Genomic DNA, 53,585 nt, shown 5'->3' on the forward strand with positions numbered 1-53,585 from the left:
CCTGCGCGATGAAGAAAATAGGCACTGCAACAACCGTTTATCCCGGCACCGATTATAATGGCGTCATACATATTCTCTGTTTTCTCTCACTCTTGGGTTATTGAAAATTGTAGCTCATTTGATCTAAAAGCAACGGAGCGATAAAGCATCATCACCCTCATATTTTTTTAGAACAATAAATGAGGTACAATCAAATAGATACAATCAATACTGTAGTTTCGGGGCGTAATGCAACTATTTAAATCAAACACATTTATCGATGATTTTTGGGGTGGAACTGCTGCTATGCTGGTGGCATTGCCTGCCGCTATCGCATTTGGGGTGACGATCTATGCGACGATTGGGGGGCATTATGCTGCCTATGGTGCAATAGCAGGGATATTGGGTGTTGCGGCCATAGGGTTGGTTGCCTCTCTTTTAGGGGGGACGAATCGTTTGATATCTGCCCCTAGCGCTCCGGCAGCGGCAGTTTTATCGGCTTTTGCTTTGGAATACATTGCGCAGGACGTTGCACCGGATTTGGTCTTTTATATGTTGATGGTAATCGCTTTTTTAGCCGGTTTATTTCAAATTATTTTTGGAGCGGTTGGGTTAGGACGATTAATTAAATACATGCCTTTTCCGGTTGTAAGCGGATATTTAAGCGGTGTCGGGCTCTATATTATCGCTGTACAAACCCCGATTTTCCTGGGCTTGCCACAAGGTGTCCATTTTTATGAAGCACTGCAGATTCCCACCATCTGGCAATGGCAAAGTATCGTCGTAGGAATAGGAACAATCGCTACGATGATGATTGCCGAGAGGTATTTAAAACTGATTCCGGCAGTCATTGCGGCATTGGTTGGCGGAAGTTCAATCTATTTCATCTCCGCTATGTTTGATCCGCAGCTCCTTGTCGCCAATAACCCCTTTGTCATCGGTGAACTCGGAGGAAACGACGGAATCAATTTTTTACAGACGTTGAGCGGACGATTTGATATGTTGCAGAATTTTAGATGGTCGGAACTCTCCATTCTCTTTTTTCCGGCGTTGACACTTGCGGCACTGCTTTCGATTGACACGCTGAAAACCTGTGTGATTCTCGATTCGATGACACACTCTTTTCATGATTCTAATCGAGAATTAATCGCCCAAGGTTCGGGAAACATCGTTTCAGCACTGATCGGAGGAATGCCGGGATCTGGAACCATGGGTGCCACGATGGTCAACATATCCAGCGGTGCGCAAACACGTCTGTCCGGCTTTATTGAAGGATCGATGGCCGTTATCGCATTTTTGCTGTTTGCGACGTTTATTGCTTGGATTCCGGTAGCTTCTTTGGCTGCGATACTGATGATTATCGGTTTTCGTATGATCGATAAACACAGCATCAAACTTCTTCGCACTCGTAAAACATCATTGGATTTTATCATCATCATTGCCGTTGCCGTTACGGCTCTCTTTGTGAGTTTAATCGCTGCAGCCGGTGTTGGATTGCTGCTGGCGATCGTTTTGTACATTGGACAGCAAATCGGGGCTTCGGTCATTTATCGCCATCAAGACGGAACAGAAGTTCGGAGCAGAATTATTCGTAGTAAAGAAGAAAATAATATTTTAAATGAAAATGGGAAGGCATTTTCACTGTATGAACTACATGGAAGCCTATTTTTCGGAACAGCAAATCAGCTTTATTCGATGCTTCAGGAAGATTTACGGCATAAAAAATACATTATAATGGACATGAAACGGGTTCAGACCGTTGATTTAACCGCCGCTCATATTCTCTTGCAGATAAAAGATATTTTGCATGACAAACAAGGTTATCTCCTCTTATGCCGATTACCCCATAAGCTTCCCAGCGGAGATGATTTAGAGAGCTATTTCAACCAAGTAGGTCTATTAAAACACTTGAGTCCGATCAAAGTCTTCGACGATTTGGATGATGCCGTTGAATGGGCTGAAAACAAGATAATTAAAAACTCTTTGATCGAAGAAAAAAAGGAAAGGCTCCTCTCGTTGAGTGAATTTGACCTTTTTAGGGGACGTAAAGAAGAGACACTCGCAGAGATCGAGAGTTTGGTAGAGAGCCGATCCTATAAAAAAGGGGATACCATCTATTCTGAAGGGGATGGAACCGGAGAAATTTTTCTGATTCGACGGGGAGTGGTGCGGATCATGTTGCCCTTTTCGGATCGAAAAAGTGTGCATCTCAGTACGTTGGGGCAAAATAATTTTTTCGGCGAATTTTCCTTTTTAGAAGGGGCTCCGCACTATACCGATGTCATTGCGGCGTCCGATACCGAATTGTATGTCATCTCACGCGAAGCATTTGAGCTATTCTCTATCCATCATAAAAAAGGGGCCTATTTATTTATGCAAAGTCTTGCAACCGTATTAGCGGAGCGGCTGAAGCTGACCCGATCCGAATTGGGGGCAGAATATGATGTTTAACTTTAATGTGACACCGTTTTATATTTCTATCACCATATAAACGTTATAATTTTTCCGTTTAGTTTATTACTAAAGGATTCGCTATTCATACTCACGAAATCAAAATAATCCTCTATAGTTTTATAGGACTTATCCTTTTCGGTGCGGTTCTCCTCTCTCTTCCGTTTGCACATCATGGAGAGTTACGCTTTATCGATGCTCTCTTTACTTCCACTTCGGCGGTATGTGTTACCGGTTTGATCGTAAAGGACACCCCCGTAGATTTTACCTCGTTCGGTCATATTGTCATCCTTACCCTGATCCAAATCGGAGGGCTTGGGTATATGACTGCGGTGACCTTTATGGCGGTGATGCGTAAACAAAAGATCAATCACAGAGATCGCCTGATCCTCAAAGAATCCCTTAATCACCCCGGTATGGACGGGTTGGTCCGTTTCATAAAAATTGTATTTGCTTCAATCATTATCATTGAAGCGATCGGAATGGTGATCTTAACTCTCCGTTTCTGGGTCGATATGCCGTTAGGAAAAGCGGCTTGGTTTGGAACGTTTCATGCGATTTCTGCGTTTAACAATGCCGGTTTTTCTCTCTTTAGCGATAATATGATGGGGTACCGTGGTGATTTCGTGGTTAATATTACCGTCCCTTTGCTGATTATTCTCGGTGGTTTGGGATATATGGTACTGCTTGAAATTTACAATTATCGACGCGGACAGCTATTGCGTATCTCAACCCATACAAAAATTGTTCTCTATATGAGTGGGGTCTTGATTCTTATCGGAATGGCACTGCTCCTCTCGCTGGAGTGGAATAATCCAAAATCATTCGGATCGTTAAGTACCTATGAGAAGATTTTAGCGGCATGGTTCGCATCCGTCAACTATCGAACTGCCGGCTTTAACAGCATCGACTTTTCCACTCTCACCGATGCGAACCTCTTTTTCTCTACCTTTTTGATGATGACGGGAGGAAGTCCGGGAGGAACAGCCGGAGGGATTAAAACGACGGTTGTGGCACTTGCCCTGATCGGTGTATGGTATACGCTCAGAGGTGATACGCACGCTCATATTTTTCGCCGTTCTATCTCACCCTATCAGATCAATAAAGCGTATGCCGTTATTTTTATTGCCTCCATCTATGTTGTCATTTCAACGATTATTTTAAGCGAAGTGGACCGTTTGCCCTTTTTGCGGATCTTGTTTGAAACAACCTCTGCGTTTGGCACGGTAGGGTTATCGACCGGAAACGGCGGTGTTTTAAGCTATAGCGCACTTTTTAGTGATGCGGGAAAACTTAACATTATCGTCTTAATGCTCATGGGAAGAGTTGGTGTATTTGCATTTACCATCATTATCGTCGGAAAAGCTCTGGAGAGCCGAATCAAATATGCAGAAGGAAAGGTTATTATATAAATGGATACATTTGCGGTTTTAGGTTTAGGGAAATTTGGATTTCACGTTGCCAAAGGGTTGGCACAACAGGGGCTGAGTGTTATTGCCGTTGATTTGGATGAAGAACATGTTCGGGACATCAACGAATACGTACAAGATGCCGTTATTCTCGATTCAACGGATATACGGGCACTGCGCGAAGCGGGAATCGGTAATGTCGATGTAGCGGTCGTGAGTATCGGAGAAAACATTGAAGCGAGTATCCTCACAGTTATGGCGCTCAAAGAGTTAGGGGTAGAAACCGTCATTGCCAAAGCGATTACGACCGTACACGGACAAATTCTCTCCAAACTCGGTGCGGCAAAGGTGATCTATCCCGAGATGGAATCGGCAAAAAAGATTGTTAAAAAAATGGTGCAGAATATGCATTACGAAACGATTGACCTCTCGATCACCATGAAAATTGCCAAGCTTACCGTCCCCTCTTTTTGGGTTGGTACTTCAATCCTCTCTCCAATATTCGAGGGGGAATACGAGGTTAAACCGATTGCCTATAAACATCAAGGCGTCTGGTACACTTCGTTCGAAAAAGACGATATTCTTGAAAAAGGGGATATTCTCGTCGTACTGGGTAACAGCGGACATATCGAAGCGCTCAGCAAAAAGGTGTGAGTTAGTCTATTTCTGCTAAAATTGCAAAAAAGTTTTAGGAAATATTTATGCTTCGTTTTGCCCCAAGCCCGACGGGAGATATGCACATCGGCAATCTCCGCGTCGCATTGTTTAATTATATTTCTGCTGTTCAACGTGAAGAGCCCCTCTTAATCCGTATCGAAGATACCGATAAAGAGCGTAACATTCCCGGTAAAGAGAAAGAGATTTTCGAGATTTTAGCTCTATTTGGGATAGAGTACCAAGAGCAACAACTCCAAAGTAACAACCTACGCTTTCATCGTGCAATGGCGCTTCAACTCCTTCAAGACAAAAAAGCATTCAACTGTTTTTGTACCCCTGAAACCTTAGAAGAAAAACGTGAAGCATCTAAAGAGGGAAAAGTCGCTTATCGTTATGACGGCGCGTGCGAAAACCTTCATCCCGAAGAGGTTATCGACAATCCCCTCCCCTTCACCATTCGTCTTAAAAAACCGGAGCATTCAATCACGGTAACCGACATTATCAAAGGTGAGAGCACTTTTGCCGCCGATGATATCGACAGCTTTATTTTAATGCGTGCCGATAAGTATCCGACGTATAATTTTGCCTGTGCGGTGGATGATATGCTCGCCGATGTCTCTCTCATCATCCGTGGAGAAGATCATCTCTCCAATACCCCTAAGCAAATGGCAATTCACGAAGCGTTGGGATATACTAAAAAGATCGAGTATGCCCACTTGCCGATTATCCTCGGAAACGAGGGGAAAAAGATGTCCAAGAGGGATGATGCCTCAAGTGTTAAATGGCTCCTCGAAGAGGGATTTTTACCGGAAGCAATCACCAATTACCTGATTTTAATGGGGAACAAACCTCCGTGTGAAATTTTTAACCTCAAAGAAGCAATCAAATGGTTTGATTTAAAAACTCTCTCAAAAGCTCCTGCCCGTTTTGATATTGATAAACTCAAATTTATTAACCGGGAACATTTACGAGGACTCGATCCAAAAGAGCTTTCGCGCTATGTCGGTTTTGCCGATGAAGAGATCGGGAATCTCGCAAAGCTATTTTTGGAAGAGGCAAGTACCCTTAAAGAGCTTCGTGCTAAAATCGGTGCAATTTTTGCCCCTAAAAATGTCCCGGATGAGTATCAGGAAGGATTTGATATCTTGCGTAATCTGACCCTCAAAGCTCCCCATTTTGATGATTATGAATCGTACAAAGCCTATTTGATAGAACACAGCGGTTTGAAGGGAAAAAGCCTTTTTAAACCGCTTCGTATTCTCATCGGCGGTGCAGAACACGGTCCTGAAATGAACGATTTATACACACATATCAAAAATTATCTCAAAGAGGTGGTCAAATGATGAGCGGCATTATCTCTGGATTGGGCGGAATCGTCCATTCTCTTCTTACCGTATACATATGGATTGTTATTATCGGAGCACTTTTGACTTGGGTACGCCCTGATCCTTATAATCCGATTGTTCAGATTATTTACCGTCTCACTCAGCCTGCTTACGCATTAATTCGTCGATTCATACCAACCGTGTTTAATGGTTTGGATTTAGCTCCGATTATTTTGATTGTCGCCCTAAATATCATTGATGTTATCTTGGTTAATGTCATTAATGCGATGGTTATGGCGTGAAGTATTCAATATCCCTAGCGGTACTGCTCCTTAGCAATGTATGGGGCGTTACCTTAGAAGATATTAGCAATAAGCCCGCTTCACGTGAAAAAAACTTTTTAATTTGGCAATATTTACAACAAGATATCAATGCATCCCAAGCGCAAGAGGCCTTTTATCAAGTAGACAATGTCAATCAACGCTTCTTATTCGATTACGCGAAAAAAACGGATGAAATCGAGATACGCTATACCTCAGAGTGCCTCCAAAAACCGGCTTCGGCGTTAATGAGCATCGAACAAGAAGACTGTCTTTATCTCGCCCTCACCCCGATGAAGGCAGAGTCATTACAAAGTTTTGAACGTGAACTGATCGCGATGCGGCTTGGTGAGCGTTTTGGTGATACCGCTTGGCTTAGAACCATGAACCATAACAACCATTTCACCCTTTTCAGTGATTTGGCACCTTCGTTAAAACTCTTTCTTATCTCAAGCCCATTGTATCGCCAAGAGCATTTCAATCACAATGTCGAGAATGAAACACTTGCTGAACTAAGCGCCATGCGTGGATTTAATCAGCTGGTTTATCTAAGCGCAACCGATCCGAAAATGGAAAAACTCCAAGCTTCTCTTGCCAATGTAAGCGGCGGAGCGTATGATGGACAAACCCATTTTTATCTGGGTATCAATGCCCTTAAATACAAACGCAGTGACAACGCTCTCTACCACCTCAAAGAAGCTAAACGTCAGGCCCTTTCTCCGATAGAACGGGACAAAAACAACTTTTGGATTTACCGTATCAATGGTGATGAAACGGCATTAAACGAACTTGCAAATGGCCTCGATATCAATATGTACACTTTATGGGCTAAAGAGCGTGTCGGGAAAGTGGCTGAAAACTATTTTACTACCCTTCCGACACCTGACAAAGGGGGCTTCAAAGGAGACAATCCGTTTGAATGGAATGCGCTTCACAAAGAGTTGGTTGCCACTCCCCCTGAAAAACTTTATGAGATCATTGAGCGCTATGACGGAGAAGACTCTTTAGCCGTTCAAGCCTATATGATTGAACGGATATATCAACCCTATATCCATAACTATACCATGCCATACGATCAGTATATGAATACGATCAAAACCGATCAAAAAGCTATGCTCTATGCCCTGATGCGACAAGAAACTCGTCTGATTCCGGGTTTAATTTCACGTTCATTTGCCCTTGGGCTTATGCAGATTATGCCTTTTAACGTCGATAGTATCTCTAAAATCCATCCGATGAAAATAAAATCGTATGATGATATGTTTAATCCGCAGTACAGTATCGCTTATTCAATCGAGCATATGAAACACATCGAAGCGACCCTTTACAATCCGGTACTGATGGCGTATGCGTATAACGGAGGGATCGGATTTACCAAACGGCTATTGCTCAGCGGAGCGTATTTCAATCCGGGCGAACATGAACCGTTTATGAGTATGGAATTGGTGGGAAATGCAGAGAGCCGCGAATATGGCAAGCGGGTACTTGCCAATTATGTAATCTACAAAAATATTTTAGGTGAGAAGGTATCGATAGCTGCTATTTTTGATACTTTAACACAACCTTCCCTGTCCGATTATTTTCGAGCTGAAGGGCTAAAGAAGAGTCAGCAACTGAGTCAAAGCGAATAAAAAAGTATTTATTCCAGTTGTTCTGAACCGGAATCAAAGTGCGTCTTGGATCGCTTTGATCCAGCTCTTCCAAGATCGTTGCTTTTTTACCGTTCAAAGTCAACGTATACCCATAAGTATTTAAATCCCATTTTCGAATATCACGATTGTCCCGCTCAAAATAGACTGCCGCGATAAAATATTCCCCATCTTTGTATTGGTCCGGGTAAATAGGGTTGAGATAGAGTGTTGACAGGATTGCTTTTGTCTCTAATGACAAGACAATGGCTCCGGTTCGAAGCTGTTCCACTGCACGTTCATGTGACGCATCCATTTTAAAAAGATCAAAAGCCCCTTTTTGAGAACATCCGCTGAAAGCCAATAAAGCGGCCATTGCTATCCAAGAAAATCGCATTTCTATCCTTTAGTCATCGAATAATCGCTATTATACGTCAAGAAGCCTTAGAAGTTTTTTCCCCAAACAGATCATTCTTCTATTAAAGAAAACGGATCCCTCCAAAGAGGAAGGGTCAACGTAAATAATGTTCCATCTTCAACGTTAGAGACCTCAATCATTCCTCCCATTTTGGTTCGTATGATCGCATACGACATATACAGCCCTATCCCGCTCCCTTTCCCCTCTTCTTTGGTAGTAAAATAGGGTTCAAAAATACGTCCTATCACCTCGGGTGCGATTCCTCCGCCGTTATCTTGAATACTAACCGCTCCGTAGGTATCATCTCCAAAAATACGAATCATGATGGCGGGATCGGGGGGATTTTTTTCGATCAAAGCATCCCGCGCATTATTCAAAAGATTGATTATTACCTGTTTGAATTCTCCCGTGGAGCCATAGACTTCCAATGCTCTCTCAGAATATTCAACATTGATACTAATGCGATGAGACTCAAGCATGCCGTATAACAGTTGAACCGATTGTTCAACCGCTTCATTCAAATCAAAGGGGCTGTTCTTCTGGTCAGGTTTAACGAAGTTTCGAAAATCTTCAATTGTCTGAGACATAAACTCAATCTGTTCCATCGATTCCGTAGTCATGGAGTGAAGGTAGTGTTGATCCAATCTTCCGCTTCTATGCGCATATTGGGTATCTTGTACAATGACACCGAGCGTGTTGAGCGGTTGACGCCACTGATGAGCGATATTATCAATCATTTCACCCATAGCAGCCAGTTTGGATTGTTGAAACAACATCGCTTTTTGGTACTCTATCTCACTTTCAGTGCGGTCGAGTTCTGATTTTAAGAGACGCTTTTGCTCTGATGAGCGCTTTATCTCTTCCATAAATTGCTTGGTATTACGGTAATCGATAAAGAACATTAACATTGAAAGAATAAATAGATAAGAGATCAATGGAATCTGGAAATATCCGATAGAAATATAGATATTGTACTGCCATGCAATATAGGTCACACCAAAGCTTATCCCAAACAATGCCATAAAAGAGAGGAGTATGCTCAAATAGCGTTTACGAACCATTAAAACCAATAAAATCACTGCGATTACAAACGATAAGAGAAGATTGAACCAAGGAAAAAGTGAAGGCTGAACCTTTAAATCATTGTTTAAAAGATTTTCGACCATAGTTGCGTGAAGATATACTCCCGGTAAAATCGTACCGTTAGCAGTTGTATGCCACGTATCCAATCCCAAGGCCGTTGTTCCGATAAAAACAAATTTATTTTTTAATATTTTGGGATCAATTTTACCGCTGAGCAAATCATAGGCTGAGACTCTATGATACGCTTCAAAAGAATAAAACGTCAACAGTGCGTTTGCATACTTATCTACTGAAAATCGGCTATTTCCGATGTTAAATTCAAAATCACCTTTCAATGATGAGATCGGATGGGTAGAAATAGAAATATTTTTCGATGCTACTGCCGCAATCCCCAGCGTTGGAATCAACTCATCATGATGACGCATAAACATGGATAACCGTCGAAATGTTCCGTCATTATCGGCTACGGCATGAATATGTCCTATCCCTTTTGAGCGTTGTTGATAAATCGGCAAACTGCATACCATTGCATCGATGTTTTCCAATTGTGCTGTTTCAATACGCTGATCTTGGATACGCGAAGGGGGAAGCAGGCATTCTTTGGGATGCATGCTGATATCACTGAAAACGGGAAGAATAGTATTCGACTGCATCAGTGCGTCGGATAAAATTTGATCGTTATCCAACAAAGGTTCTGGAAGTCCATCGACACGGATATCCAAATCAAAAAAATCTCGGTAAAACCTTTGGAGCGTATCCGGTGATGATCGATCTTTTTCTGAAAAAACAATATCCAAAACAACAGCCGTTGGTTTGGCATCACTAATCCGATTGATAAGTTCTGCGGTGATGACTCTGGGCCACGGCCATTGACCGAAAGCCTTCAGACTTTTATCGTCGATCTCGACAACAACGGTAGAATCAGGAGTATGGGATGGAGGAAAATCGCTGCTCAATTGATCATATATCTTGTAATCAAGCTGGCGAAGCAGAGGTGCATTCCACCAAAATAGGTAAAATAAACCCGTCAGTAGTAATGAACCCGCTGCAAAAATGAGAGATTTCACGATTAGCGAACGATCACTTCTACACGACGATTTTTAGGTTCCGGCACACCATCTTCGGTTGGAACAATGGGATCATTTTCTCCATACGATACCACACTGGTACGTTCCATATTGACGTTTCGCTCATGCAAAAACTTCTCAACGGCATGCGCACGTTCGAGCGCGAGTTCATAGTTTTTATCCGCATCTCCGTCACGATCGGAATGACCGATTATATCGATAGAGGCAGGATCATATAAAGCGATAGTTTTAATCAGTTCTTCTACCTGATCTTTCGATGATTGTGCTATTTCTGCCGTTCCCGGTTCAAAATAGAAGAGCGTTGATACCGCCTTACTCGGAAGATTCCCCAGTACGTCAGCGTATTTTTTATTGACACTATCGGGATCGAGCTTTTCAACATCGCTTGGTTTTTTGTCCGGTGCACTCAGGCTTGTCGCATAATAAGGCTGGTCTATTGTTACTTTACCTAATTGGGTTGAAACATCAATCGCATTATGGGAGGTATTGTTTTCAAGCAATATCACTGTAGTAGAAGGCTCAGAGGTGATAAACGGCAGGGACAAAATAAATGCACTCCAAATCAATAACGCTTCCATTATTCAACCTCTACTACAAATTTAGTTCCGCGAATTCCGACAACTCCTTGCGGTACTTTGAAACTTACTTTTTCAGGAGCCAATTTACCGATTCTGCCTGATTCAAATACTGCACTTCCTTTGTGAAGCGACAAATCAAAACGGAAGGCTTTTTGAGAAGGGGCAAAGAGATAATCATCAATCTCCAAAATACTTTTTGATCCAATGGATATACGGGTTCCATCATTAAATGATAGTCCGGTTCCCCCTTTTTCTTCCGTCTGTATTACATCATGTGAAAAGAGTTTTTCCCCTTTTTTGGCAGGGTGAATTGTATTTTCTCGTTTGATGCTGACATCACCTTTGAGACTTTTAATAAATGCAACCGATTCTTGTGCCTGAGCAGACAATGCAAGCGTCAAAACGAGGGCAAAAACTTTCCATATCATTCAATCTCCTTGATAGCGTAGAGGGGGGTGTTTTTCTTCGAACAACTTTATCGTATATCGACTTACAATCCATTTTAATCAATTGTTTCACTTCTTTAGAAAGTTTAAAATGAACCTAGACTATAATATCCCTAATTTTACGTGAGGGTTATTGATTTGAAAAAACGTTTAGCAGTTGCATTCACAGGTCCCTCAAATAGCGGCAAAACTACCTTGATCCTCAAAGTAGCGCGAAAATTGATCCATGAACACAATTTAGAAGTCGCTATCATCAAAAATGATCCGAAAGACAAAGCTCAGTTTGATGTTCCGGGAAAAGACAGCTACAAATTCAGTGATACGGGAGCCGAGGTTATCGTCACCTCCCCTACCCGTACCACCTATTTTTCGCAACGTCACAAAGAGTTAGACGAATTAGTTTCGCTTTTCGGTGAGTTTGACGTATTGCTCGTTGAGGGGTTGAAAAATCTTCCGCTTCCGCGTATCAGTATCTTTCGAGGGCACATCGATACCGACTACTTTCCGTATATGAACGCTTTAGCGATCGATGAGAGTATAGATACGGCGCATTATGATATTCCTCATGGAATAGACATCCTCGATCTCAACAACCCCGATCAGGTGATCGAGTGGATTTTAGCTCACGCAAAGGTTATAGAATGAATGTTATTTTAGAAGCGATCCAAAAAAGCGCTATTCGGATTAAAAACGCCATTGATGTTAAAGATATCGGCTACTCTCAAGAACAAAACAGCTCCGGTGAAACTCAGCTTCAACTCGATATCCAAAGTGATTTGATTATCGAAGAGGAACTGAGCCGTGTCGAAGGTGTTCATACGATTGCCAGCGAAGAGAAAGAACACCCGATGGTGCTCAACGAAAACGGTCACTATTTTATTGCCTTTGATCCGCTGGATGGTTCATCTCTTGTCGATGTTAATCTCAGTGTCGGATCAATCTTCGGTATTTATGAGGGTGAATTTACTCCGAGTAAAATGGTCGCGAGCTGTTATGTCGTCTATGGACCGCGTGTTGAGTTGGTATTTGCGGATGAGCATAATGTTTCTCTCTATCTGCTTCAAAACGGTGAGTTTGAGTTTGTTAAACATATTCAACTGAATGAAAAAGGGAAAATCAATGCACCGGGCGGAACGCAACAATGTTGGGCTCCTTTTCATAAAATCATGATTGACAGTTTCTTTGCACGCGGCTATCGCCTCCGCTACTCCGGCGGTATGGTTCCCGATCTTCATCAAATCCTCCTCAAAGGGGGCGGTTTGTTCAGTTATCCGGGCGCAAGTGATAAGCCGGAAGGGAAACTTCGAATGTTGTTTGAAGTATTCCCTTTCGCCTTTATTTTTGAAAAAGCCGGTGGAAAAGCGATCGACGGTACAGTACGTGTTCTAGATAAAGAACCTAAACACGTTCACGATACCAGCCCCTGCTTTTTCGGTTCAAAAGATGAAATTAATGAGGTTATGAGTGTCTATGCCGGACAGCAATAATGAATATGAAGAACTATTGGATGAAGCCATAAAAATTCTCCAAGAGTGCCAACAAGAGCATGATTTAAGCAGTTGCTATGTGTGTGAAAAATGTATCGGTTGCGAAATCCGCACCAAATACATTCGAAGTGTGTATGAGAGTATGTCCAAAGGTGAAACCGGCGGGTTTGATTTTTAATACAACGATTGAATTTCTTAAGGATAAAAAACAACAATGAAGAATTACATTACGACTCCTATCTACTACGTCAACGGCGAAGCCCATATAGGTCATGCTTACACTACGTTCATTGCAGACACACTTGCACGTAATTCACGTCTAATCGGAAATGAAACCTATTTTCTCACCGGAACGGATGAACACGGTCAAAAAATCGAAGAAGCGGCTAAAAAACTGGAAAAACCGACGCAACAATTTGCGGATGAGATCAGCGCAACGTTCCGTACTCTTTGGGACGAATTTGAAATTAGTTATGATCAGTTTATCCGCACAACCGATGCATCGCATAAAGTAGGCGTTCAAGCCGCATTTCTTAAGATGTTTGAAAACGGCGATATTTACAAAGATTTTTACGAAGGAAACTATTGCGTCAGCTGTGAGACCTTCTTCCCTGAATCTCAGCTCATGGAAGGCGGATGTTGTCCTGATTGTGGAAGAGCAACTACAATTCTCAAAGAAGAGAGCTACTTTTTCAAACTCTCCAAGTACGAAAAACCGTTGTTAGAATATTATGAAGCCCATCCAGAATTTATTCTCCCGAAATCACGCCGTAATGAAGTGATCAGTTTTGTCAAAGGGGGTCTTAACGATCTCTCCGTCACCCGAACCAGCTTTAGCTGGGGAGTACATCTGCCTGAATCACTTAATGAGCCGCGCCACGTTATGTATGTATGGCTCGATGCACTCATGAATTATGTTACCGCACTTGGATACGGTTCGGATGAAGCAAAAATGGAATTTTGGCCTGCAACAACTCAGCTTGTCGGTAAAGATATTCTCCGTTTTCATGCGATTTACTGGCCGGCATTTTTGATGAGTCTCGGATTGCCTTTGCCGCGCCATATCGGTGCACACGGATGGTGGACACGTGATGGTGAGAAGATGTCAAAATCCAAAGGAAATGTCGTTGACCCACGCGAAGTTGCCAAACACTACGGCGTCGAAAACTTCCGCTATTTCATGATGCGTGAAGTACCGTTCGGTCAAGACGGAGATTTCTCACAACGTGCCCTGATTGACCGTATGAACTCCGATCTCTCTAACGATTTAGGGAATCTTCTTAATCGTATCATCGGGATGTCTGAAAAATACTCCGATTTTGTGATCAACAGTATCGATGTAGAGAAATATCATGCTAAAGAGCTAAATGACGCGCATGCCATCTTAGACTCTTTGGAAACCTATTTAGGTGAATTGCAGCTTCACCGTTACCTTGAAGAACTGTGGAAAGTGTTTACCATCGGCAATAAAGCGATTGAAGAGCATGCACCTTGGGTTAAGATCAAAGAGGGACGCAATGATGAAGCACTCGCTACGGTTGCCTTGGTCGCTAACCTGTTGGCTAAAGCATCAGTAATGCTCAACTCTATCATGCCGAATACCACAGCGACAATTGCCGATGCACTCGGATTTGAGATTACAACTGAGAGTTATAACCGTCTCATCCTCAATAAAGGACTTCTGGAAACCTTTACAATCAAAAAAATCCCTCCACTTTTCCCGCGTGTGGATGAACCGTTGATGCAAGAGGCTCCAAAAGCGATGATTGATGAAGCACCTAAAGCAGAGCCGAAACCTAAAATGGAAGATAAAAAAGAATCTACCGTTTCCGAAGACGGTCTTATCACTATCGACCAGTTTTTCCAAACCTCGATCAAAATCGGAACTGTTTTGGATGCCGAAGAGGTCCCTAAAAGCTCAAAGCTCCTAAAGCTCAAAGTTGATTTGGGTGAAGAGTCAGCGCGACAAATTGTTGCGGGGATTCGAGAATACTACAGTGCCGAATCGCTCGTTGGAACTCAAGTATGTGTTGTTGCCAACCTCAAGCCGGCAAAATTGATGGGTCTTCTCTCTGAGGGGATGATTCTAGCGGCAAAAGACGCGGATGGGCTTTGTTTGGTTCGACCTGAAAAACCACGCTCATGTGGAAGTTCGGTTGGATGAGACTTGAGAATATCCTCGCACTGAGCAAAGGGACTCTTTTAGGAGATCCTTCGATCAGCCTTTTTGAAAGTGTCGTCTTTGATCCTTCCAAAGTAAAGCGTGGATCTTTTTTTATCGCTTATTCGCCGGAAGATATCCCTGAAGCGCTCCAAAACGGTGCGTATGGCGTTATGTTCGATAAACCGACCCAAATCAGCGACAGTGAAATCGCTTGGATTAAAGTTGACAATATTGATTTGGCACTGAAAAAACTCCTCCGTTTTTATCTCCTCGAAAAAGAGCTTCAGGTATATGCCTGTGATCCGATCACACTCCATCTCTCCTCTATGATTTCCACTCCGTCCAATTTTTGCAATGTTGAGGGATCGATGCGCGAGATTTGGGAAAAACTCTGGCCTCTGGAAAAAAAATCAATCGTCTTGTTTTCCCCTGCCCTCACCGATGCGGATATCTTTATTGAACACTCTCAACTTATCCGTGCTCAAGAAAAAACGATTACGATTATCGAGCAAACCCTCTTTGAAACCTCGTTTATCCACAATGATACCTTTTATGAACGGCAGATGCTCTCACCGTTCTTTATTCCGTATCTCGAACATATTCTCTTTTTTTATACCTTTTTGCGGATTCCGTTTCAGATACGGGGATTTAGTAAAATGGGACATTTTATCCCTGTCTTTACCAATTCGCGTTTAGAGAGCAAAGAGTTCGGCAGCAGTGATCGTGTCGTTATTTTTGAACCGCTTTTAGAGCTGATCGATGAGCAGATCGATTTTCTCGATGCTCAGGCCGCTTGGGCAAAAATTATCTATTTGATACCTGAATCGATGCGATCTTCCCTAACCATCGGGATAGAAAATATCTTTTTTTACCGCTATCCTGAAGAAGTTTTGTCCATCTTGCAATCCAAAAGCTTCCATTTTGCCCTTGTCGCAGGGGTAGATAAAGGGATTTTAAATCCGTCACGTTCGGCTATGAAACAGCTCGAACTGCTATTTTAGACTCTATCAGATAAAAATCTATTTTGTTTCCATAAAATAAAAACGTTTTTCTTCAAAAATACTAATACACACATCAACTACTTCGGCATCCAATCTGATTCCCCGCTCTTTTAGAATCGCTTCTAATGCCGCGTCAATCCCTAATGCCGGCCGGTAAGGACGATGAGAAGCCATTGCTTCGACAATATCAGCGATGGTAAGAATACGTGCTTCTAAAAGTATATTATCGCCTTTTAGACCAAAAGGGTAACCTGAACCGTCCATTTTTTCATGGTGTTGCTGAATAATTGTAGCAACCGGCCATGGAAATTCGATCCCTTTGAGTATCGCATACCCTGTTTCCGGATGGGTTTTTATCATTAAAAACTCAATATTGCTTAGTTTGGTAGGTTTACTCAATATCTCGGCAGGTATTTGAATTTTTCCAACATCGTGAATCTGTGCCGCCAGACGCAACCCTTCGATTCTCTCATGTCCCATTCCCATCTCTTGAGCAATAGCACATGCGAGTGATGCGACCCGTTTTTGGTGACCTGCCGTATAAGGATCACGCATCTCAATCGTTGTGGCGATAGCGGCAACGGTATCGATGAGTAAATCCGCAATGGTTTGTTTATTTCGAAGCAGTGTTTCTTCGGCATTCACGCGCCATTTTTCTTCTTCAAAATTTTTCAAAGCAAATGAGATATCACCCACCATCTCTCGGAGCAACGTACGTATCTCTTCATCAAAAAAATCTTTTTGATCGGAGCAAAAAGTCAAGATACCACATGCCGATCTCTCATTGCATAAGCGAAAATTGGCGAACGATCTGATGCTGTATTTTTTTCCAAGATCATGACAGATTGTTAGATCGGCAGCAGGGTCATCAATATCATTAATAATAAGATCAGAATTGTCTTGAAGCCCCTCACGGTAAAAATTCCCTTTTTGGTTTAAAAGTGTTTTCAGATCAGCAATAAATTCCTCGTTTCCTCCACCCACGGATTGAAGCTCAAACTCTTCCGTTCGAGGATTGAAAGTAGTGATCCAACAATAATTAAACTTTCCATTCTCAATCGCAACCCGACAAATTTCATCAAATAACTCTTGCGGTGTTTCTGAATAGACAATTGCCTGATTGGTAAAACTAAGAGCGCTATAAAGCTCTTTTTGCCGAATCAAACGCTCTTCATTGGCTTTTTCTGCGGAAATATCCGTTGCTGTACTGATATAGCCTGTAATTACGTCATTCTCAATGATCGGTGCGACTTCTCCTAATATCCATACAAAACTTCCATCTGTTTTTTGAAGATGAACCTCTCCTGAAATCGGGGCGTCAAGCAAACATGGATCGTCTATACCTGTAATCTCCTGCCATTTTTTATTGGCATAAATGCATTGTCCCTGAGTATCGGTTCGTATGATTCCGATGGGTGCAACAGAGGCAAGGGTTCTAAAAAGTGATTCACTTTTGGAGAGTGATTCGAGTGTTTTCCGTTTTTCGGTGAGTATGTTGACACGCTCAATACCACGGCGGATCGCCGGCAATAAACGGGTAAAATTTTGTTTTAGGATAAAATCCTGAGCCCCTTCTTGCAATGCCATAACAGCCATCTCTTCACTGATCTTACCCGAGATCAAAATAAACGGGATATCAAGATCAAAACTGTTAAAAAGTTTTAACGCTTCCATCCCGCCAAATCCGGGGATGATAAAATCAGAGAGGACGATATCCCATGAATCATTTCGCAACGACTCTTGCATCTTTTCGGCGGTATCGACACGAAAAAGGGTAACTTCCCATTCCCCGCGCCTCAACTCTCTCTCAAGCAATAGTGTGTCATCTTCAGAATCATCAATAACCAAAACGCGCAGTAACTCTTTTTCCATGAATTTTATACCTCTGCTGATTCGTTGGTCAGTAGCCAATACATCCCGATTTGGGTAACGGTCTCGATAAAGGTATCAAAATTGACGGGCTTGCGGATGTAGCTGTTAGCACCCAGATCATAACCACGCACAACATCCTCTTCCTGACGTGATGAAGTGAGAATAACGACAGGAACTCGCTTGAGAATAGGATCATGTTTAATCGCTTCGAGCACTTCGAATCCTCCAATTTTCGGAAGTTTTAAATCAAGCAAAATAAGTCTTGGATGATCTGCGGTATTACGTCCTTCAAATTCCCCTTTCCCAAATAAAAAGTCCAATGCTTTAGCGCCGTCTTCTGCAACTATCACATTATTAATAACATGCCCCTTTTTTAGAGCCCGCAGGGTAAGCATTACATCATCAGGGTTATCTTCCACCAGTAAAATGTATTGATTGATCATGATTTGTCCTCCGTGTGTTTATAGGTTGATTCACTAAGTCCCAAAACAAAAAAGAAAGTAGACCCTTTTTCGATCTCACTCTCTGCCCAAACGCGGCCAAGATGCCGTTTGATAATCCGGTACACCATAGCCAAACCGATCCCGTTACCGGCAAATTCCTCTACCGTATGAAGACGTTGAAACGGTTTGAATAATTTATCCACATACGACATATCAAATCCTGCACCGTTATCTCGGATGAAAAAAACTTTTTCACCGTTTTGTGTCATCGATCCAAATTCGATTGTAGCGGTAGGATGCTGCGAGGTATATTTCCAAGCATTCCCCAGAAGATTATCCAAAGCAATGTGCATGAGATTTGCATCGACATAACCGTTCAAGTCATTCCCGATAATAACTTCAACATGCCGTTCGGGGTTCTGTCGTACTAGTTCCGAGATAATTTGACGTGCTATAACGCCTAAATCGATCGTAGAAGGGACCATCGAAGTACGGGTTTGACGGGAGAGCTGAAGCAGATCATCGATCAGCCCTCCCATCTTTTGACTGGCCGAGCGGATACGGGAGAGATAATCTTGCGCCGTTGCGTCAAGCTTACTACCATAGTCTTCGAGAAGTGCCTGAGAAAATCCATCCGTCGCACGCAATGGGGATCGCAGATCGTGTGAAACCGAATAGGTAAAGGCCTCCATCTCATCGTAAGCACTTTGAAGTGCGGCTGTACGCTCCACTACTTTGCGCTCCAATTCGGCATTGAGAGTATGTATTTGATCTTCCGCACGTTTTTTTTCTGTAATATCTCGAACAATTTTCGAGATACCAATAATCTCTCCATTTGAATCTTTAATGGGTGAGAGGGTTACGGAAACATCGATGTTAGAGCCATTATTGGCGATAAATACCGTTTCAAACTGTTTAAATGAAGCTCCATCTACAATTTGATGCGTGATTAGATCTTCTTGTTGCACCCAACCGCCCTGATAAAGAATCATAATAGGGTTACCAATAATCTCTTCGGCTGTATAACCGAAGAGTTTTTCGGCTGCGGCATTCCATGACAAAATCATCCCATCAAGCGATTTTGTCATAATGGCATCCGTAGAAAACTCAACAATACTAGATTGTATTTCTCGACTAATAAAATTTTTGTTCTTTTCTGCAATAAAACGGATAAAATAGAGAAGGACAAATAACAATCCTCCCAAACGGATGAAGTGCCAATACCACCAATAAGATTTCCAAATTGCCGAATTTTGAAAAAGAAATGCAGCACTCCCCAGCATGATGGTGAGGCCAATAAAATAGAGGTCTTTCGGTTCTTGCTCCATACGGTAGTAACGGATAAAAGAGTATGCCGCTGCAAAAAATAAAAAGCCGGATAGATCATTTAAGACAATTTCACTTGTCGAGAAATTGCCATTAACAATTGCAGATGGAAGTATTTCACTATTAAAGAGTAAAAAGATTGCAATACTTAGTGTGGCTATAGCTGTTACGATAGGTATGCCATAATAGAGGGAACGGGAAACTTTTTTTTCAGGAAGAAATACACTAAGGAAAAGGATACTCCCCAATAATAGCCCAATCGTATGCAACCAAACGAAAAGTGAACCGGGAAGGCTGATAGCATGAAATAATTCGAAGATACCCATCGCAATAAGGGCAATGGAAGCAAAATGATAACGGCTTAAATATTGGGAGTCATTGTCAAATTTAAAAAGAAAAAAAGCGAGAAAAAGGGCAATAATAGAACCGGAAGCTTCCACTGTAGCATGAATAGGAACACTTTGTTTTGAATTAGAAAAATCGAGTAACCATACCCCTATACTGCTTAAGATCAATATACCGATCCATACACCGATAAGGTAAAAGATAATATTTTCTTTTTTCATCCTCAAATCCTATTTGAGTAGCTTTTATGATATTACATTATTCAATGTTAATATAAACTTGGAAAGAAAAATTTAATGCATCATCTGTGTACGCTTCAATTCTTTACGCAGTTCTCGCTCATTTTCCAAAATACTCCGTACCAAAGCATGAAAATCACGTGAATGGTTCATATGGCGTAAATGGGCTAATTCGTGAACAATAATATAGTCGATATGCTCATACGAGAGCTGCATCATCATCGTATTGAGGGTTACAATCCCCTCGCTGCTACAGCTCCCCCATCGCCGCCGCATCTTTTTAAACCGTATCTCTTTGGGGTGTAAATTCATCTTTCGAGCATAATGCGATACACGTGAAGGGAGTGTTAAAAGTGCCTCATTTTTGTAGAAATGATGGTAATATTTTTCAATATCAATGGTGTTTTTAGCTTTTTTTAGTCTTTCGGACAAATTTAAAAACTGAGTGATTGGTAGACATTCTCCTCTGAACCGGATGGTTTCACCAAGGGTATGATAGGTCATTGTAGCGGATGCTATTACAGATATTTTAGAGCGAATCCAACTTTCTCTCTCACGCAAAATCATCCGTATCCGTTTTTCATCTTTGATCGGAGTCCGAATACATACCTCACCGTTATGGGTGATCGTGATATACGTATTACGGTTCCGGGGACGGTAGTGGATCGTTATGGGTGACGTGTAAGAATCAAACATACTCTATTGGATCAACCGCTCCGGCACGTTCAAAGCCGCGTAAGCGCAATCGACAGCTGTCGCAAACTCCACATGCCCTCTCCTCGCTTTGATAACAGCTCCATGTCAAATGCAATGGTGCACCGAGAGCTAATGCTTCTTGTACAATCTGTGATTTTTGTAAACGGACAAGAGGCATTTCAATCGTCACCTTCGTGGAATCTTTGGTCCCCAGATTTGCCGCTTTGGTAAATGCTTCGATAAAAGACTCACGACAGTCAGGATAGCCGCTGCTGTCCTCTTCGACAACTCCGATGGCAATGGCAGAACACCCCTCTTTTTCGGCAATTGCCGTAGCGATAGAGAGAAAAATACCGTTTCGAAACGGTACGTAGGTGATTGGAACCCCCGCTTCGATCCCACCCGTAGGTACATCGATACTATGATCCGTCAGTGCCGATGCCCCGATGGTTTTAAAAAAATCAAGATCGATCTCGTATTTTTCACGCACCTCTAAATCATTGCAGATAGAACGAAAAGATTCAAGCTCTTTATCCGCCGTGCGTTGACCGTAATTAAAATGGAGTGCTACAATTTCGTAGCCGCGTGAGCGCATGATGTAAGCAACGAGGGTTGAATCCATCCCGCCGCTCATAATACAAAGTGCTTTTTTAGTCATAATGATCCCTTTCATGAGATTTTAGCAAGGGTAGGCTTATGCTACAATGTCATCATGATAGAACTTGATAACCGAACCGACAAAAATTACAATTTTCCTCTTTTGGAACAAATAGCTGAGGCTCTTACGAAAGAGGATATTGAGCTTATTCTCACCGATAATAATGAGATAGCCGAGATTAATCGTGAGTTTCGCAACATTGACAAACCGACGGATGTCCTGAGCTTTCCAAGTGAGCCGTTTCCGGGTGCACCGTTGGGGAGCATCGTCATCAGTGTCGATAAAGTCCAAAGTGTCGCCAATGATCTAGGCCACAGTGAAGACGATGAAATCGCCCTCCTCTTTATCCATGGCATCCTTCATTTGCTCGGATTTGACCACGAAATCGATAGCGGTGAAATGCGACAAAAAGAAGTAGAGTTGATCGAAAAATTTGCACTGCCAAAAAGCCTTATCGTTAGGACATTGGAAGAATAGTTTATTTTTTAATGTATCCCAAATCATCAAGCTTATTGTAGATTGATGAGACTATCCCTCCGGTAGCTTCACCGCCGTGTCCTCCATGTTCAACCAACACCGTCACAATAAACTGAGGGTTTTCGGCAGGTCCATACGTCGTGAACCATGCATGTGAACGGCTGAAGTAATCCATAGAGTGCTCACTTTGGCGCTGTTTAACGTTTTGGGCGATCCCCGTAGTTTGAGCGGTACCGGTTTTTCCGGCAATCGGGAAACGGGTGCTGACAAACCCTTTTGCCGTCCCGCCCGGGTCATTACATACTCCACGCATGGCTCGTTGAATAATCGGAAGTTTTTCTTTTTCAACAGTCGTTAAAACATCCAACGGCGTAGGAGTATAGGGATTATTTCCGATCGTTTTTGCAACGTGCGGTACCGGAAGTTTTCCGGTTGCCATCAGAGCGGTAAATTGCGCCATTTGCAGTGGTGACACGAGAAAATCCCCCTGACCGATCGCCGTATTAAGGGTTTCACCCTGATACCACGGTTTATTGTATTTCTCCCGTTTCCATGCACGGCTAGGGACGGTGCCGATAAACTCATTGGGCAGATCAATACCGGTTTTTTTCCCTAATCCCATCCGTATAAGATTGGTACTCATTCGCTCTATTCCGACTTGGAGAGAACCTTTATAAAAATAATCATCACAACTTTGGGTAATTGCTTTGGAAAGTTCTGTGGTACCGTGACCTTTACCCTTCCAACAACGGAAAGCACGATTACCAAGTTTCATAGATCCGCTGCATTGAACCGTGCTTTGTTCATTAAGCATACCAGAGGTTACATAGATAAGTCCCATTCCCGTTTTAATCGTAGATCCCGGCGGATAAAGACCGTTGATAATTTTGTTCGTGAAAGGGGCGTCAACACTGTTCATGAGTCGATTCCATTCATCTGAACTAATACCAGAGACGAAGGTGTTGAGATCGTATTCAGGATAACTCCCTGCAGCATAAATAGCACCGTGTACATCCATAACAACGATCGTCCCTACCCGCTTTTCAAAAGCCTGCGTAATGAAGTTTTGAAGTCTCATATCGATGTTGAGGACTAAATTATGATTTTCTTGAGTAGCACTTCTCCCTATCTCTTCGATTTCAACATTATGGGCGTTCACTTTGATGCGGCGTTCACCTGCGACACCTTGTAAATAGTGGTTGTAATATTTTTCGATACCGTTCTTGCCCACATGACCCAAAAGTTGTAAAGAAGGGTCCTTATCAATCTCTTTTTGGTTGGCTTTCGCCACATATCCGATAAGATGGGAAGCGACCGCTCCATAGGGGTATAATCGTTTTGGCGACGGTGATATCTTGATCGTATCACGTAAGTTCATTAATGAATAGAGGGGAATGATGGTTTCATGAGGGATAAAGTCAACAACATCGATAAATGCATGGTTGTAGTATGAATCTTCCTGTTTATAGGTCTTGGCTATCTTTTTGCCATCCAATGTTGGAATCATTGAGAGAAGATAGGCTATCTCTCCATCCAACAATGTCGTATCTTTCCCTTTGGTGAGATGCGGAGCCAAAGCAATTTTGAATCCCAACTCATTAATAGCGATGGGCTCAGAGGTACGATCGAGAATTTCTCCCCTAACCGGGGCTGAAAGTTCGGTCTTAATACTGTTGTTTTCAGAGAGAACTTCATAATATTCATTTGACTGAACCGAAAGGTGAAAAACCCGCACCAGCAGTCCAATCCAAACAAGGACAAAAAAAGAGAGTAATATTCGTACTTTCATATCAACGTCGCAATCACTAAAAATTCAACAATCATGTAGAGTCCGATATGCCAATCTATGGCTGGAGCAGGGAGTAATAAAACTCCGTTCGCAATCCAAATGTAGAGCCAATAACCCGGATATGCCAAAGCCACAAAAATGGCGCCCATACATATACGGCACTGGATAAGTTGCTCTAGTTTCGGGAGCAAATAGCGTGATAACACCGTAAAAAAAAGAATCGTACTTCCAAACCAAAACCCCTTTTCCGCTTCAAATATCAGCAGCATCACCCCCACAATAATCAATCCGAAAAGATCATGTTTACTCAGGGCATCGTAATAGGCAAAAAACAACACTGCAAGCAACGGCGGCAATAAAAGATAGAGACTGGATAAACTGATATAAACGATAAATAAACCGACTAAAAAAAGTCGGCTTATAACGTTTTGATAAGGGAAACTTCGTTGCATACCGGAAAGTGTTTACATTTAATACAATCTGCCCAAATCTTATGTTCAGGGATAGACTCTTTAGGAATTTCAATAAATCCCAAACGTTCAAAAAAGCGTTGCTGATAGGTAAGGGCCAATACCTCTTTTAATCCTAAACGGCGTCCCTCTTCACACGCATTTTCAACTAACGCACTGCCGATATTCTGCCCTCGATACGCCGTATCGATAATCATTGAGCGTAGTTCAGCCAATGCGGGAGAGTGGATATGCAGTGCGACAAAACCGACCAATTGTTCTCCATCCATTGCTAAAAAATACGATCGGATATTGGTCGCAATCTCATCATTGCTGCGTGATAAGATGACACCGGTTTCTACCTCCGGTGCAACCAATTTCTGCATAGCGGGGATATCACGAAGGGTCGGCTTTTTATAGGTGATATTCATTCATCATCACTTTTCAAAAGACGGTAAATATGCTCAACAATTTTATCAACCCCGCGACGTTTCGAGTTCGAAACCATCAATGCACCCGGAAATCGATTTCTAAGCTCATTAAGCTCTTTTTGGTTGAGTTTGTCAATTTTAGTAAAAATAGTCACAATAAACTGTTCCGGGGTACAAATTTCATGTAAATATTGATCAACAGAGCGATCGATCTCCAAATCAGGATGACGACAGTCGATCAAATGAACGTAGACACGAATTTGTTTGCGTTCTGAGATAAAGTTTGTGAGATTGCTTTCCCAATCGGTTTTTAAGGACTTGGCGACTTTAGCGTATCCGAATCCCGGTAAATCAACAAATTTAGCACTCAGACGCTCATTCGTCTCTCGATCGGCGAATATCACGTCAAAATAATTAATCAGACGCGTTTTCCCCGGAGTCGCCGAAACTTTTGCCAAAGATTTGCGCTGTGTAAGGGTATTGAGCAATGAGCTCTTCCCCGTATTCGATCTCGCCATAAACGCCACTTCGTTTTGGTACTCATTCTCCGGCGTTAAACGGATATTCGGAGCAGACGTTACAAACGATGAATCAATAATTTCAATCATTTCGCCGTACTTTTAGGTTTGGTTTTTTTATCTTCAAGGGAAAAGGTCATAACGACCGGTTCATTATTAGCACTTTCGGCCGATGCATGCCCATGAACAGTGTTAACGATAACTTTATCCCCTTTAACCCGACGGTAATCATCGATGCGGATCAAATCAACTTTTTTGTAAAATTGGTATTCGCTCTCATTGGGAAAATAGATTGCTGTTTGCGACTTACCTTTGTATTTCTCGCCCAATTCGGTTAGGATATAAAACGATACATCCCCTTCGGCAAAATATTTGGTCGGTTTGTTTTCTTTGTCGGTATAAATGGTCACTTTGGTAGCATTCAGTTCATCAGAGCCTTTTGTCACTTTGACATTACCGGTAAACACCGATACCCCCTTTTGCTGATCCCCTTTAAAACTCTCCGAGATCACTTTCAACTCCTCCGCATGCGCTAAAGAGATGAAAAATGGGGCTAAAAATATTAAAAATCGTATCATCATTATTGTCCTATTTTAATTGGTAACTTACACGTACATGATCTGCTGATACCGTATCGTTTTCATTATCGTAATGCAATGTATTACCATCTATCCGATTGGATTTTTGGGTAATCACAAAAGCGCCCTGCGTTTGAATCAGCGAGGTGTCTGTATTGTATGTCCCCTCATTCGATCGAAATTCCAATCCGTCTTCACGAACGTAATGGACATTTCCATTCAGATTGATAACATCACTTTGGTAATCGACATTGTCCGATCTAATCGTCTGAAATAACGTTTTCGTATTATCGCTAAATTTTGCTGATGTTACCGTATAGCGTTCATCAAATTTTTTCCCTTCTTGACCTTCGAGTATATGCTCAATTCCTTTATGGGAAATTTCATACAGAGTGAAGGCAAAAAGTTCTATTTTAGGGATTTCACCCACCTCTTTTGAAAGGGTATAATTGGGGGTAAAATAGTTGTACATCCCGACCAGCAGCCCCAGCAATAGAATAAAAAAAAGATTAATCGACATTTAGATCCATAACGCTAAAAATTTTTCTTCTTCACCGTTACGACGAATCACTTTTTCGATCATTTCACGTACACATGCATTGCCGCCGCAGCGTTCTAAGACATGCGCAAAGGTTTTCAAATAGTCAGACCCGTCTTGGGGTGTATAAGCTTGCCCGGCCCATTGCAGTAAGTTATAGTCATTCAGATCATCGCCGATTACCGCTACTTCATGAGGCTCAATACCGAGTTCTGCGCACATAGCGATTGCAACAGCACGTTTGTCTTTGACCCCTTGATACAAATAAGCGATATCCAGCTCTTTTGCTCGGTTGGTAACGATAGATGAATCACGTCCGGTAATAATAGCGGCCATATGCCCCATTTTAACCCATGCTTTAATCGCGAATCCGTCTTTAACGTTAAAATTTTTGAGTTCTAGCCCATCAGCAGTGTAAATGATTTTTCCATCGCTCATACACCCATCAACATCCAGAATCAACAGTTTAATCATAAAACACCTTTAGTACTCGGCACGCCGGCACGATCATTACGTGCCAATGCACGTCGAAGTGCTACGGCAAGTGATTTAAAGGCTGCTTCAATAATATGATGTTTGTTTTTACCGCGAACCATAATGATATGTGCTGTGATACCGGCGTTAAAGGTAACCGCTCGAAAAAATTCTTCGGCAAGCTCCGTATCGAAAGTTCCGATTTTACCCGACACCGGAACATCGTAAACCAAGAATGGACGATTACTCAAATCCAAGTCGCAGCTAACCGCCGCTTCATCCATGACGATCGTAGCACTTCCGAATCGTTCCACTTTTTCGATGGGATAAATTGCTTCACGAAGGGCTTGTCCCAAAACGATTCCGATATCCTCAACACTGTGGTGATCATCAATGTGAACATCTCCATCGCACGTAATCATCAAATCGATTTGAGCATGTTTGGCAAAACTCTCCAACATGTGATCCAAAAAGCCCACTTTGGTCGATATCGTACTTTTTCCCTCTCCTAAAATTCGAAGTGATAGATCGATATCGGTCTCTTTGGTTTGTCGTTTTTTATGGATCATACTAATTATTCCCCTATGATAAATGAGCCTTCAAAATAGCCCTTTGAGATAAAATCACGTGCCTCGGCTTCACATTTAAATCCGCTCAGCCACACACGAAATAGACGTTTGTTATTATACTCTGTATCTTTGATGATTGCAGAGTAGCCATGAAAGTTTGAATATTTTTGTTTCGTCGTTGTTGCACCTTCAAATCTCTCAAACGAGCCGATTTGAACAAAAAAATTGCTTAAGACGGATTCTCTAGGCCCTTTTGCAATAGCCTGCAAATCGATGGTTCGTGACGAGGAAGGCTCAAAACCCAAGACTTCTAATGTTACAGGTGCCGTCCCTTTTTTATCTACACCGATTTGTTGCGCAGCGGCATAAGAGAGATCGATAATTCGACTCTCGACAAACGGTCCGCGATCATTGATCCGAACGATGGTTTGAGCATTGTTTTCAGTGTTGGTCACCCGAACAACGGTATTCATCGGCAGTGTTTTATGCGCCGCCGTCATGGCGTACATATCATACCCCTCACCATTACTGGTTGATTTACCGTGAAAATCATTTCCGTACCAGCTTGCTCGTCCGCTTAACACATCTCCAACACGAACAACGGTGGGACAGTATTCTTGTCCCATAACGGTATAGGGACGCATCGTAGCTTGTAGTTCTCCGTTCGTTTTATAAATTGTTGAAGAACTCATGGCAAGTTGTTCTGAGGGATATTTTTGAGATGGCTTGGTAGATTGATACGAATAGGAACCGGTTTTTGTAGTACATCCGCCTAATAAAAACAGCATAACAATCAAAAAAGTTTTAATCATCAATTTTTATCTCCTCACCCTCTTTTAATGTATTGGTTAGAAACGGATTTTTAATTTTTATTTGTTCAAGAGTCACATTATACAATTGCGCGACTGAAACAAGGGTTTCACCCGATTTCACCGTGTGCAAACGGGTATTTTTTAAAAAAGGTTTATTGATTGGAATTCTAACCCGCCGATTGAGATTTTTTTCCTCTTTCTCACCAATCATATTTTCCATCATAATAGAGGTTTTAGGAACGTTGTAACGCTTTGAGAGTTGTTCGAGTGTTTCCCCGGATTTAACCCTATGCAGCAGAAAATAGCCTTTCAACTCTTTTGTTCGGAATTTTTGCCGAAATTGATCCAGTTTTTCTTTCGGTATATAGACCGGATAAGATTGGACGTTCGGAGGAGTTACCCCTTTTTTCAGATGGGTGTTAAGTCTTACCAAATTGTTTTTAGGCATTTCTAAAACAGCCGCTATCCGATCGATATTCTCACCTTCAGGAAGATAAACGGTCGCAATAGGATTTTCTTGATTCGTAGTCAGAAGCGAATCATACTGGATTTGAGACAAGAAAAGTTCATCCGTTGACAACAAAGACAAAGCGACAATTTTTCGAATATAGTTTCGGCTTTCATTGGGGAGAAAACCTCGTTTAGGATCGGTTAAAATATGAATATCACTGCTTCCGGCTTTTGCAATAGCTCTTCTAAGCCTTCCATCACCGCAATTGTAAGCAATCAGTGCCAAATACCATTTTCCAAACTCTTTTTTTAATGTACTCAAATAAGCGATAGCGGCACGGGTTGATTTAATGTGATCACGACGCTCATCAACAAACTTATTGACACGTAAACCCTGTAGTTTTCCCGTACTCTCCATAAACTGCCATAATCCGGCAGCTCCGCGAGATGAAGTCGTTTCAACTCTTAGTTGAGATTCAACCAAAACAACAAATAGAAATTCACTCGGCAAATCGGATTGGGCAATCAAAGAAGAGAGCATAGGGATAAAAATATCAGCATTTTCAGAAGATTCCACAAAACCATTCAATGCACATTCGCGTTTTTTCTGAGCGTACACATCATGCAGATAGGGGTCGTTGAGGTAATTAGCGGGGATATCAAAATGACTTAGAACTTCGATCTTTTCACGATCATGCGGATCAAATCCGATTCCATACATAGAGAGGGGGAAAAGAAATATCAATACTATCAGATGCTTCATATCCCCTCCATAACTCTAACCTAAACCAAAGAGATTTTTAGCATTTCGGGTTGTCAGCGATTCGATTGATTCAACACTCATTTCTAATAATTCTCCCATTTTATCGGCCACAAATCGGGTATATGAGGGTTCATTGCGGCTCCCTCTATGCGGGTGGGGTGTGAGGTAGGGGCCATCGGTTTCAATGAGAAGTTTATCGTGTGGAATCTTGGGCAAGATGTTGACCAGTTTTTTGGCATTTTGAAAGGTGACGACTCCGCCGATACCAAAATAAAATCCCTCTTTTGCAAGAGAAAGAAGCTCGTCATCGGCGTTATAGCAGTGCAGAACTCCCCCTACTTCACCAGCACCCTCTTCGAGGAGTACCATTTTTGCATCATGGCTCGCGTCGCGAATATGGATAATCAGCGGCTTTTTAACCTTTTTGGCAAATCGTATATGAGCGCGGAAAACTTCATCTTGGCGGGTTTTTTCGGCATATTTCTCTTCATCGCTCCCCTCAAGTCTAAAATAATCCAATCCGCATTCACCGATCGCAACGCATTTTGGATGAGCGGCATATGTTTCGAAATCAACCGATTCGATATGCTCCATATCATAAGGATGTACCCCAACGGCAAAATAGACATCCTCATACGCTTCGCACAGCTCTATCGCCCGTGGCAGTGTTGCAGGATGGGCTCCGGGGATGATAAACCCTTCCACTCCCGCTTCGTGAGCGCGTGCCATCATCTCTTCAAAATCCTCGCGGTAGCGTTCATCATCCAAATGGACATGGGTATCGATAATCATACGGTTCCTCGGGTACGTTCAAATAAATCTCTTGCAAATCCGCGCGCTTCTTCACTCACGCTGTCTCCGCTAATAATACGGGCAATCTCTTCAATCCGCTCAAGTGGATTCAGTTCCCGGACACGGCTTTCATCATCTTTGTAGATTAAAAAGTGCTGCTCCCCCATCGAAGTGAGCTGAGGCTGATGGGAGATGACAAAAATCTGATAGTGGGTTGAGAGATGACGTAATACTTTAGCCACACTCATCGATTCTTCACCGCTGAGGTTTGCATCAATCTCATCAAGCATTAAAACACCGCCGCCGCTTTGCATACTCTCAACCCCGAGTGCCAGTAAGGCCAGACGAAGCCGATTAAACTCCCCTGAACTGAGGCGGTCGAGTTTTGTACCAGCCAAACCTAATACCGCTTTATCGCATCCCGTAGCACTGAGTACTGAGGATTCCAGTTCCAAGGTTGCCTCTCGCAGATAAAGCATCACCAAATAACCATTTAGAGTACTAAGAGTATCTTTAAGAATACTGTGACGGACTCGCGAAAGTTCCTGTGCGGAGGATTCTAACGATGATTTGAGAGCAGCAATCTTTTTGATAAGATCATCTTTGGAGTGCTCTATCGTCTCGTATGATTCGAGTTCAGATGCTTTTTGATTCCGATATGCCAATGCCTCTTCAACACCGCCATAACGTCGTTTTAGCTCCGATATTTGCTCGATTCGATCCAAAATGGATTCAATCGATACCTCTTCAAGCTCTTCCAAACGCTCCAATGCTCCCTCGAAAATACTACGTAACTCGTTCATCGTATCATCAAAAAATGAACTCTCAATTTCCACCATACCAAGTGCACTGCTCACATGAGATTCGAGAGAGAATATCGCCTGTGCCTGAGTGATAGAAGCTTCAATTTTCTCTTTTTTAGAGAGCTGTTTTTTGATAAGATTTAGCTCTTCATCTTCACCGATTCGAGGTTTTATCGCATCGATTTTACCGATTTCATAGAGGGCAAATTCTTTTAGTTCAGAGAGGTTTTTCTCTTTCTCTTCGATCGCTTTAAGTTGATCAGAGAGCAGTTTGAATTCAGTATAATGCTCTTTATGCGATTGTAATAAAATGAGATGGCTAGGTATTTTTGCACCGACACGCGCATCAACAAGATTCAGTAATGCCGAGGGTTCAAAATCACTGTAATCTTTAAGGCTCAAATGACGCAGATAGGTAGAGCTGATTGACTCCATCGAAGATTTCGAGGTGCTTTGGTTGTTAATAAAATAGCGTGTCTTCTCTTTTTTAACATGACGAAAAATATTGAGAGATTCATTGTGTAGACCGTAACGTTCTTCATCGATATCCCACGAAACGCTCGATTCACATATCTGTGCTTCGACATTTTCCAGCCCTACTGAGGCCAAAATGGAACGCATCAAAATCGATTTTCCGCTTCCGCTTGGGCCGGTAAATACGACAAGCCCAGGATGAAACTCTAAATCAGCCTCTTTAAAAGTTAAAAACTCTTTTAAATAAAATCGTTCTATCACCGATTAATTCCCCCATCCGAGTTTCTCTTTGAGGACTTCAAAATAATTGAACTCCCTGCGGTGAATCAGATGGGCTGCACCGCTGGCAAGTTTGATGTTGACGGTATCTTTATGGCTGATTTTTACCAAATCTTGACCGTCAATAATCACCAAAGCACTCGCATCGGGGGTTTTCATCTCGATTTCAAAATGACCGGGAAAGACCATCGGCCGCTGTGTCAGCGAATGGGGGCATATCGGTGTCAATGCGAATACCTGCGACAGCGGGAAAAGAACCGGTCCTCCTGCAGAGAGGTTATACGCCGTTGAACCGGTAGGGGTTGAAACAACGACACCATCGCCGTAATAGGTGTTAAAACTTTGTCCATCGACGTACGTCTCGATATGGATCATTTTCGCGATTGAGGGGCGAGTTAATACAATATCATTAAAGGCAAACACTTCATTGACCCCTTTTTGGGTAACAATCGTTGCTTGCAAGATGGAGCGTTTATCGATACGGTATTCCCCCTCGATCATCTTATCCACAAACGATTCGAGTTCTGCGAAATCAAGATCGGCCAAAAATCCGAGTTTTCCCGCATGAATCCCTAAAACAGGGATCTGATAACGGTACGAGCGGCGAACAGCCGAGATAAGCGTTCCATCCCCGCCGATGGTAACGAGAAAATCGCTGTTTTCACACATCATCTCAAACGGTTGACCCATAACATCGATCATTCCGCCACTGATATTGTCGATAATCACTTCTATCCCGCGCGATTCAAAAATTCGTTTGGCTTCGAAAAACATCACCTTTAACTCAGGGGTAGAGGGGCGAAGGATCATGCCGACACGCTTAATATTAGTTAATTTCAATCTATTCCCCTCTTTTTTGTATTCTATTATAGCTAACTTGAGACCAAGGACAAAATTTTATGGCTGATTGTAATATTCCAGTGCAATCCCCTCGCGCAACCCGTCATCGATTATAATCGCCTCATTACACCCCATCACTTCATAAATAGCGGTTACCATTAAAATACCGGCGATGATAAAATTTTCACGTCCTACCCCGACGTAACGGATACGTGTTAAGTCGTCCATCGCTAAGAGATCCTCATAAACACGATAACAATCTTCTAAACGCAAGCGATACCCATTGACCTTTTCGGAATCATAGCTCTCATAATCCATCCCAAGCAAATAAGCGGCTATAGTTGTAGGGGTTCCGGCCGTGAGTACCAGCTGAAGCGGATGAGAAAGATCAATCGATCCTTCTATACTCTCTTTAAACTGATTGATTTTATCCAACAATTCTGTGATCGATCCGGCACATTCTGAGAGGGTTACAATCCCCATATTCAAGCTCACGGAATGAGTCTCGCTGCCTGTGCATCGGATGAGTTCGGTGGAGCCTCCGCCGATATCGGCCAATACAAAGGATTGAGGTTTTATATTTAATGCTTCCATCCGATACCGTACTGCATTCAACGTAAGTTCAGCCTCTTTTTGGCTATCAATAATACTAAAATGGATTCCCGTATTTTCTGCAATTTTTTGAAGAATTATGGCTGAATTTGAAGCAAGCCTCATTGCGGCCGTCGTATAGGCAATCACATCATGATTTTTGAAATCGAGTTTTCTCTTAGCTTCCGCAATCGCTTCATTGATACGATACAGCGCATTTTCACCGATCGTATGGGTTGCATGAAGGGCTTCAGCCGTTTTAACGATCTTCTCGAAGCTTTTCCCCCACATTTGACCGTCAAACTCGATAAAACGGATAGTATTGGAACCTAAATCGATTGCTATCATAGGGCTGTGATATCATTAATACGCATTGAGGGCATCCACGTCTCAAACGAACCTTGTTTAAGTACATCAAGATCGAGTTTTGAAGTGTAAACATTTTTAAAATAATCAAATACGCTCATGATTCCCTCGTCGATTCCGAACAACCCAACATAATGACGGATACCCCGTTCTACGATATCTTGCGGTGCTTTCATATGTACTTTATCTTCCAACTGAACGCAATATGCCTGTGCAACCACACCCGCCATAGCCGTAAATTTATCGGTAATACCGAAGTAAGGCTCAAAAACCGAAAGGGTCTCTTGGGCAAGTCCTTTTGAGGCAAATTTTTGTGCTTGATCCACCAAATTATTCCATTGCCGCTCTAAAACCTGCGCTTCAGGAGTTTCATAGAGCAACGGATAGGAACTGAGATAGCCAAATGCATTGGAAAGGTTATTGGAAGTAATCGCATCATAAAAGAGATGTTTGACACGAATCGTATCGGCCATCTCTTGTGCTTCGGCAGAATAATCAGGAAAAGATTTTAAAATTTCACACGCTTTTCGGGCATTGGCATAATCACCTTGCAAGTACCCTTTTTGTGCTTGGACATAGAGTTTGTCCGCATAATCCATAATGGCAGTATATTCCGAAAACTCTTTTAAAAACGGATGCATCTTAATCAATTCAAAAAATTTGACAAAATCACGGGCAACAAGTATTTTTTTCATATACTCATACATTTTACGCTGCTCAAAAAGCTGCTGTATCAATATCGTTTTCTCAGAGATTCCCCGATACGGTGCTAACAGCTGACGTGCCTGATCATCCCCATTTTGAGTTAAAATCAACTCTTGGGCTTTGAAAAAAAGTTTTTTCCATCTCATTTCCATTTTACGATAGGGTTCAGAATCTTTAAAAGCGGGAAACTGTTTTGCCATTGAATAGGCAAGCGGGAATCGTCCCTCTTGTACATAATTCTGAAATTGTGTGTATTTTTCATACGCACTGAGCATTTGATTTATCAAGGCATTTTTTTTCGGTATTCCGGTAAATAGGCTCAATATCTCTTTGGCCTTTTGGCGATCATTTTTTTCGAGTAAAAAACGTGCCTTTTCCAGAACATCCGCCCATATCCGCTCAGCGGCTTCATAAGGTTTTGAATAAAAGAGCATTGGATTACTCTCAAGTGCATCGTAAAAGAGTTTATACTGCCCTTCACGAAGCATTTTATAAAGTTGTGCTTCATTCCCGAACAAAGAATAAAAACGGATATTCCCCTCAACGGTACCTATCGCCAAACGAAACGGCGTGTCTACAAAGGCAAGAGAAGTGATTGATTCGGATTCTTTAATGTAGCGTTGAGAGATTTGATCCATTATTTGCAGATCATAAAGCCCGACATACCCCAGTTTGGTCCCGACAAACGCGAAACGTTTATCAAGGCTAATCGTCATCGACGTTACTTCATCGTTCATTTTCGGCAAGCGTTTGATCACTTTGCCATTACGCATATCCCAAACGATCAATGTCCCCTCTTTTTCAACCGAGAGGAGTTTTGCTTCAGGCAAAAAAATCATTTTGACAATTGTGCTGTTATGCCCTCGAAGCTTTATCGGATGCTTCATAATCGCCATATTCAGGAGATTAATCGTTCGATCATAACTCCCCGTCGCAATCCACTGTCCGTTATCACTGAAAGCGACCGTACTGACAAAATCAGCATGAGGAGGCATGGAGAATGCAAGTCTGTCTGTTTTGAGAACCCAGGCAAACGATTTACCGTCTTGCCCGCACGTCACACAATAACGACCGTTCGGATCGATACCGACACTCTCGATTTCCCCTTGGTGCCGGCCAACTTTAAAAAGAAGCTCTTTATCGGGGACATTAAATAAAGCAGCATTATTACTGCCGGGAATTATGGAAATCGAAAACTTTCCATCGGAAGTCATATCGACATGCGAACCGATTAATCGTTCATGAACAATACTGCTTTTAAAACCGCCGACAACCGCGTAGTTTGTTAAATCAATAATCCGAAGGGAGTTTAGAGAATCTATAACCCCTATTTTCCCATCATTAAGTGCTTTTAGCATTAAAATAGGAGCTTTAATATTAAATAATTTTAAAACTTCCATTTCTAATGATCCCTTTAGTGTTCTTCACTGCTGAGATAGCGGTGTTCTTTAAGTAAGGCACGAATCTGGGATTGGTGTTCTTTCCCTTTGGTTTCCAAATGGATCATCACATTCGCATCCCCATACGCCAGTGTCGTTGAGGTACGATCATAATCGATATGAACGATATTGGCATTGAGTCCTTGGAGCATTTCGGTAAGTTTCATCAATGCACCCGGTTTATCAACCAAAGTGACGGTAAGTTTCATTTTACGGCCTGATTTGATAAGCCCTTTTTCAATAATGATCGAAAGAAGAGTCACATCCATATTCCCGCCGCTGAGAACAATACCAATCTTTTTACCTTGAAGATCACTCAGATGAGCGTGTAAAACCGCAGCAACACCCACTGCACCTGCACCCTCAACAACGAGTTTCTGACGCTCTAATAAAAACAAAATCGCATTAGCGATCTCTTCATCATCGACACTCACTATACGATCAACGCACTCTAAAATATGTCCTAATGTCACTTCAGAGGTATCTCGAACCGCAATACCATCCGCAATTGTTCGTACCGACGTGCTGTCAATCGCTCGCTTTGCTTCAAAAGAGTCTCTCATAGCCGGAGCACCCACGGCACTTACGCCGATCACTTCTGTTTTAGGGGAGAGAGCTTTAAATACAGAAGCCATCCCGGAAATCAAACCGCCGCCGCCGACAGGGATCAAAACTGCATCGAGATCATTTATCGAATCGATCATCTCCAGTGCGATGGTTCCTTGTCCCGCCATAACCGCTTCATCCGTAAACGGATGGACAAAAACCATGCCATGTTCACGGCCATAAGCCGCTGCATAGGCATAGGCTTCATCGTAGTTGCTTCCGGCCAAAATGACCTCTGCACCGTAATAGCGTACTCCGTTAATTTTGGTCAATGGAGTCGATTCGGGCATTACAATCAGCGCTTTAGCCTCAAACATCTGTGCCGCCATAGCGACACCCTGTGCATGGTTACCCGCACTTGCAGCAATAACACCGCATGAGCGTTCTGCATCACTTAAAGAGGCTATTTTATTGTAAGCACCACGGATTTTAAAGGCTCCGGTTACTTGGAGATTCTCATTTTTGAGATAAATCTCGATCCCGCACTCTTCACTCAGTCTCGGAGCATACGCGAACGGTGTCTCAACGACCGTTCCGCGAATACGCTCATGCGCTTGATATATTGTTTCTAAATCAACCAAGGATACCCTTTAAGCGTTAATATTTCGATGTTCAACCATCGAGCAATGATTTTGGACGACCCGGATACCGTTACGTACCGCTTTTTCTGCCGCTTCATTGTTCACGATCCCTTTTTGTGCCCAAAATACTTTTACATCACCGCGCAAAATACACACATCGGCAATGGCATCCAGAGCATCAGCTTTACGAAAGATATTAACCATATCGACCGTACAAGGGATTTCGGAAAGCGAACGGTAAACTCTCTCCCCTAAAATCGTCTCTTCTTTCGGATAAACGGGGATAATGGTGTATCCGACGCTTTTGAGATATTCAGCAACGCGGTAGCTGTCTTTGCTTGAATCGGGAGAGAGTCCTAAAACCGCTATGGTTTTTACATCAGATAAAATAGATTTAATCTCTTCGTATGATGCATTGACGCTCGGGCATTCGCACTCCATTAAAAGCTCCTCAATTAGGTAAAAGTTTCTTATTATACCAAAATCTCTAAAGACCTTTTTTGACTTCTCCGATATAGCGTTGTCTTGGACGGGCGATCTTCATCTCCGGGTCTTTTTTCAACTCAATCCATTGGGTGATCCATCCGACGGATCGACCAATGACAAAGATGATCGTAAACATCGATTTCGGAATTTTCAGTGCCGTTAAAATGAGACCCGAGTAAAAATCGATATTGGGGTAAAGTTTGCGCTTAATAAAGTACTCATCATTGAGGGCTATTTGTTCGATTTTCTCGGCAATTTTCAGAAGTTCATTATTAACACCCAGTTCGTCTTTAAGCTGATCAAGGAGATGTTTGAGGATTTTCGCACGAGGATCAAAATTTTTATAGACCCTATGCCCGAATCCCATCAATTTAAACTCATCATTCGGATCTTTCGCCCGTTCGATAAAAGCATCCACATTGTCGACGTTTCCGATGTATTCGAGCTGAGCGATCACCGATTCGTTCGCACCTCCGTGCGCCCTCCCCCACAATGCATTGATTCCGGCTGAAAGTGCCGCATACGGGTGGGCACCCGTCGATGCGACGGCTCGTACTGTCGAGGTAGAAGCGTTTTGTTCATGATCTGCATGGAGCGTAAATATGGTATCGAGCGCTTTGATTTCCACATCGCGTATCTCTAAGTTTTCCCCCGGATAAGCACGCATCATATAGAGAAAGTTTTCGGTAAACGGCCGTTCAATATCGGGATAGATATAGGGGATTCCGAACATCCGTCTATGGGTAAAAGCGGCCAATGTAGGGATTTTAGCAATGATACGGCGTGCCATTATCTGCGCTTCGTTGTCGTTATCAACATTAAGATGTTCGAAATAAAACGTAGAAAGTGCCGAAACTGCCGAAGACATCATCGCCATCGGATGGGCCTTATCGGGGAATGCATCAAACAGACGTTTTAACCCCTCGTGGATAAACGAGCGTTTTCGAAGTTCGATATCAAACTCTGCCCGCTCTTTTTCATTCGGAAGTTTCCCTATCAATAAGAGATAGGCAACATCCAAATAGCTCTTTTTCATCGCCAGATCGCTGATATCATACCCGCGATACCGTAATTCTCCCTTTTCACCGTCGATAAAGGTAATCGCAGAACTGCAACTCGCCGTAGAGGTAAATCCGGGATCGTAGGTAAATAGCCCCATCTCTTTGTAGAGATTACGAACATCGATAACATCCGCTCCAAGTGTTGAGGATAAAACGGTGAACTCATAACTTTTCCCGGTGCGATTATCCGTGAGGGTAACGGTATCCATAGCAGCTCCTTTCCATCTGTCTCATTGGAGTAATATAACATTTTTTACCCCATTTAGATTGCAATTGAGCGTAGTTTGTCTCCATTATGATTTAATGTAGGGTATAATATATAACTAAAACCGTTTTACACATGGAAATATTATGGATTTAAAGAATAAGAATCTTATTATCTTTTTCTCGCTGTTACTAATCGCCGGTTATGCGATTATAGGAGTAGCACTCTATGAGTACACTCACAAATATGCAGAAGATCAAAATAAGAAAAAATTGGATCAATTGCTGCTGAATCAACAAGCATTGCATAGGTATCTCGAAGATGACCTAAAACCGGTTATCTATAAATTGAAAGAAGAAAACAAACTCTATAAGGAGTTTTTCGATCCGAAAATTTTATCCTTCTCCTACATCGCGTATGGGGTTCATCAACAGCTCAATACCCTTAGAGATGAACATAACATCACCCAAATCTACTATAAATTAGCAACGGACAATCCTCGAAATTCACGCAATCATGCTTCTCCTGACGAACTTAATTTACTCCAGTATTTTCGTTCAAACCCCAGCGTTAAAGAGTACAGTTCGATTCTTAAGGAAAATAATCATCACTATATCTATTATGCCATGCCCATAGATCCGAGCAAAGAATCCTGTATGAGATGCCACTCTACTCCCGATAAGGCTCCGATTGAATTGATTGCACAATACGGAAATACGGCGGGATTCGGAGAGAGTGTGGGAAATATTCGAGCCATCATTTCGTTGAAAATGCCTTTTGATGATGAGTTGAAAGAAGCAAACCGGATTTTTTATTTGATTATGGGAATATTGACGCTATTTTTACTGAGTCTTTTTAGTATCGTCTTTTATTTTTTACGACGTCTTGATCATAAACAACAAATTATTGAGGAAAAGAATAAAACTCTTTCGATTCTAGCTGAGCTTGATGGATTGACCAACATATATAATCGACGAAGTTTTGATACGGATCTGATTGCTCGTATCGGAAACCCTTCATTAACACTGATAATCTTTGATATCGACTACTTCAAAACGATTAATGATACGCATGGGCACCAAATTGGAGATGATATCCTTAAAAGTTTAACATCACTGATCCGTTCCAATCTGCGGGAAGAGGATCAATTCTACCGTATCGGCGGTGAAGAGTTTGCTATTTTGACGCATAAACAAAATATTGAAGATGCGAAACAACTGGTTTCAAGACTCTTGCAAAAAGTATCCGAATATGATTTTAACATTTCACAACCGGTTCATATCAGTGCCGGGATTGCAATGCAATCAGGTAACGATACCCCTCTGGGTCTTTTTAAACGATCCGATGATGCTCTCTACCGGGCAAAAGAAGAAGGGAGAAATTGTTATAGAGTCGGGTGATACATATATAAATATATGTTATAATAAATCCATGTCTTAGTCAATATTTACATGATTTGCAAAAGTCGGAGGACTCCATGAAAATCATTAATTTTCAAGTAGAGAGTGAACATTTGAAAATCTTGCTCAACAGTAGTAAGATAGGTGTCATTTCCAGTCTTTTATTGGGATTGGTATTGATGTATGCTGAACGAAATATTGATAATTCCCAAGTGGTTATTATTTGGTTTGTTTTCCTCTTCCTAATATCACTTATACGTATATCAATTATTACGGCATATCAGAACACTCCCGACACAAATGCAATATTTACCCGACAGCGTCTGAGAAATTTACGTATTGCTACACTTGTATCCGCTGTTATTTGGGGCTCGATCGGTGTTTTACTCTTTTCTTCAAGTGATTTTGATCATTTAATTTTTTTACTTATAATTATTGCCGGTTTGACCGCCGGGAATACCCTTTCAAACGCTTCTGATCTTCCCAGCAATATTGGTTTTTCTCTTTTAACATTGTTGCCCATCACAATTTGTTTACTTCTGGATCAAAGCACTCTATCTTCCAATATAGGAATTGCACTGCTGCTTTATTTTGGTTTTCTGGTTTTTCTTGCCCGTTCTATTAATGCAAGTATGACTCAAAGCTTTATTTTGCAACAAAAAGCCATAGCAAGTGAACAAGAAGCAAAACTCAGAGAGGAACGTTATCGTCTCATCCTCCAACATACACCCGCCGGCATATTTCATTTTAATAGAGAGCTTGTTATTACCTACTGCAATGACCGCTTCGCTCAGCTTTTAAAAGCGCCAAAAGAGAGTCTTATCGGCCTTGATATGAACACGTTGAAAGATCAGCGCATATTACCCGCATTAAGTGAAGCCATTGAGGGAAAAGACGGTTCCTATGAAGGAGAATATCTAACAACAATCAGCAATACGCTGCTCTGGCTGATCCTGTTTTATGCACCTTTGCGTGATGCCAATGGTTCTATCGAAGGCGGAATTGCAATTATTGAAGATATTACAGAGCGTAAAAGAAGTGAAGAAGAGAGTAAAAAGCTATTAAATAACCTCAGACAAGCCGAAAAAATTGCTCATCTTGGCAATTGGCATTTTGACATATCCAGTAATACGTTGGAATGGTCCGATGAAATTTTTAATATTTTTGAACTTGATCAAGCGACCTTTAACCCTACCTACGAAGCATTTTTGAATGTTATACATCCTGATGACCGTGAGAAAGTTGCAAATGCCTATGAACGATCTCTAACAACAAAAGAAAAATACGAAATTATCCATAGACTTCTAATGCGCGATGGAAAAATTAAATATGTGAGTGAACAATGTGAAACCAAATTTGATTCAGACGGACAGCCTCTATACTCGTTAGGTACTGTTCAGGATATTACGCAGCAAATGCATTACCAAATTCGTTTAGAAAACAGTGAAAATACCCTCAAGTATTTACTAAAAATGAGTCCGATTGCTGTCCGAATAGCAAAAAATGAAGGTCAAGAAGTTATTTTCGCCAATGAAGCGTATGCCCGTCTCATTCAGGCTGATGTTTCTGACGTTTTAGGGAAAAATCCAAAAAATTATTATGCTGATCAAGAAAAATATCATGAAATCGTCTCTCAAATCAAAAACAATGAAATCATTTATAACCAATTGGTAGAACTATCTGTCAACAATGAAACCATTTGGGTATTGGCTTCTTATATGCCGATAGAATTTGAAGGAATATCATGTGTATTGGGATGGTTCTATGATATTACCAAAGAAAAAAATCTGCAAACCAAATTAATGGAACATTCACAGCGACTCGAATACTTAGCCCATTATGATGCACTCACAGGTTTGCCTAATCGAATTTTGGAATCGGACCGTCTGTACCAAGGAATGATTCAAACCCTACGACGAGGAAAGCAATTGGCTGTGCTCTATCTTGATCTTGATGGGTTTAAAGCGGTAAACGATAACTATGGACATCCTGTCGGAGATCAATTGCTTATAGCTCTTTCAGCGCGGATGAAACAATCATTACGAGAGGGAGATACCCTCTCACGATTAGGCGGAGATGAGTTTGTCGCTATTCTCGTGGATTTAGATGATATGTCAGCCGCATTGCCGATTATTGGAAGGCTTCTCGAAGCAGCAAGCCAACCCATTCATCTGGGTGATTTAGTGATTCAAGTCTCTGCCAGTATTGGAGTAACTTTTTTTCCGCAAGATGATGAAGTGAACGGGGATCAGCTAATCCGTCAGGCAGATCAGGCAATGTATGTAGCTAAGCAATCGGGTAAAAACCGTTACCATGTTTTTGATTCTAAACAGGATCAGGCAATACTTACTTTAGAATGATCGGTAAAAAAGTGAATATTAAAGACCGGACTCCTCTTGCGCGTGGAAAAGAAGGTAAAAATTACTGCCGGATTAGGTAAAGTAAGGTACGTTGTACTACAATTTAATAGATGTGCAAAAAGGTATTGTATGGACAAGCTTACCCCTAGAGTTATTGTATTGCTCCTTTTTTTACTCTCATTCCTCACGCTTGTCCTCTTCTTCGGTTACACTGTAACGCAAGAAAACGATGCAGTCAAAACACCCCTTTTTTCCTCGGAAAATTCACCATTAGTGCTCACTAAACCTCCGGTAGAAAAAAAATTAGCGTACATCGTTTCCGATACCAGAATCCCTTTTTGGTCCATCATGGGACGCGGTGTACAAAAAAGTGCCGATACACTCGGGTATAAACTTGAGATCTACAGTGCTGAAAATAGTCCGAAACGCGAACTGGAGTTTGTTGCAAAAGCGATTCGCGAAAATGTATCTGGAATTATTGTTTCACCTACCACTTCATCTGCGTGCACTACCATTCTAAAATTGGCATCCAGTTCAAATATCCCTGTCGTTATCTCTGATATCGGAACAGACGGGGGTGATTATGTCTCCTATATTTCTTCCGATAACAAACAAGGTGCCTACCAAATCGGGAATATTCTAGCCAAGCAAATGCTCCAGCGTGATTGGAGCGATGGAAGAGTCGGTATTATCGCAATCCCTCAAAAAAGGCTGAACGGTCAAGCGAGAACTGCCGGTTTTATGCAGGCGATGGATGAGGCGCATATCAAAAGTGCAGATATTAAACAGCAATCAACTTTTTCCTATCAAGAGACGTATAACTATTCAAAAGAATTGATGGCAAACCATCCCAACCTCCGTGCAATTTGGCTTCAGGGTTCAGATCGGTATCAGGGTGCGTTGGATGCTATAGCCCATTCAGGGAAAAAAGAGAAAATTCTCTTACTCACCTTTGATGCAGAACCTGAATTTATAGATCTCATTTCCAAAGGTGTCCTTGTAGCATCTGCGATGCAGCAGCCTTATTTGATGGGAGAAAAAGCTGTACTTAGCATGGATATGCATCTCAAAGGGCAAATAGTTCCAAAAAATCAACAGCTTCCTGTACTGGCAGTTTCTCGTGAAAATGTCCACGAGCTGTTCAGCGTTATCCAAAGAAATGTTTTAGGTATTGAGAGCAAAAATTAATGAAAAGCGTAAATATGAGTTCTAACAAACAATCCATGATGGTCACACTGGGGATTATCATCATCTCCACCGTTAGCTTAATCATGTCTATACATTCGAGTTACACCTATTTGGCAACCAAAAATACAATGATAGAAGAGATGAAACAAAGTTCAAATATCACGGTATCTTCTCTTCGAAAAAACGTTTCCAACCTGATAGAAGCTTATGCGGTTAATGAATATGACCATCTCGTATACAATGAAATGGAACCTAAAAATATATTTGCCATTGTTGTTGAAGATTACAAAATGGGGAAAATTTTAGGCCGGGGTGCCTATACCAGTGGGAAAATTCGGGACGATGATGGTACGCTTATCGATTTTAACGCTAAAAGCGATAAACAACGCCAGCAGCTAGAAACGTGCTATTACTCGAATAAATATGAGATCACGGCTGCTTCAGGTGAAAAACTAGGCTCAATCAGTATTTTTATATCTGATAATGAAATGAACGAAAAACTGAATAATATTATTGCAGAAGCGTTGATCAATACCGCAGCGATCTCTTTACTTTTGATTTTATCTCTTTTCATCGCCATACATTTTTTCATTTTAAAACCGATATCGGATATTATCGATGTTATCAGCAACAGTGATAAAGACGGTATCCCTATAGAATTGTTTCCAGAGTATGATTCACAAGAAATTTTTGCCCTCTCATCCACAATGAACACCATGATTACGTCGATAAGAGCCTCGAAGATAGCCCTTCTTGAACAGCATAATAAACTCAGAGAACAAAAAAATGCCCTCCAATATCAGGCTACACATGATGCCCTTACAGGTCTGGCAAATAGAATTTTGTTTACTGAACGGCTTGAACATCTAATCGATAAATCTAAAGACAATAATACTCAAATGGCACTTCTCTTTGTTGATCTCGACCATTTTAAAGAGATCAATGATTCGCTTGGACATGAAGCGGGTGATAAAGTTTTACGGATTGTGACACAAAGGCTGAATACAACTATTCACAACAAAGAGGCCCTGGCGCGATTTGGCGGTGATGAGTTTACGGTGATTGTCGAAGGGAAGGAACAAGTAGAAGAAGCTCCTTTGCTGGCCGACAAAATTCTCAAAATTCTATCCGAACCGATTATTGTTGAACATCACGAACTTTATGTAGGATGCAGTATCGGTGTCAGCCTCTTTCCTGATAACGGCGATACGGCTCAAGATCTCCTCAAATATGCCGATGCAGCGATGTATGCCGCTAAAAATGAGGGTAGAAACAACATTCGCTACTACAGTTCTGAAATGACAGCCAGAGCACTTGAACGCGTTGTTATGGATACAAGTTTGCGGACTGCACTCAAAAATGAGGAGTTTATTGTTTATTATCAACCGCAAATAAATGGCAAAACCAATACTCTCGTAGGGATGGAAGCTTTGGTACGATGGCAAAGCCCATCAATCGGCCTCGTTTCTCCTGCCGCTTTTATCCCGATTGCCGAATCAACGGGTCTGATTGTCGAACTGGATCGATTTGTGATGAAAAGTGCCATGACCCAAATGGCCCAATGGTACAAAGAGGGATTAAACCCTGGGATTTTAGCGATGAATCTCACCATCAAACAGCTTCAACAAAAAGATTTCATCGATTATTTTAAGAATCTTATTACGGAAACAGGATGCAAGGTAGAGTGTCTTGAGCTTGAAGTGACAGAAGATCAAATCATGACCAACCCAGATGAAGCGATCGATATTTTAAAACAGCTCAGTGCTACAGGGGTAAAAATAGCGGTTGATGATTTTGGAACAGGATATTCTTCCCTCTCCTACCTCAAAAAACTGCCTATCAATAAACTCAAAATAGACCAATCCTTTATCAGCGGACTGCCGAACAATGAAGAAGATGCCGCTATCGCAAAAGCGATTGTAGCACTGGCACAAAGTTTGAATTTGGAAATTATCGCCGAAGGGGTTGAAACTCTTGAACAAAAAGAGTTTTTGGTACAAAACGGATGTGAAAACATTCAGGGTTATTTGTATTCCAAACCGATACCGGCAGATAAAATGAAAGAAGTTTTTTTAATCATTAATGAGTCATGAAAAATACGATTGTGCAACCACTAATCATCACACTCGTTTGTTTTTTCCAAATCGGGTGTGAATCAAAATGCGAACACCCCAAAGAGCGCTTCACTCGCTCCCACTCTCCTGAGTGGGAATGTATAAGTCTACAAGTGATATGCATTCCCACTTGAAAAGTGGGAATGAGAAAAAGCGATATTTATAGAATTTATTAAAAAAACTGGATATAAAAATATGAAAATACTTAGTGAACTTATGCCATTAACTTTTGCCGAACAAATAGTTTTAGATAGTTGTAGAAAAGGAGAAACGGCTAAAATTAATTCTAATCGTCCTTTAGAGAAAACAGATAATAATGTGGTACGAGCAGAATTTTTACGTTGTTTGGCAGTAAACAAGAAAAATCAATTCAATATTGACCCAAAAGGTCTTAGATTTTCAGGTGCATGGGTTACTGGTGAACTTGATTTAAATGGAACAACCATTAATTATCCATTTCATTTTATAAAATCAGTATTTGATAATAAAATAATTCTAATTGATGCTGATATAAAAACGTTAGATTTGGAAGGCTGTCTTCTAATAGAAGGACTACGTGGGGATAGAGCTCACATCCGTAGTAGTGTCATGTTTCGTGAGGGATTTGAATCAAAAAAAGATATTCGACTTATTGCAGCTGAAATTAATGGAAGCTTAGTCTGTAAAAATGGGAAATTTCAAAAAGATGCTAAGGAAACCGCCTGTATGCACTGCAACCGTGTAGTAATTCATGGTAGTGTGTATTTGAACAAAGGGTTTACTAGTATTGGAAAAATATCTTTTAATGGAGCAAGAATTGATTCGGATATGAAGTGTCATAAAGGTACATTCAAAAACCCTAATGAATGCGCTTTGTCATTACATAGTATGTATATAGCGGGTTCTATATATTTCGACTATACAACAATTGTTGAAGGAAATATTAATCTATCTGGTTCATACATTGACTCACTTGTTGAAGTTGAAGATGATAATTTACAAATTGATGAAAGTGATTCAAATATCGAAACAAAAATAGAAAAAGTCGAAAAGAACTTTTGGGATCAGGATACTATAAAGCATGTCTACCTTGATGGTTTTAAATATAATCATATTTATGGACCCACTGACGCTAAATTCAGAATTAACTGGTTAAATAAAATTCCTGATGAAGAGACACTAAATCTTCAACCATGGAAACAATTGGTAAAAGTATTACGCGATATGGGGCATGACGAAGAGGCAGACTATTTAATGATTGCTTTCCATGATAAAAAACAATCATTAAAAAAAGCCCGAATAAAAAATCTCCAGATAAATACTAAGAATGAGAAAAGTAACTTGTCTTATCTCATTAAATGTCGTCTTTTTTTTATAAAGTCTTATTTATATTATCAATTATCTTATTTTTTCAAACTCCTATATGGTATCACATCAAAATATGGTTACCGTCCTATGAGAACCTTATTAGTCATGATGAGCATATGGCTTATTTTTGGATTAATATATTGGTATGCAGCAAAAGTAGCTATTTTTGCACCAAGTAATCCACTACTTTATATAGATAATAATCGTAGTTGTAAAGTTGATATTCATGGAACGCCATGGGTTTCATCCCCATCAGATTTTAATTCTTCAAATAATTGGTATTATGCATCACCTGGTGAGTATACAACATTTCAACCTATATGGTATTCACTTGATATAATTCTTCCCGTTGTAGATTTACAAATGGAGAAAGATTGGGGGGTTTATATTCCTACTCCTTCAGGTAATATAACTGACTTAATCCCTTTCACTACGTTCAATCATACTATCCGCTTTATGGTGTGGATTGAAAATTTATTAGGGTGGATACTAAGTTTAATTTTAGTTGCAATTCTTTCTGGATTAGCTAAAAATGAAAAAGAGTAAAAAATAAATAATCGCGGTAGGAGCCAGATGTTCAATCTTCACTTTTAATTGTAAATTTGTGCAGCACTGAGCAGTAAAAGTAGTAAATCGAAGATAGGTACAACGTAAGCCGGGTTCTGGATGAAGTGATAATTAATCTACTGCCTAGATCACTCTAGGCCTCTAGCGAAACAATAGCGATGTAGGACGCTAACCATCTGTTTCTTGCTGCCCGGTTGGGTTTACATAGCTCTCTTAGTTACCTAAGAGACTGGTGGGCTCTTACCCCGCCGTTTCACCCTCACCTCTTTCGAGGCGGTCTACTCTCTGTTGCACTGTCCCTCATGTTACCATGGCCATCCGTTAGATGGAACCGTGTCCTACAGCAGCCCGGACTTTACCTCTTGGGATTACTAGTTCCAAGCTATCACCTGTTGTACCTGATGAAATTATAAAGTATATTAGATTAGAAAGTACTATCCAGAGATTGAAATCGTACTGTTTTTCTTTAATAGCTCGAAAAACTCATCTTCGGGGACCGGTTTGGCAAAATAAAATCCTTGATAATATCCACATCCGCGCTCTTTTAAATACTCCATCTGATACTGGTGTTCAACCCCTTCAGCAATAATATTAAGATTAAAGGTTTCGCACATCGCAATGATGGTGTTAAGGAGTATGTGATCATTATTCCCCATTTCAGAAATATCATCCACAAAACTTTTGTCGATTTTTAACGAATCAATCGGAAACTGTCGAAGATACGACAATGACGAATAACCTGTACCGAAATCATCCATGCAGATATGAATCCCCAAACGTTTGATTTTTTTAATCACTTCAAGAGTCACGTCCAGATATTCCATCATAACGCTCTCGGTAATTTCAATCGCAAATTGTGCCGGATTGATCTCATTGATACGAATCGCATTTTCAATATCTGAAAATAAATGTAGATTTTGAAATTGTCGTGTCGAAATATTACACGAGACGTGGATATCCGTATAACCGCTATGCGCTAATCGGCTGATCATTTCGGCACTCTCTTCGATAACCCACGTTCCGAGTTTTAAAATAAATCCGGTATTTTCTGCAATCGAAATAAATTGATCGGGATAAATAATCCCTTTATCCGGATGATGCCATCGGATCAAGGCTTCTGCACCGATAATTTTTCCCGTATTGATATGAATTTTTGGTTGGTAATAGAGGACAAATTCGCTATCTTCCAATGCACGATGCATATCATGAGCAATTCTGACCTCTTTATGGACCTTATCATTTAATTTCGATGTGAAAAAGCTAAACTGATCTCTACCCTCCGATTTTGCTTTGTACATCGCTATATCTGCAAATTTCATCAATTCGTTGATCTCTTTGGAATCATCGGGATAGATCGCGACTCCGATACTGGTAGAAAGTCTTAGGAAATGCGTTTGCACAGGCCATTCATGACGAAAAGCATCGAGAATTTTCACGATTACTTGCTCTAAATTCCCGGAATCACTAAAATCATTAAGGACAATAATAAACTCATCACCGCCGATCCGCGCCACGATATCATTTTCACGAATCAATGTTTTGAGCTTTAGTGAAACGGCTTTCAGCAATGCATCTCCGACATTGTGTCCAAGTGTGTCATTAATGTTTTTAAAATGATCCAAATCTAAAAACAATACGGCAAATTTACGTTCATAGCGGTTGGCATTAGCGACCATCAGTTTGAGCTGTGAATAGAGATTATAGCGGTTGGGAAGACCTGTGAGTGAATCATGCAAAGAGGTAAAACTCAGTTCCTCATTTAAACCGGAAATCTGTTTTTCCGAGCGGTTAAGTTCTACACCGTATTCAATCTGCAATTTGATAATGTAACCGATTACCAATGCTTCAGCGATGACAAAAACAGCGTGTAAAAAAACAATATCCATCCCGCATCCGTAATTAAATACCATGACCGGCATGCCGAATAATGAGATTTCATAAAGTTGAAGAAAATTAAAAACGAAATGATGAACGATCGTCGTTGCCGCAGCAACCATAACGGGGACGATATCTTTATAGACTGAGAGAATGGCCAACGCGATAAAAACATGAAAATGCATCTCAATACGCCCAAGATGCTGCTGGATATAGATCAGAGAAAACAACATCATCCCTACCCCAACGAGGGCCCGCATCACTTGCGTCCCTTTAAAATAGAGATGAGCAATGAACAAAATAAGGGTGATAAGCCCTCCTCCGATAAAGCCGTATAAATAGGTATCATAGCTGACTGACGTGATCAACGTTGCGATAGCCCACTGAATCGTGATCATGACCAGCATCACTTTATCAGCTTTCAGAAAGTATTCGTTGAAACTTTTTTTGGCAAATTCCGGAATATAGGGGATCGTAAAAAATTTATCAGGAATGTTCATCTTTATGGTGCTTCCCTTACATATTGTTTTATATCCGTAATCATCTGTTCTTGGTTCAGCGGATGGGTTGTGTAAATATTCTTGAGGACTACTATACCACTCTTTTCTTTCTTAATCAGATAAATATGGTCACTGTGATCTATTTCGGTAGAATCCGAGAGACTTTTTGAAAAGAAGAGACTAAACTCTCGATCAATACCCATCAACTCTTTTTGCGTCAAATAGATACCTTCAAAATCACCATTGAACGATTTTGCAAATGCTGGAACTTGCTCAGGCTGTACTTCAGGCATTAAATTGACAAAATAAAATCCGACAAACGGTTTTATTGGGGCAAATTCGGGTGAATCATACAAATCATCCACTTGATGCAGAATCGGTGTACATACCTTGGCACATCCTACATAGCCGAAAAAAACCAAAGATAAATCTTTTTTGCCCGTAGCCAAATAAGGGGCATTTATAGGCTGGTCAATCGTAATTTTCCCAGACGATTGCTGTGCAAAAAAAAGCGTTTGTACAAAAGGGAGAACGATCAGCAGTATAATAAAAAAAATAACCGCTAAAATAAGTTTTTTATTCATTCACAGCTTCTAGGAGAGTGAGTTTCTCTTTTTGAAGCACCACTTCATCCGAACACTCTTTCAGCTCTTTTTCCAATATTTTAATATGAGCATTTTTTTGTAATGAAATCAGAAATACGATGAGTAAAAAAAGTAAAAAGAAAATAAAGAGGATAAAAATGGCATTCAAAATATTTTGTTGATAGCGTTCAAAAAAAGACTTCTTTTCATGCAATATGATCGAATCGTGTGCAATGTATTCAGAAAGGATCAAACGTGATTCCATCAATGCGCTACGATCAAACATATAGACATTCGGGCTCTTCGTAATCGATCTTATAGTATTAACCGATTCTCCTTTGAAATGGCGCAGTACGAGTTCCGCTGCATGAGAGCCTTGATTCGCACCGCTTGTAACAAAACCGCCAACGACTCCCCCTTGAACGTAAGCATCTTCCATACTGCACAAAATAAGATTTTTGTTTTGCTTCAAAATTGCAATCGATTCTTGTAACGTGAAATTATCTCTATTTGCATCGCTCCATCCTCCGATCGTTGTGAGCAGTACAAACGTTTTCGGAGAATTCGGAAGTCTTGCGGTTATATCATCGATTCGTTTGGAAGAGAGAAAATGGAACGTATATTTAGGATATTGATGAATATGTGCACGGATATCCGTTTCGATAGAATGATACGTCGTCGAATCATCGCCCACTATCCAAATATCGCGTGTTTGCGGAGAAAACTGCCGTATCAGCTCAATATTCGGGACAATATCTTTGGTTTCATACACTCCGGTATAACGGCTTTTATCCAGTTTCGTCTCTAAAGAAAGGTTATTGATCCCTGAAAAGAAAATTGGAGAAGCAGCGAATAAAGGTCTTTTTTGATGCAAGAAAAAGTTTAACGCATTATCATCGGTTACGTAAATTGCATCGGGAGAAACTCCTTTGAATTTTTCTTCTAAATAGGAGCGAAAAAAGGTTTCGTATTCCGGTGAAAGTTGAAGACGTTTGGTGTCCAAATATTCGACTGAAATATCCAGTGCAGAGGGAGATGACGTCTGCAATTTTGAGACAAAGTTATCGTGTTGAAGTTTCGTCCAACTGTATTCTTGAGAATAGGAATGAAGAACAAAAATCGACTTCTTATCTTGGGCGTTTGCCTCGATGAAAATAGTAATAAAAAGTAAAAAAAGTAAATTGAATCGTGCCATATTTTCCATCTGATAGTGTGGTAGAAAATTTTATCACAAAAGAGATGAGGAATGTCTATTTTAGGAAGTTATTTGGGGTATTAGAAGTGTATTTTGATAAGATTTTCGAATATTTAAACATTACATGTTAATGAAAATTATATGCGGGTAAAACCGCATATAAAAAAATCACATTCCGAGTTTTGCTTTTGCTTCTTTTGCGTATTTGATACCCAAATCCCAAGCTTTGTTATTTACTTCGTGTACTTTTTTAGGTACTTTTGAAAGCATGACCTCTTTCAATGTTTCCGGCTCAAGAACACCGGTAAACTCATTGGTGATACCCAAGGCAACAACCGATTGAGTAATAACGTTACCCACTTCTTCTTTTGCGATGGTGATGATCGGAATCTCTACAATGATCCATTTTTGACGGTCTTCTTCGGTTGGGTGAACCAAATTTGGTTCAACGACGATAATTCCGCCCGGTTTTACACCATTTTTGAATTGTTGGTAGCTCACGTTGGCAACCGAGAGCATGAAATCGATCTCACCCTCATTGGCATACGGGTAAAAAATTTCATTATCATCAAGGGTGATATCAACAACTGTCGCTCCACCGCGAACTTGTGACGTATACGTAGCCGTTTTAAGCCCGTGACCGCCGAGTTTGATTTTAGCGGCTGCCATAATCTCACCGGCGAGAAGAACACCCTGTCCACCGACGCCTGTAAATCGTATCGTATGTCTCATGGTTTCTCCTTAGATTTTTTTCGCAAAGTCGTCTTGCGTGATTTTTCCGCGTTTGCCTTGTGCCGCTGCGATGACCATGTCATACATTTCACAATACTCCGCTTGCTCAACTTCGCGCAATACACCCGTCGGGAATTTATTCATTTGCTCTTCTGCCGGCAACGCTTCCCATTTTTTCAATGGAGTCGTAATACTGTCGATCCACTCAAGATTTTCCATTGCACTCAACATTTTGTTTTTACGGCCAAGGTTAATATGGCAGTTAGACATAATGTCAAAGAAAGAAAATCCTTTGTGAGAGAACCCTTTTACAAGGACTTTTTCGAGTTTTTTCGGATCAAGCATCGTCTCACGCGCTACGAATGACGCACCCGCACCGATTGCGAGTTTACACGCATCGAACGTCGGATCGATATTCCCGTTTTGCGCCGATACACACCACATACCCTGTGGAGTTGTCGGAGAAATTTGAGAGTTGGTCAAACCGTAGATGAAGTTATTGATCAAAATAAAATTCAAATCGATGTTACGACGACATCCGTGGATCGTATGGTTACCACCGATCGCAAGTCCGTCACCGTCTCCCGCTACAACGATAACGTGTGCATCAGGACGGGTCAATTTGATCCCCGTAGCATACGCAATCGTACGACCGTGTGTTGTGTGAACCGTATTACAGTTGATGTATGAGCTGAAACGCCCAGAACATCCGATACCGGAAACGACACACACTTTGTCCATATCCCAGCCCATTTTATCGATAGCACGGATAACCGATTTAAGGATTACACCATCCCCACAGCCCCAACACCAAAGTGTCGGCATTTTATCTACACGTAAATATTGATCGTAATTGAAAGCCATTAGAACATCTCCTTAACTTTTGCTACCATTTCAAGTGGTGCGATTGGACGGCCGTTTGCTTTGTGAAGCGTAGTGAAATCACTGCGTCCCATTACACGTTCGATCTCTTTGAGATATTGACCCATGTTAAGCTCAGTTACAAAGATTTTGTCAAATTTTTGACCGATCTC

At 41.3% G+C, this 53,585-nt stretch carries 49 protein-coding genes, 1 other RNA gene and 1 pseudogene; 17 read left to right on the top strand and 34 right to left on the bottom strand.

Translation table 11 applies throughout. The features are described 5' to 3' along the window. Positions 1–228: 228 nt before the first annotated feature. From A3G19_RS00110 to A3G19_RS00135, 6 genes are all read left to right on the top strand, one after another. Positions 229–2,430: an SLC26A/SulP transporter family protein gene (locus A3G19_RS00110; protein WP_294869913.1), complete on the top strand. Its 2,202-nt coding sequence runs from the start codon at positions 229–231 to the stop codon at positions 2,428–2,430. 131 nt (positions 2,431–2,561) lie between these two features. Continuing rightward, a complete protein-coding gene (locus A3G19_RS00115) occupies positions 2,562–3,842 on the top strand; it encodes a TrkH family potassium uptake protein (RefSeq protein ID WP_363921159.1) in 1,281 nt (426 codons plus the stop codon). Continuing rightward, positions 3,843–4,493 (top strand): TrkA family potassium uptake protein, encoded by a 651-nt coding sequence (locus A3G19_RS00120; RefSeq protein WP_015653598.1) that lies wholly within the window; start codon positions 3,843–3,845, stop codon positions 4,491–4,493. 47 nt (positions 4,494–4,540) lie between these two features. Then, positions 4,541–5,839, top strand: a complete 1,299-nt coding sequence (gene gltX / locus A3G19_RS00125) for a glutamate--tRNA ligase (protein ID WP_294869915.1) — start codon at positions 4,541–4,543, stop codon at positions 5,837–5,839. Beyond that, positions 5,836–6,123: a YggT family protein gene (locus tag A3G19_RS00130; protein ID WP_015653600.1), complete on the top strand. Its 288-nt coding sequence runs from the start codon at positions 5,836–5,838 to the stop codon at positions 6,121–6,123. The genes gltX and A3G19_RS00130 overlap by 4 nt, the downstream gene beginning before the upstream one ends. Further along, the gene (locus tag A3G19_RS00135; RefSeq protein WP_294869917.1) at positions 6,120–7,772 is read left to right on the top strand and encodes a transglycosylase SLT domain-containing protein; all 1,653 of its coding nucleotides are present in this window, start codon (positions 6,120–6,122) and stop codon (positions 7,770–7,772) included. The genes A3G19_RS00130 and A3G19_RS00135 overlap by 4 nt, the downstream gene beginning before the upstream one ends. Here A3G19_RS00135 and A3G19_RS00140 read toward each other — a convergent pair. From A3G19_RS00140 to A3G19_RS00155, 4 genes are all read right to left on the bottom strand, one after another. Further along, positions 7,681–8,166 carry a hypothetical protein gene (locus tag A3G19_RS00140; protein WP_294869919.1) on the bottom strand — a complete coding sequence of 162 codons (486 nt, stop codon included), beginning with the start codon at positions 8,164–8,166 and terminating at the stop codon, positions 7,681–7,683. The genes A3G19_RS00135 and A3G19_RS00140 overlap by 92 nt on opposite strands. 71 nt (positions 8,167–8,237) lie before the next feature. Further along, on the bottom strand, positions 8,238–10,337 hold the full coding sequence (locus tag A3G19_RS00145) for a CHASE2 domain-containing protein (protein WP_294869921.1): 2,100 nt from the start codon (positions 10,335–10,337) through the stop codon (positions 8,238–8,240). A gap of 2 nt (positions 10,338–10,339) precedes the next feature. After that, entirely contained in the window at positions 10,340–10,936 is a 597-nt protein-coding gene (locus A3G19_RS00150) for an OmpA family protein (protein ID WP_294869923.1), read from the bottom strand. Continuing rightward, the gene (locus tag A3G19_RS00155) at positions 10,936–11,364 is read right to left on the bottom strand and encodes a FecR family protein (protein ID WP_294869925.1); all 429 of its coding nucleotides are present in this window, start codon (positions 11,362–11,364) and stop codon (positions 10,936–10,938) included. The genes A3G19_RS00150 and A3G19_RS00155 overlap by 1 nt, the downstream gene beginning before the upstream one ends. A gap of 156 nt (positions 11,365–11,520) precedes the next feature. On the opposite strand from A3G19_RS00155, the gene mobB reads away from it, so the two are divergent. The 5 genes from mobB to A3G19_RS00180 are packed head-to-tail and all read left to right on the top strand — an operon-like array spanning position 11,521 to position 16,034. Then, a complete protein-coding gene (mobB, locus tag A3G19_RS00160) occupies positions 11,521–12,027 on the top strand; it encodes a molybdopterin-guanine dinucleotide biosynthesis protein B (RefSeq protein ID WP_294869927.1) in 507 nt (168 codons plus the stop codon). Further along, entirely contained in the window at positions 12,024–12,869 is an 846-nt protein-coding gene (locus A3G19_RS00165; protein ID WP_015653607.1) for a class 1 fructose-bisphosphatase, read from the top strand. Before mobB ends, A3G19_RS00165 begins: the two co-directional genes overlap by 4 nt. Beyond that, on the top strand, positions 12,853–13,047 hold the full coding sequence (locus A3G19_RS00170; protein ID WP_015653608.1) for a hypothetical protein: 195 nt from the start codon (positions 12,853–12,855) through the stop codon (positions 13,045–13,047). Before A3G19_RS00165 ends, A3G19_RS00170 begins: the two co-directional genes overlap by 17 nt. Positions 13,048–13,083: 36 nt before the next feature. Next, the gene (metG, locus tag A3G19_RS00175) at positions 13,084–15,033 is read left to right on the top strand and encodes a methionine--tRNA ligase (RefSeq protein ID WP_294869929.1); all 1,950 of its coding nucleotides are present in this window, start codon (positions 13,084–13,086) and stop codon (positions 15,031–15,033) included. Beyond that, positions 15,030–16,034 (top strand): hypothetical protein, encoded by a 1,005-nt coding sequence (locus A3G19_RS00180; RefSeq protein ID WP_015653610.1) that lies wholly within the window; start codon positions 15,030–15,032, stop codon positions 16,032–16,034. The genes metG and A3G19_RS00180 overlap by 4 nt, the downstream gene beginning before the upstream one ends. A gap of 18 nt (positions 16,035–16,052) precedes the next feature. Here the strand turns inward: A3G19_RS00180 and A3G19_RS00185 are convergent, their stop codons facing one another. The 5 genes from A3G19_RS00185 to queC all read right to left on the bottom strand — a co-directional run bounded on the left by A3G19_RS00185 (position 16,053) and on the right by queC (position 21,613). Continuing rightward, a complete protein-coding gene (locus tag A3G19_RS00185) occupies positions 16,053–17,906 on the bottom strand; it encodes an HD domain-containing phosphohydrolase (protein ID WP_294869931.1) in 1,854 nt (617 codons plus the stop codon). Positions 17,907–17,911: 5 nt separating this feature from the next. After that, positions 17,912–18,349 carry a response regulator gene (locus A3G19_RS00190; protein ID WP_294869933.1) on the bottom strand — a complete coding sequence of 146 codons (438 nt, stop codon included), beginning with the start codon at positions 18,347–18,349 and terminating at the stop codon, positions 17,912–17,914. Continuing rightward, entirely contained in the window at positions 18,346–20,241 is a 1,896-nt protein-coding gene (locus tag A3G19_RS00195; protein ID WP_294869935.1) for a PAS domain S-box protein, read from the bottom strand. Before A3G19_RS00195 ends, A3G19_RS00190 begins: the two co-directional genes overlap by 4 nt. Positions 20,242–20,313: 72 nt before the next feature. Beyond that, on the bottom strand, positions 20,314–20,955 hold the full coding sequence (locus tag A3G19_RS00200; RefSeq protein WP_294869937.1) for a SprT family zinc-dependent metalloprotease: 642 nt from the start codon (positions 20,953–20,955) through the stop codon (positions 20,314–20,316). Next, a complete protein-coding gene (queC, locus tag A3G19_RS00205) occupies positions 20,948–21,613 on the bottom strand; it encodes a 7-cyano-7-deazaguanine synthase QueC (RefSeq protein WP_294869939.1) in 666 nt (221 codons plus the stop codon). The genes A3G19_RS00200 and queC overlap by 8 nt, the downstream gene beginning before the upstream one ends. Positions 21,614–21,667: 54 nt before the next feature. Here queC and ybeY point away from each other — a divergent pair, with 54 nt between their 5' ends. Then, entirely contained in the window at positions 21,668–22,090 is a 423-nt protein-coding gene (ybeY, locus tag A3G19_RS00210; RefSeq protein ID WP_294869941.1) for an rRNA maturation RNase YbeY, read from the top strand. A gap of 1 nt (position 22,091) precedes the next feature. On the opposite strand, the gene mrdA is transcribed toward ybeY, so the two are convergent. Genes mrdA through A3G19_RS00300 form a run of 18 tightly spaced genes read right to left on the bottom strand, consistent with a single transcriptional unit; the run spans position 22,092 to position 38,693 of the window. Continuing rightward, positions 22,092–23,879, bottom strand: a complete 1,788-nt coding sequence (mrdA, locus tag A3G19_RS00215; RefSeq protein WP_015653618.1) for a penicillin-binding protein 2 — start codon at positions 23,877–23,879, stop codon at positions 22,092–22,094. Further along, complete coding sequence (locus A3G19_RS00220; protein WP_294869943.1) at positions 23,876–24,331, bottom strand: hypothetical protein; 456 nt, start codon at positions 24,329–24,331, stop codon at positions 23,876–23,878. Before A3G19_RS00220 ends, mrdA begins: the two co-directional genes overlap by 4 nt. Then, positions 24,298–24,759, bottom strand: coding sequence for an N-acetyltransferase (locus A3G19_RS00225; RefSeq protein WP_015653620.1), 462 nt, complete (start codon positions 24,757–24,759; stop codon positions 24,298–24,300). The genes A3G19_RS00220 and A3G19_RS00225 overlap by 34 nt, the downstream gene beginning before the upstream one ends. Then, a complete protein-coding gene (gene yihA / locus A3G19_RS00230; protein ID WP_015653621.1) occupies positions 24,756–25,367 on the bottom strand; it encodes a ribosome biogenesis GTP-binding protein YihA/YsxC in 612 nt (203 codons plus the stop codon). The genes A3G19_RS00225 and yihA overlap by 4 nt, the downstream gene beginning before the upstream one ends. After that, positions 25,364–25,858, bottom strand: a complete 495-nt coding sequence (lptA, locus tag A3G19_RS00235; RefSeq protein ID WP_294869945.1) for a lipopolysaccharide transport periplasmic protein LptA — start codon at positions 25,856–25,858, stop codon at positions 25,364–25,366. Before lptA ends, yihA begins: the two co-directional genes overlap by 4 nt. 7 nt (positions 25,859–25,865) lie before the next feature. Further along, the gene (lptC, locus tag A3G19_RS00240; RefSeq protein ID WP_015653623.1) at positions 25,866–26,375 is read right to left on the bottom strand and encodes an LPS export ABC transporter periplasmic protein LptC; all 510 of its coding nucleotides are present in this window, start codon (positions 26,373–26,375) and stop codon (positions 25,866–25,868) included. Beyond that, the gene (locus tag A3G19_RS00245; protein WP_015653624.1) at positions 26,376–26,867 is read right to left on the bottom strand and encodes an HAD hydrolase family protein; all 492 of its coding nucleotides are present in this window, start codon (positions 26,865–26,867) and stop codon (positions 26,376–26,378) included. It lies immediately after the preceding gene. Further along, positions 26,864–27,436, bottom strand: coding sequence for an imidazoleglycerol-phosphate dehydratase HisB (gene hisB / locus A3G19_RS00250; protein WP_015653625.1), 573 nt, complete (start codon positions 27,434–27,436; stop codon positions 26,864–26,866). Before hisB ends, A3G19_RS00245 begins: the two co-directional genes overlap by 4 nt. Before the next feature lie 5 nt (positions 27,437–27,441). Continuing rightward, positions 27,442–28,248, bottom strand: a complete 807-nt coding sequence (locus tag A3G19_RS00255; RefSeq protein ID WP_294869946.1) for a septal ring lytic transglycosylase RlpA family protein — start codon at positions 28,246–28,248, stop codon at positions 27,442–27,444. Next, a complete protein-coding gene (locus A3G19_RS00260) occupies positions 28,241–29,461 on the bottom strand; it encodes a lytic transglycosylase domain-containing protein (protein WP_294869948.1) in 1,221 nt (406 codons plus the stop codon). Before A3G19_RS00260 ends, A3G19_RS00255 begins: the two co-directional genes overlap by 8 nt. 15 nt (positions 29,462–29,476) lie before the next feature. Continuing rightward, entirely contained in the window at positions 29,477–30,253 is a 777-nt protein-coding gene (locus A3G19_RS00265; protein ID WP_294869950.1) for a TatD family hydrolase, read from the bottom strand. Further along, on the bottom strand, positions 30,250–31,791 hold the full coding sequence (locus A3G19_RS00270) for an AAA family ATPase (RefSeq protein ID WP_294869952.1): 1,542 nt from the start codon (positions 31,789–31,791) through the stop codon (positions 30,250–30,252). Before A3G19_RS00270 ends, A3G19_RS00265 begins: the two co-directional genes overlap by 4 nt. A gap of 3 nt (positions 31,792–31,794) precedes the next feature. Beyond that, positions 31,795–32,649 (bottom strand): NAD(+)/NADH kinase, encoded by an 855-nt coding sequence (locus tag A3G19_RS00275; RefSeq protein ID WP_015653630.1) that lies wholly within the window; start codon positions 32,647–32,649, stop codon positions 31,795–31,797. Between the two features lie 57 nt (positions 32,650–32,706). Beyond that, positions 32,707–33,588, bottom strand: coding sequence for a phosphatase (locus A3G19_RS00280; RefSeq protein WP_294869954.1), 882 nt, complete (start codon positions 33,586–33,588; stop codon positions 32,707–32,709). Then, entirely contained in the window at positions 33,585–35,711 is a 2,127-nt protein-coding gene (locus tag A3G19_RS00285) for a hypothetical protein (RefSeq protein WP_294869956.1), read from the bottom strand. The genes A3G19_RS00280 and A3G19_RS00285 overlap by 4 nt, the downstream gene beginning before the upstream one ends. A 14-nt stretch (positions 35,712–35,725) precedes the next feature. After that, positions 35,726–36,937, bottom strand: coding sequence for a threonine ammonia-lyase (gene ilvA, locus A3G19_RS00290; protein ID WP_294869958.1), 1,212 nt, complete (start codon positions 36,935–36,937; stop codon positions 35,726–35,728). A gap of 9 nt (positions 36,938–36,946) precedes the next feature. Then, positions 36,947–37,378, bottom strand: a complete 432-nt coding sequence (locus tag A3G19_RS00295) for a CoA-binding protein (protein WP_294869960.1) — start codon at positions 37,376–37,378, stop codon at positions 36,947–36,949. Between the two features lie 46 nt (positions 37,379–37,424). Continuing rightward, on the bottom strand, positions 37,425–38,693 hold the full coding sequence (locus A3G19_RS00300; protein WP_294869963.1) for a citrate synthase: 1,269 nt from the start codon (positions 38,691–38,693) through the stop codon (positions 37,425–37,427). A 142-nt stretch (positions 38,694–38,835) separates the two neighbouring features. Here A3G19_RS00300 and A3G19_RS00305 point away from each other — a divergent pair, with 142 nt between their 5' ends. From A3G19_RS00305 to A3G19_RS00325, 5 genes are all read left to right on the top strand, one after another. Next, on the top strand, positions 38,836–40,089 hold the full coding sequence (locus tag A3G19_RS00305) for a diguanylate cyclase (protein ID WP_294869965.1): 1,254 nt from the start codon (positions 38,836–38,838) through the stop codon (positions 40,087–40,089). A 77-nt stretch (positions 40,090–40,166) separates the two neighbouring features. Further along, positions 40,167–42,449 (top strand): sensor domain-containing diguanylate cyclase, encoded by a 2,283-nt coding sequence (locus A3G19_RS00310; protein WP_294869967.1) that lies wholly within the window; start codon positions 40,167–40,169, stop codon positions 42,447–42,449. Between the two features lie 129 nt (positions 42,450–42,578). After that, a complete protein-coding gene (locus A3G19_RS00315) occupies positions 42,579–43,637 on the top strand; it encodes a substrate-binding domain-containing protein (protein WP_015653638.1) in 1,059 nt (352 codons plus the stop codon). Between the two features lie 14 nt (positions 43,638–43,651). Further along, complete coding sequence (locus tag A3G19_RS00320) at positions 43,652–45,730, top strand: EAL domain-containing protein (RefSeq protein ID WP_294869969.1); 2,079 nt, start codon at positions 43,652–43,654, stop codon at positions 45,728–45,730. Positions 45,731–45,946: 216 nt separating this feature from the next. Then, complete coding sequence (locus A3G19_RS00325; RefSeq protein ID WP_015653641.1) at positions 45,947–47,644, top strand: hypothetical protein; 1,698 nt, start codon at positions 45,947–45,949, stop codon at positions 47,642–47,644. 90 nt (positions 47,645–47,734) lie between these two features. Here A3G19_RS00325 and rnpB read toward each other — a convergent pair. From rnpB to A3G19_RS00360, 7 genes and pseudogenes are all read right to left on the bottom strand, one after another. Then, positions 47,735–48,066: RNase P RNA component class A (gene rnpB / locus A3G19_RS00330), an RNA gene on the bottom strand. A gap of 33 nt (positions 48,067–48,099) precedes the next feature. Next, on the bottom strand, positions 48,100–50,040 hold the full coding sequence (locus tag A3G19_RS00335) for an EAL domain-containing protein (RefSeq protein ID WP_294869971.1): 1,941 nt from the start codon (positions 50,038–50,040) through the stop codon (positions 48,100–48,102). Positions 50,041–50,042: 2 nt separating this feature from the next. Continuing rightward, the gene (locus tag A3G19_RS00340) at positions 50,043–50,624 is read right to left on the bottom strand and encodes an SCO family protein (RefSeq protein WP_294869973.1); all 582 of its coding nucleotides are present in this window, start codon (positions 50,622–50,624) and stop codon (positions 50,043–50,045) included. Further along, a complete protein-coding gene (locus A3G19_RS00345) occupies positions 50,617–51,819 on the bottom strand; it encodes a diguanylate cyclase (RefSeq protein WP_294869975.1) in 1,203 nt (400 codons plus the stop codon). The genes A3G19_RS00340 and A3G19_RS00345 overlap by 8 nt, the downstream gene beginning before the upstream one ends. Positions 51,820–51,987: 168 nt before the next feature. Next, positions 51,988–52,551, bottom strand: a complete 564-nt coding sequence (locus tag A3G19_RS00350; protein ID WP_294869977.1) for a 2-oxoacid:acceptor oxidoreductase family protein — start codon at positions 52,549–52,551, stop codon at positions 51,988–51,990. Between the two features lie 9 nt (positions 52,552–52,560). Then, positions 52,561–53,415 carry a 2-oxoglutarate ferredoxin oxidoreductase subunit beta gene (locus A3G19_RS00355; RefSeq protein WP_294869979.1) on the bottom strand — a complete coding sequence of 285 codons (855 nt, stop codon included), beginning with the start codon at positions 53,413–53,415 and terminating at the stop codon, positions 52,561–52,563. After that, positions 53,415–53,585 (bottom strand): annotated as a pseudogene (locus A3G19_RS00360) (2-oxoacid:acceptor oxidoreductase subunit alpha); the annotation flags it as partial. The pseudogene A3G19_RS00360 and the gene A3G19_RS00355, both read right to left, overlap by 1 nt.

The organism is Sulfuricurvum sp. RIFCSPLOWO2_12_FULL_43_24 (genome assembly GCF_001829605.1).
Lineage (GTDB): Bacteria > Campylobacterota > Campylobacteria > Campylobacterales > Sulfurimonadaceae > Sulfuricurvum.

What these genes read in the sequence shown, in the direction of transcription:
- mrdA (WP_015653618.1), bottom strand. Translation starts at nt 23,879, where the DNA reads ATGAAAGTACGAATATTACTCTCTTTTTTTGTCCTTGTTTGGATTGGA.
- A3G19_RS00350 (WP_294869977.1), bottom strand. Translation starts at nt 52,551, where the DNA reads ATGAGACATACGATACGATTTACAGGCGTCGGTGGACAGGGTGTTCTT.
- A3G19_RS00200 (WP_294869937.1), bottom strand. Translation starts at nt 20,955, where the DNA reads ATGTTTGATTCTTACACGTCACCCATAACGATCCACTACCGTCCCCGG.
- A3G19_RS00300 (WP_294869963.1), bottom strand. Translation starts at nt 38,693, where the DNA reads ATGGATACCGTTACCCTCACGGATAATCGCACCGGGAAAAGTTATGAG.
- A3G19_RS00265 (WP_294869950.1), bottom strand. Translation starts at nt 30,253, where the DNA reads ATGATTATCGATACCCATGTCCATTTGGATGATGAACGCTACCGCGAG.
- yihA (WP_015653621.1), bottom strand. Translation starts at nt 25,367, where the DNA reads ATGATTGAAATTATTGATTCATCGTTTGTAACGTCTGCTCCGAATATC.
- A3G19_RS00220 (WP_294869943.1), bottom strand. Translation starts at nt 24,331, where the DNA reads ATGCAACGAAGTTTCCCTTATCAAAACGTTATAAGCCGACTTTTTTTA.
- A3G19_RS00130 (WP_015653600.1), top strand. Translation starts at nt 5,836, where the DNA reads ATGATGAGCGGCATTATCTCTGGATTGGGCGGAATCGTCCATTCTCTT.
- A3G19_RS00170 (WP_015653608.1), top strand. Translation starts at nt 12,853, where the DNA reads ATGCCGGACAGCAATAATGAATATGAAGAACTATTGGATGAAGCCATA.
- A3G19_RS00150 (WP_294869923.1), bottom strand. Translation starts at nt 10,936, where the DNA reads ATGGAAGCGTTATTGATTTGGAGTGCATTTATTTTGTCCCTGCCGTTT.
- queC (WP_294869939.1), bottom strand. Translation starts at nt 21,613, where the DNA reads ATGACTAAAAAAGCACTTTGTATTATGAGCGGCGGGATGGATTCAACC.
- A3G19_RS00325 (WP_015653641.1), top strand. Translation starts at nt 45,947, where the DNA reads ATGAAAATACTTAGTGAACTTATGCCATTAACTTTTGCCGAACAAATA.
- A3G19_RS00255 (WP_294869946.1), bottom strand. Translation starts at nt 28,248, where the DNA reads ATGATTAAAACTTTTTTGATTGTTATGCTGTTTTTATTAGGCGGATGT.
- A3G19_RS00285 (WP_294869956.1), bottom strand. Translation starts at nt 35,711, where the DNA reads ATGGAAGTTTTAAAATTATTTAATATTAAAGCTCCTATTTTAATGCTA.
- A3G19_RS00225 (WP_015653620.1), bottom strand. Translation starts at nt 24,759, where the DNA reads ATGAATATCACCTATAAAAAGCCGACCCTTCGTGATATCCCCGCTATG.
- A3G19_RS00310 (WP_294869967.1), top strand. Translation starts at nt 40,167, where the DNA reads ATGAAAATCATTAATTTTCAAGTAGAGAGTGAACATTTGAAAATCTTG.
- A3G19_RS00355 (WP_294869979.1), bottom strand. Translation starts at nt 53,415, where the DNA reads ATGGCTTTCAATTACGATCAATATTTACGTGTAGATAAAATGCCGACA.
- A3G19_RS00120 (WP_015653598.1), top strand. Translation starts at nt 3,843, where the DNA reads ATGGATACATTTGCGGTTTTAGGTTTAGGGAAATTTGGATTTCACGTT.
- A3G19_RS00185 (WP_294869931.1), bottom strand. Translation starts at nt 17,906, where the DNA reads ATGGAAAAAGAGTTACTGCGCGTTTTGGTTATTGATGATTCTGAAGAT.
- A3G19_RS00305 (WP_294869965.1), top strand. Translation starts at nt 38,836, where the DNA reads ATGGATTTAAAGAATAAGAATCTTATTATCTTTTTCTCGCTGTTACTA.
- A3G19_RS00155 (WP_294869925.1), bottom strand. Translation starts at nt 11,364, where the DNA reads ATGATATGGAAAGTTTTTGCCCTCGTTTTGACGCTTGCATTGTCTGCT.
- metG (WP_294869929.1), top strand. Translation starts at nt 13,084, where the DNA reads ATGAAGAATTACATTACGACTCCTATCTACTACGTCAACGGCGAAGCC.
- A3G19_RS00180 (WP_015653610.1), top strand. Translation starts at nt 15,030, where the DNA reads ATGAGACTTGAGAATATCCTCGCACTGAGCAAAGGGACTCTTTTAGGA.
- A3G19_RS00295 (WP_294869960.1), bottom strand. Translation starts at nt 37,378, where the DNA reads ATGGAGTGCGAATGCCCGAGCGTCAATGCATCATACGAAGAGATTAAA.
- lptC (WP_015653623.1), bottom strand. Translation starts at nt 26,375, where the DNA reads ATGTCGATTAATCTTTTTTTTATTCTATTGCTGGGGCTGCTGGTCGGG.
- A3G19_RS00190 (WP_294869933.1), bottom strand. Translation starts at nt 18,349, where the DNA reads ATGATCAATCAATACATTTTACTGGTGGAAGATAACCCTGATGATGTA.
- A3G19_RS00340 (WP_294869973.1), bottom strand. Translation starts at nt 50,624, where the DNA reads ATGAATAAAAAACTTATTTTAGCGGTTATTTTTTTTATTATACTGCTG.
- hisB (WP_015653625.1), bottom strand. Translation starts at nt 27,436, where the DNA reads ATGATCCATAAAAAACGACAAACCAAAGAGACCGATATCGATCTATCA.
- ybeY (WP_294869941.1), top strand. Translation starts at nt 21,668, where the DNA reads ATGATAGAACTTGATAACCGAACCGACAAAAATTACAATTTTCCTCTT.
- A3G19_RS00195 (WP_294869935.1), bottom strand. Translation starts at nt 20,241, where the DNA reads ATGAAAAAAGAAAATATTATCTTTTACCTTATCGGTGTATGGATCGGT.
- A3G19_RS00345 (WP_294869975.1), bottom strand. Translation starts at nt 51,819, where the DNA reads ATGGCACGATTCAATTTACTTTTTTTACTTTTTATTACTATTTTCATC.
- A3G19_RS00165 (WP_015653607.1), top strand. Translation starts at nt 12,024, where the DNA reads ATGAATGTTATTTTAGAAGCGATCCAAAAAAGCGCTATTCGGATTAAA.
- A3G19_RS00260 (WP_294869948.1), bottom strand. Translation starts at nt 29,461, where the DNA reads ATGAAGCATCTGATAGTATTGATATTTCTTTTCCCCCTCTCTATGTAT.
- lptA (WP_294869945.1), bottom strand. Translation starts at nt 25,858, where the DNA reads ATGATGATACGATTTTTAATATTTTTAGCCCCATTTTTCATCTCTTTA.
- A3G19_RS00335 (WP_294869971.1), bottom strand. Translation starts at nt 50,040, where the DNA reads ATGAACATTCCTGATAAATTTTTTACGATCCCCTATATTCCGGAATTT.
- gltX (WP_294869915.1), top strand. Translation starts at nt 4,541, where the DNA reads ATGCTTCGTTTTGCCCCAAGCCCGACGGGAGATATGCACATCGGCAAT.
- A3G19_RS00245 (WP_015653624.1), bottom strand. Translation starts at nt 26,867, where the DNA reads ATGATTAAACTGTTGATTCTGGATGTTGATGGGTGTATGAGCGATGGA.
- A3G19_RS00320 (WP_294869969.1), top strand. Translation starts at nt 43,652, where the DNA reads ATGAGTTCTAACAAACAATCCATGATGGTCACACTGGGGATTATCATC.
- A3G19_RS00110 (WP_294869913.1), top strand. Translation starts at nt 229, where the DNA reads ATGCAACTATTTAAATCAAACACATTTATCGATGATTTTTGGGGTGGA.
- A3G19_RS00140 (WP_294869919.1), bottom strand. Translation starts at nt 8,166, where the DNA reads ATGCGATTTTCTTGGATAGCAATGGCCGCTTTATTGGCTTTCAGCGGA.
- A3G19_RS00315 (WP_015653638.1), top strand. Translation starts at nt 42,579, where the DNA reads ATGGACAAGCTTACCCCTAGAGTTATTGTATTGCTCCTTTTTTTACTC.
- A3G19_RS00280 (WP_294869954.1), bottom strand. Translation starts at nt 33,588, where the DNA reads ATGATAGCAATCGATTTAGGTTCCAATACTATCCGTTTTATCGAGTTT.